Source organism: Halorientalis pallida (assembly GCF_004118325.1).
GTDB classification, from domain to species: domain Archaea; phylum Halobacteriota; class Halobacteria; order Halobacteriales; family Haloarculaceae; genus Halorientalis; species Halorientalis pallida.
In genome coordinates, this window is the sequence record NZ_RDFA01000006.1 from 1 (window position 1) to 54,963 (window position 54,963).

The following is a 54,963-nucleotide window of genomic DNA, read 5'->3' on the forward strand; positions in this document are numbered from 1 at the left end:
TCATACTCAGACCCTCACACGGCACTCGCCGTGTGGGGGTCTTTTCATTTCGAACACACTGCGAGCGACGGCTGCCGGTTGCGTTCGAACATTCGGCAACCCTCCTGCCGTTCAAAGTTCATACCTTTATTTGCCGGTAGCCCCTCGTAGGGTGCATGTCATTCACTGACGAATCGGGGTTCGCGGAGTCGGAGACACACCGGATGATGCGGGAGACGGCGCGTGAGGTTGCAAATGGGTACGGCGACGACTACTGGCGGGACGTCGCGGACGGCATGGCGCCGACGGAGTTCTGGGAGGACTGTGCCGACGCTGGGTTCCTCGGTGTCACGGTGCCCGAAGAGTACGGTGGCGAGGGGATGGGCATCCAGGAGTTGACGACCATCGTGGAGGAGTTGGTGGCTCACGGGAGTATGGGTGCGGAGATGCTGTTCGTGGTGAACGTCGTCTTCGGTGCGGTGACGCTGACGAATCACGGGACAGAGACACAGAAGGAGGAACTCCTGGAGCCGCTGGTGGACGGGGACCTGAACTTCTGTATGGCGCTGACGGAGCCGAACGCAGGGCACAACGCGCCGAACCTGGACACGTTTGCCGAAGAGCAAGACGACGGGACCTTCCTGATCGACGGGAGCAAGCAGTGGATCAGTGGGGTCGACAAGGCGGACAAGATGCTGTTGGTGGCGCGCACGACGCCCAAAGACGAGGTCCCCAAGCGGACGCAGGGGATCACGCTGTTCTTGGCGGATCCCCACGACGAGAACGTTGAGCGGAGGGAACTGGACGTGGGGATTCCGACACCGGAAAACCAGTACGAACTCTCTTTCGACGGGTACGAGCTGACGGAGGACGATATCATCGGGACGCGGGACATGGGACTGTACCAGTTGTTCGATACGGTCAATCCCGAGCGGTTGGTCGGCGCGGCGGGCGCGATCGGCGTGGGACGCAACGCGATCGAACGGGCAGTCGAGTACGCGAACGACCGTGTGGTGTTCGACGAGCCCATCGGGGCGCACCAGGCGATCCAGCACCCGCTGGCGGACGCGCACTCGAAGGTCGAGGCGGCCAAGCTCCTGGTCCAGAAGGCATCGTGGCTGATGGACGAGACGTCGGGGACCGAGGACATGAAGAGGACGGCGGAGGTCTCGAACATGGCGAAACTCCGGGCGTCGGAGGCGGGCCACGAGGCGACGGACGTGGCGCTCCAGACTCACGGCGGGAACGGATTCAGCCGGGACTACATGATCGTCGAGATGTGGAAGGGGAGCCGACTCGGCACCGTCGCGCCGGGGTCGTCACAGATGATGCGAAATCACATCGCCGAGCACACGCTGGGGCTCCCACGCTCGTACTGAGATCGCTCGGACTGTCTCGTGCCGTCGCACACGAGACCGCTACGCTTAAACGCGGTTCTCGATTACTACAGACTGCGCCAAGGTGGCAGAGTCTGGCCGAACGCGTCCGCCTGCAGAGCGGATCATCGCCGGTTCAAATCCGGCCCTTGGCTTCTGTGTCGCGAACAGTTCGTGAGCGATCAGAACGACCGTGACACTGCGTCGCGAGCGGCGGAACCGAGTGAGGATCTGGATCACGAGAGACGAACGCAGTGGGTCTCCCTCCGGTCCAAATACGATGCCTGGCTCACGTGTCACGCTGATCGTCCCTGGACCGAAAGCGGTCCGACGCGAACCGGAATTCGGATCGAATCGTCCACCGGTCGTGATATGAACGCACAGGTGAACGTGTGCGCATCCCTTTTGCCGCTCGGGCACGTGAGTGCTTTCCATGGCTGACAGTGACACCCAAACGAGCACCGAGGAGTTCGAGCCGGCGGTCGAGGGCGAGGTCGCGGAGCCGGACTTCGATCACCTCGCGGGGATCGTCACGGACGGGTTGATCGGGGCCGTCGGTGGGTTGGTCGGGACGGCCGCGATGAGCATCGGGCTGTTCGTGGCGTCGTCGCTGGACGCGTTCGACATGTCGTCGTTCGGTATCTTGGCGGACCTGTCCGGGCTAGACGTGATCTTCCCGGCGAACGCGGTCGCGGTCGGCTTCCTCGTCTTTCTGGGTGGCGGGATGGTCACCTGGCCGCTGCTGTTCGCCGCGACGGCCGCCTACCTCCCCGGGGAGCGGTTCGCGACGAAGGGGCTTCCATACGGGTTCGTCCTCTGGACGGGGTTCGTGCTGGCGTTCGCACAGGGTGTCGGCGGCGGGACGTTCACGCTCGCGCTCTACGCTGTGCTGACACTCGTGAGCCACCTCGCGTACGGCTTCAGCCTCGGCGCGGTCTTCGACTACCTCTCGGACCGCCCCGAGACGCTGGTCTGAGCGGACGCCGGGGGAACCCCTAACTCCTCGCCGCCCGAACGCAGTGGCGAATGCACAGGCGACGCCTGCTCGCCCTCCTCGCCGGCAGTGGTGCCGCCGGCTTCGCGGGCTGTAACCGACCGCGAACCGCGGGAACGCCGACCGACGGGAAAGCCGGGGGCCCGACCACGTCGACGCCGCCCGGGTCGAGCGACGGGGGCGTGTACGTCCAGTCGTTCGTCGAGCGGATGGGACGGCTGGGGACGGCGACCGCCGGGCCCTACCGGGTGGCGCTGTTGTACACGGTCCCCCACCGGTTCTGGACGGTGACGAACGATCAGCGATCGCTCGTCCCGAAAGGTAGCGGCGACGGCTACCGTCTCCACCTGATGGCGACGGTCTGGGATCCAGAGACGGGGGTCGCGATCCCGGAGACTGGGCTCTCGCTCGAACTCGAACACGACGGGCGGCTCGTCTCGGAGGAAGTCATCTACCCGATGCTCTCCCAGCGGATGGGTGTCCACTACGGGGGAAACTTCACGCTCCCGGCCGACGGGGGCTACCGCGCACGGATCGACGTGGGTGCGCCCTCGATCCGCCGGACCGGCGCGTTCCGCGGACGCTTCGAGGAGCCGGCGACCGCCGAGATCCCGTTCCGATTCACCGGCCGGGACCGCCGCGAAATCGGCACCCGCGAGACGCCACAGGCTGGTGAACCCGGGGCCGTCGCGCCGATGGACGCCGCGTTCCCGCTTGGCCGGGCCCCCGAAACCGAGGCCATGCCGGGGACGCATCTCGGGACCGCACGGAGCGGCGACGCGGCCTTCGCGGTCGTCCGCCTGGCCGATCCGCCCGCAGGCGTCGCGGGCGACGGGCCGTACCTCGCGGTCTCGGCCCGGACGCCGTACAACCGACTCCTGGTCCCCGCGATGTCGCTGACGGCGTCGGTCGGCGCGTTCGAGGGCGCTCTCGTCCGGACGCTCGACCCCGACCTGGGCTATCACTACGGGGCGACGATCCCCGCGCTCGCCGAGGCCGAGTGGCTCCGTCTTTCGGTCGCGATGCCGCCACAGATCGGCCGTCACGAGGGCTACGAGCGGGCTTTCCTGACCATGCCGCCGATGGAGCTGTCGATCTGAGATGCGCACGACCGTCGTCCTCGCCGGCCTGGTCGCCCTCGCCGTCGTGGGGGCTGGCCTCGTGGTCGCCCACGGGAACCACGCGACGGCGTCCCCGCAGGTGTCGACCGACGGGACCGTCGTCGTCGAGGAGGCCTTCCTCTCGACGGACGGGTATCTCGTCTTGCGGGCCGACGACGGCGGTGAGCCGGGGCGGATCGTCGGCGTTCGGCCGCTCGACCGGGGCCGCCACCGCGGCGTCACCGTCCGGGCCGACGACGCGTTCTGGACGGGGGTTCGCGGAAACGTGACGCTGTGGGCCGTGTTGCACGCGGACGCGGAGGCGGGGAACGACTTCGATCCGGCCGCGGACACCATGCTGACCTGGTTCGGCGGTCCGGCCGGTCAGCGACTCGCAGTCGCGCGGGGTGAGCGCCCAGCCTCGGTCGTCACGCGCGGAGCCGGAGCGCTCGAAAACGGGACGCTCCCGGTCGTCGCGGCGACGCTCCCCGAGGCCGGGTCCCTCGTCGTCCACGCGACGGCGAACGGCACGCTCGGTCGGTCACTCGGATCCCGGGCCCTTCCGGCGGGCCGACACACGGGCGTGCGCGTGTCGGTGAACACCAGCGGGCTCGACGAGCGTGCGGTCGTCGCGGTCGCCGTCCACACCGACGACGGCGACGGCCGGTTCGAACCGGGCGTCGATCCGGTGGTCCGCGTCGCGGGCGAACCGGTCGCCAGTCGATACGAGCGGGTTCCAGAGGGGCGCGACCCGATCCGCGTGAACACGCCGGTACCGACCACCGATTCGGCTGGAGACAGCGAGGCTGCCGACGGGCCGGCCACGACCGACTCGTCCGCGGAAACCTCGGCGGACGGCGCGGGGCCGGGCGCCTGGGGCGTCGCGCTCGCGGTCGCCGTGATCGCCGCGTGGCTGGCGCGTCGCCAGGGTATGTGATCCTGTGTCGTGAATCGGAACGGGCTTTTGTATCGCATACCTACCCTCAGGCGATGAACAGACGTGCTGTCCTCCGGGCGGGGGCCGGACTGGTCGGCGCGGGGGTCGTCGGGGGCTGTCTCCAGACGGAGTCGCGATCCGTCCGGTCGCCGCCGTTGGTCGAGAACCGCCCCGACGCGGTCTACTACCCGACTCACTCCGAGGGGATGGAGATGGTCGGGTCGACGACTGCCGGCGAGTACCGGATCGCCGCGATGTACAGCTACCCACACCGGTTCTGGGAGGTCACGGGGTCGGACACCAACCTGAAGAAACTCGACGGGAGCACGGCGATGCACTTCATGACCGTCGTCTGGGACCCCGAGACGGAGACGGTCCTGCCCAACGCCAGCTTGACCGTCGAACTCACGAAAGAGGGGGCGCTGGCCGACCAGACCAACATGTACGCGATGCTGTCCCAGCCGATGGGGTTGCACTACGGCAACAACGTCGAGGGCGACGGCGACGGCACCTACATCGCCAGCATCGAAGTTGGGTCGGTACCGGAAGGCCGGGTCCGCCGATCCGGTGACTTCCAGGGCCGGTTCACCGAACCGGCTACTGCCGAGATCGAGTTCGAGTACAGCGAGAGCACCCGCGACGACCTCCCCTATCAGGAGTACGACGACGCGGGCAAACGCGCCGCCCTGGAGCCGATGGACATGATGGCACCCAGCGCGACCGTCCCGCCCGAGGGCGAGTTGCCGGGCGAGGTCCACGGGACGGCCACGAGCGGCGACGCTGCGTTCGTCGTCACCGTTCAGGACACGGTGCCCGCGGGCATCGAGGGCGACGGACAGTATCTGTCGGTGTTCGCACACACGCCGTACAACCGGATGGTCCTGCCGTCGATGACGCTGTCCGGGGCGCTGGCCGGCGACTCGTTCGCCCTCGAACCGACACTCGACCCCGACCTGGGGTACCACTACGGTGCGGCCGTCTCCGAGGTGGCCGACGACGACACCCTCTCGATCACGGTCGACACGCCGCCCCAGCTGACCCGCCACGAGGGGTACGAGATGGCCTTCTTGGAGATGTCCCACATGGAGGTGCAACTCTGATGGACCTCGACGAATCGCTGCCCCGCCGGCGATTCATGAAAGCCGCCGTCGCGGTGGGCGGTGCCAGCGCCCTGAGCGCCTGCCTCGGGCGGGCACCGCGGGCCGGTGAACCGGTCCCCGAAGGTGTCTCCGATCCCTCGGAACTGCCCCAGCGTCAGCACGCCTGGAACGATCGCGTGCGCGTGGATGGGGACGGGAACGTCCACCTGCCCCGCCACCAGGCGTTTCTCTACCTGACTCTCGACGGCGACGGGCCGCCCGGCGACGAGGCCCGCGAAACCGTCGAGACGGCGCTGGGAACGCTCGATCGTGCCTACGAGCGGAGCAACGAGGGGCTGATCTACTCGCTCGCGTACTCGCCGTCGTACTTCGATCGCTTCGGCGATCCTCTGCCCGACAGCGTGGACCTGCCCGAACCCCGGCGGCTCTCGGGCTTCGAGAACCCCGAGTTCGACACGCAGGACGCCCTGCTCCACCTTGCCAGCGACCGCGGGGACGTAGTGCTCGAAGTCGAGGAAGCCATGTTCGGCGACCGGAGCGAGGCCAACGGGATCGCCGTCGATGCGACACTGGGCGACGTGCTGATCGTCGACGACCGCCGAACGGGCTTCATCGGCGCGGGGATGCCGGCCGAGCGACAGGCCCAGGGTGGCGAGCCGATCAGCGGCATCCCCGACTCCTTGCCGGTCCCCGACCGGTCGCCGCTGTTCATGGGCTTCGAGGCCGGCTTTTCGGGGAATCAGGCCACCGAGGACTACGTCACGATCCGGGAGGGTCCCTTCGCCGACGGGACGACCAAACACGTCGCCAACCTCCGCCAGCGACTGGGCGACTGGTACGACGAACAGAGCTTCGAGGAGCGGGTCATGGAGATGTTCAGCCCCGGCCACGCCGAGCAGGGCCTCGTCGAGGGCGTCGGTGACAACCTCGGTGCCGACAGCGGCATCGACGCGTTCCTCGATCCGGAGACCATCGAACAGTCCATCGAGGAACACGGCCGGGTCGGCCACGCACAGAAGGCCGCCCGCGCCAACCGTGACGCGGACGGCAACGTCCGCATCCTCCGGCGACACGTCGAGTCGACCGACGACGACCTCGCCAGCCTCCACTTCCCGTCGCTCCAGCGCCGACTCTCCACCTTCGAGGACGTCCGCGAGGCGATGAACGGCGACGACCTCACCGACAACCCGGCGATCCGCCAGCGGGTCAACAACGGTATCCTCGAGTACATCTTCGTCCAGCACCGCGGGAACTTCCTGGTGCCGCCGCGCCGCCACCGCGCGCTCCCGACGCCGCGACCCGCCTGATTCGGTCGTCACGTACCCGCTCTTTCGGGCCGCCTTCGTGCGGAGTGGTAACACTGCCTTCGTGCGGTTTAGGGTCGTCCAGCCCTTATGGAGTAGTAATGCGGAAAGACGAATTCCTGCACCTCCACCAGTTGCTCGCCGTGACACAGCGGACGCTGGCGGCGCGGGGCGTGAGCGAGACGGATGTGGACGCGGTCGCGGAGACGGTGTCGCCGATGGCGGCCCACGCATCGAAGGCGGACCACGAACGGGCCGTGATGGCGCTGGCGTCGACGCTGGCGGCAGCGACGGCCGACGAGTCAGGCGCGGAACAGGACGAGCGTGACCGGGCGCGACAGGCGCCGAAGTGACCGGAACCGGCCGGTAGCGGTCGCGCTGGCGAAAAGTAACGATTAAAGGCCGTCCTCACAAGCTTCGAAGTATGCAACGACGAGCCGCGGCGATATACTTCGTTCTCTTCCTCGCCATCGGGGCGGGGTCGTTCGGCTATATCACCGTCGTCGACGCCCAGAAACCTGCGATCGACGTGCAGGGGCAGGAGCTGACGGCCGACGACACACTCAGAATCGGCGACCGGGTCTACATCGCTTCCGTCTCGGAAGGGAGCGGTGAACTCGCGTGGACCAACCAGTCCGCGCAGGCAACCGCGTCGCTGGAGAACAACTCCACGACTGCCTACAACAACGAGTCGTGGACGGTCCGCATCGAGAACCGCACCGACGTCTCCGAGTTCGATCTCCGCCAGCAACTCGACGCCAGCGGCATCCTCGCCAACGACTCGGCGGTCGAGAACGAGACCGTCACCGTCGACGGCGAACGTCAGGTCGTCTACCGCGAGAACCAGACCCTCGAACCGCTCGACGAGTACCTCCCCGCGCCCGAGACGCGGACCTTCGCCGTCGGTAACACCTTCGAGTACGTCCCCGAAGAAGGCGGCCCGGTCAACGCCAGCGTCACGAACGTGACCACGTCCGCGGTCGAACTCACCTGGACCTCCCCGCAGGAGAACACCGTCTCGCTCTCCGAGGGCGGGAACGTCACCCTCGGCGGGACGCAGTACATCGTCCACTTCCCGAACAACGACACGGCGATCCTCTCGGAGAACGTCGATGGCTACCTCGAAGACGCCGAGCGTCAGGACTACTTCACCGAGCGGAAGAACGGCCTCTGGGGCGTCACCATCGTCAGCTTCAGCGCCGCCGTCATCCTCCTCGGCGCGGCGTACCTCCCGGTCAAGGACTAGTTCCGCCGCTGCGATTTCGTGTTTTCAAGAACGGTTCGCCGCCGATCCGCAGGATTTCGACCGTCGTCTTGCCGTCTCGCCGCGCCTCGATCAGGCCGGGCCCGCGTCCGTCCGCGAGAGCCAGCCCAGCCCCACGCCGACACCGATCGCCAACAGCCCGCCGAGGGCTTTCATGCCACCGACGGCCCCGCCGAGCGTCGTCCAGGGCGTCCCCGCGATGGTTCCCAACCCCGCGAGTACCAGGAACGCCCCCGTCAGCAGTCCCAGCAGTTCCAGTCTGTCACTGAAGCCTATCATATGCCCCCCTTCTCTGTCACCCCCGTAAAGTCCCCGGTCTCGTTTCGATTCGCCAATCGGTCCGAAACACGGGGCGGCAGGGAGTTGACCACGCGCAGACGTGCTCGCTTCGCTGCGCGCGACTGTTCTATTTCAATCCCTCCGGCGGCGTTCACCAGCGGCTCGCGGGTTGCGAGCCGCAGGGTTCACGGGCCGGGAGGGAGTCGAACCGGAGACAGAGGGTCCTGCTCGTCGCTTCGCTCCTGTGCGGGCTGCCACTGGCAGGGCTCAACTCCTTCCTGCCGGTTCACTCACCGCGTCGCTATCGCTCTGCGGTTCATTCCACGGGCCGGGAGGGAGTTGAACCGGAGACAGAGGGTCCTGCTCGTCGCTTCGCTCCTGTGCGGGCTGCCACTGGCAGGGCTCAACTCCTTCCTGCCGGTTCACTCACCGCGTCGCTATCGCTCTGCGGTTCATTCCACGGGCCGGGAGGGAGTTGAACCCCCGACCATCTGGTCACTTCCGAATCCGCCCGGATCGAACGCGCGGACTCGTTAAAAGCCAGACGCTCTGCCTAACTGAGCTACCGGCCCTCGTCTCAAGGTGAGGCGGTCGGGTGGTAAACAGTTTCGATCCACTGTAACCGGGTCAGTCGTCGAGATACGCCTCTAGGGCCTCCCCGACCAGCCGCCCGGGGTCGACGTCCTCCAGCGCGGCCTGCCGGCGGAGTTCGCAGTAGGCGTTCTGGGACAACTCCATCGACATCTCGCCGAGCGTGACACCCTCGGCGGCCAGGGCCTCTTCGACCGTGTGGCCGTCGTTGACAGTGCTGGCGACCGAGCGGATCTGACGGACCGTGAGATCGTGGTCGAGGGCGGCCCACGCGAGCAACGGGCGGGCCTCGCCGGCCACACGGGCGATGTGTTTCGCGGCGGTGGGCGCGATCTCGCCTTTGGCGACGTGGCGACGGATCGACCGGGGGAGGTCGTGGACGCGGGACCACTTCCGGATGAACGCGACGGTGGCGTCGCCGCCGGCGCGCTCCGAGGCGGCCTTGTACGAGCCCTCACCCCGCACCAGGGCGGCACAGGCGGCCGCGCCCCGGAGCATGTAGACGTTGTCGGGGTCGCCGGCGGTGTTCTGCGAGAACTGGCGGACGGTCTCGGCGGCCTCGGCGAGCCTGTCCGGGTCGTCCGGGTCGAACGCTACTGCACGCTCGGCGTGCTCGCCAGTGAGCGTCGGGTCACCTCTGATGACGGGACGGCCCACTGGCGATTCGCGATCCGTGGGTGGTCCCTCCGCGGGCCCGTCAGTCATCGATGCGTGCTAGGGCGACGAATGATAAAAGAGTCCCGTAGGTCGCGGGCCATTCGTCAGTCGTCGGCAGCCTCGCGGCGCTCGCTGGTGTGCTCCCAGACTTCGGCACAGCCACAGCCGTCGTCCAGGTCGTCGAGATGGTCAGTTGGTACGTCCTCTTCCTCCTCCGTGTCGGGGTCTGTCGCGTGTTCGGTCATCGATAATCCAGCTCCTGATCTGGTTCGTACAGCTCCGGCGCAACGTCCGCTGGGGCCTGATCGAGTCCGGCACCGGCCGCACCGTCACTGTCAGTCATCACTCCTCTCTACCTGCCCTACTATCATAAGGCCTCTCGCAACCGTAATCCTCACCCGTACTCCCGTATACCGGCAAAACGTGTCCCCTTTCTCTGACTACGCCGCGTGGTATCGGATCACAGTGTCGACTGCCAGCGGCCACACGGCCGGTCTGCCCCCTCGCCGGCCCGACCCCGGCGAGTATTGTTCGCGCCGGACCACTCAGGTAGGCCGGGCGTCAAGGAGGAGCGAATGACCACCGACGTCCACCAACTCGACGACGGTGCCTGGATCAGCGTCAACGACTCCCGGGAGATCAACGTCTCCGATCTGTGGCTGCTGGCCCGCCACGAGTTCTGTGACTGCGAGATGGCGGACTTCCTCGCGGAGGGCGTCGTCGAAGTCGGCGTCGACTATCCCGACATCGCCGCCCGCTTCGCCGGGCGCTGTATCCAGTGCGGTACGGAGGGCGTCACCGACTGGCTCACCGTCGGCCGCGTCATCGACCCCGACGACGGCCAGTTCTACGGCGTCGTCCCCGAGAGCGTCCACGTGCCACGGAAACGGACGCGACTCGCCCGTCCGGAGTAGCCGGCAACACCGTCCGCTACCGCGAAGAGGTGGGGAGGCTTGTCGGTGAGGAGAACGCTATATGAGTGTAGTACCTGACCCTTTCGTATGCCGAGCAAGGTCGAGAACTGGAAATCGGAGGTGTACGGATCGGAGATCCGCGAGCACCTCATGGAGTTCGCGGCGGAGGGCTGGGACGCGATTCCCGAAGACGAGCACGACGCCTGGTTCGAGCGGTTCAAGTGGTGGGGTCTGTACCACCAGCGGTCGGGTCAGGAGAGCTACTTCATGATGCGTATCGGGACGCCCAACGGTGTGATCGAGCCCGGCCAGCTCGAAGTCATCGGCGAGATCGCAAAGGAGTACGCGACCGGCCCCGTCGACAATCCCGAATTCGGCGACGCGTACTGTGACTGGACGACCCGCCAGTCGATCCAGCTCCACTGGATCAAACTGGAGGACGTGCCGGAAATTTTCGAAAAACTGGAATCTAACGGTCTCTCTACCCAGCAAGCCTGCGGTGACTCCTGGCGGAACATCGTCGGCTGTCCGGTCGCCGGCAAGGACACGCACGAACACATCGACGCCTGGCCCGTCGCGGAGGACCTCCACGAGGAGTTCAAAGGCGACGACGACTACGCCAACCTGCCCCGGAAGTGGAAAGTGTCAGTGACGGGGTGTGACCAGGGCTGTGGTCAGGGCGACATCAACGACCTCGCCTTCGAGCCCGCGAAGAAAGACGGCGAACTCGGCTTCAACGTCCGCGTCGGCGGTGGGCTCTCCCGCAAGGAGCCCCGTTTCGCCCGCGGCATCGACGTGTGGGTGCCCCCGGAGCAGGCCAGCGACGTGGCCGCCGGCATGAGTGCCCTGTTCCGCGAGTACGGCGACCGCGAGGACCGCTTCAACGCCCGCATCAAGTTCCTGATGGACGAGTGGGGCCCCGAGAAGATGCGCCGCGTCCTGCAGGAGGAGTTCGTCGACTTCGAGCTCCCGACGGCCGGCGAGGACATGCGCGACCAGTACACGTACAACGCCGGGCAGAACGACGGCCACGGCGACCACGTCGGCGTCCACGAACAGCCCGACGGCAACTACTACGTCGGCCTGGACGTCCTCGTCGGTCGGATGGGTGCCGACGACACGCTGGAACTGGCCGACCTCGCCGAGGAGTACGGCTCCGGCGAGGTCCGCCTGACCCAGCGACAGAACGTCATCGTCACCGACGTGCCCGAGGACGATCTCGACGCCTTCCTCGACGAGCCCCTGCTCGAGGACTACTCGCCGGACCCCCACCCGTTCATGCGCGGCTCCATCGCCTGTACGGGCTCTGAATTCTGCTCGCTGTCGATCACCGAGACGAAGAACCGCCAGGTCCGGTACGCCCGCTGGCTCAAAGACAACGTCGAGCTGCCCGACGGCGTCGAGGACTTCCACATCCACCTGTCGGGCTGTACGGCCTCCTGTGCCCAGCCCCAGATCGCCGACGTGTCCCTGCGCGGCATGAAGACGCGCAAGGACGGCGAGCCGGTCGAGGCATTCGACATCGGCCTGGGCGGCGGCCTCGGCGAGGACCCGCACTTCGCCGACTGGGTGGAGATGCGTGTCGCTGCCGACGAGGTGCCCGGCTACATCCAGAACCTGCTGGCGGCCTACGAGGCCGAGCGAGAGGAGCGCGTTGTTCCGGAGGAACAACGAGGGCGAGACGGCGAAGCCGTCGAGCGAGAGACCTTCCGGGAGTTCATCGCGGCCCGCGACGAGGACGCCCTGCAGGACCTCGCAGACGCCGAGGAGACCAGCTACGAGGACCCGTACATGCACAACACGAAGATGACGTGGTACCCCTACGCCGACGAGGACGACATGAACGCCTCGCCGGCACCGACGGACGGCACCGGCCAGCCGCTTCCCTCCGACGACTGACGACGGGTTTTCCGCCGGTCGAGCGAACGTTGTCTTCCCGAACCACGTCCGTTCGCGGACGTATGCAGTTCAGACGACGTACGTCTCGAACAGGAGAAAAAAGAGGGGCAAGAGTACCGACGAGGCGAGCCGTGATGCTATCGACAGCGACATCGGGTACAGGCTCACGCTGTCGTAAGTGTCGTACGCGGTCCGGAGTTCCGCGAGTTTCATCTGGAGTGGTTCGATCGCTTCGGGGTCGTCGGCTGCCATGAGCCGCTCGCTGAGGTCGTGGATGCGTTCGCGCGTGTCGTTCAGTTGCTCCTGTTTGATCTCGTTCGCGCGACGGTTGATGTAGACGGTCGGGAACGCGAACGAGCCGACGATCAGTCCGATGTAGATCGCGACGAGAACGTAGATGATCCCGCTCCCGCCGCCGACACGAACGACGTCGAAGGCGAGGGGCAATCCCAGCGCGCCGATCGAGAGCATGGTCGTCGTCCGGATCGCGAAGTAACCGATGGCGCTGAGTCCGCCGAGGCCGTCGGGGTGTAACGGATCGATGCTGAAATCCAACTGACCGATCTCGCGAATACAGAGCGTCGTCGTGGCGGCCATGCGGATGCCGACGGCGGTGATCGCGCCACCCCAGGCGGTAAAGACCAGATAGACGAGGTAGGCGGGATCGGTGTACCCGGGGACTCCGAGCGCCCGGAAATACCCGTCGTTGGCGAGGACCGCGAACAGAATCAGCGCGGTCCAGACGACGGTCGTCGCTCTCGTGTCGGTGAAAAACGCCCTGTACCGGGCGGCGATGGCCCGGATTTCCCGGTTGTCGTCGTGGGGTGTGACCTCCGTGGCTCGCTCGACGAACGTCGAGAGGACGACGGTGTCGTACCGACAGATCAGTACCGTTGCGACCGCGATCATCGCCGACGCGAGCAGTTGACTCCCGAGGAACACCCGCCGAACGTCGAAACCGATGAGCGTCAGAAACACTCCTGTAAGCGCGAACGGAACCAGTCCGACGGTGAGCAGTATCGTCGGCAGTGAGCCGACGGGACTGCGCTCGACGAAGACCCGCGAGAGTCGGGTTACCCAGACTTCGTCCATCTTCTCGTCAGCTTCCATACTCCCGTAACGCACCGGGTCTCGGACAGTTAAACGTTGGAGCGGTATCCCAGACTGAGTACTGGCTCCGGTGCCCGTGGGGAGACCGGATCCCCGAGTGAACCGGTACGGACGGTTGCCTCGCGACGGCCCGAGCAAAAAGGTGGAAGTGCCGGCCCGCCCAACGACGGGGTATGGTAGACCGATTGCTGAAAGTCAACGCCTACACTACCTTCGACCTGCTCGACGGTCGCGTCGAGGGCCACGGCTTCGACGAGGAGGCCCTGGCTGTCCTGAACGTCACCGCTCCACGCCAGGACCCCGACCACGTGAAACTCCAGCTGGAGATGGACAACACGCAACTGGACGCGGTGGAACCCCACGCCGACCACGTCACGCTCTCGGCGGCCGAAGCGCGGGAACTCGCGGCCGAACTCGAAGAGTACGCCGGGAAAGTCGAGGCCGCACAGTCGGAGTGAGTGGGCCGGGGCCGGCCGGAGTCGGCCGAACCGCACTACTATGTAGGGTGAGGCCGAACCACATGCCGTCGATGGACCCCGACGGGAATCCCGCTTCGCGCGAACTCGGCTTCTGTCCGTGCTGTGGCTACCAATCCCTTCCCGAGGACCAGCCGGGGTCCTACGAGGTATGTCCCGTCTGTGACTGGATGGACGACCCGGTCCAGTTCCACAATCCGGCCTACGTGGGGGACACCAACCACGTCTCGCTGTCGGACGCCCGGGAGAACTTCGAGGAACACGGGGCCTGTACGCCCGGGGCCGCACCGGACACCCGTGACCCACGCGACGACGAGCGCCGGGACCCCAACTGGCCCTACGAGGAATGACATCCTCCCCGCTGTGAACGGCAGGGTTTCGTCCGTGGGAGTCTCAGTCGGTCTAAGACTCGCCGGACGCAACATTCCCGTCACGGTGGACGGTACTCGGGTCTGTGCGCTGTTCTTTGGGACTTTCGTGAGAGCGTGGTGACTCCGACCATCCGTGGTCGTCCCACTCGAACCGTGCTCGAAAACGCTGGGCGTTTTCGGCATCCCGGAAATCTGTGATTTCCGAGGACACGGGCCGTGCCATCGGCCTGACTGCCTGTTCTGTGTGCCGTTGACGAGACGCTAAGCGTCTCGTTCGCCAATCAGAGCTCTCCGAGTTCTGATGACGCTTCAGGAACGTTTCTGAGGCTGTAAGGTCGGCGTGCCCCTCGAACCCACATGGACAGGTGAGCGTGTCCTGATGCCGTGTCGTTCGGTCTGTCGAACCACATTGCGGGCACTCTTGGCTGGTCCACGCCTCTGACCGCACTTCGACCGCGATCCCGTATTCTTCGGCGGTACACGCCAGTCGCTCGGTGAATTGCTTGAATGCCCAAAAGTTGTGCGTCTTGGCGTTCACCCTGACCGACCAGTGCGTTTCGAGTACGTCGGTCAAGCCACCGATATACACGGTGTCTACACCCTCGGCGTACAGTCGGTCCAGCAGGTTACGACACAGTGCGTCTTGTGCGTGGTCCCGGCGACGAGTCCGTTTCCGGTACAGTCGCCGGATACGCTCGCTACTGTATCGGCCTTCCCGTAGTCGTCCGGAAGACTCCGTCTTCCGTGATTCCGAGAGACTTCGTCTCTCGGGCAACTTGGACTGTAACTCGGCAATGTGGCGGGTCGTGTCACGGAACCGCTGGAATAACTCGCGGCCTTCGTACAGGTATTGCTCGCCGGTCGTGGTGGTACAGGCGACGCGATCGCTTGCACCAATATCCAGAGCGGTCATCAGACTACGTCTGATGGGCAACCAGAAATCTCCGATTTCTGGTGACGGCCTTCTGGTCGGCCAGTGGAGTGTCCCGTGCATCAGTAATAGTCACGGGTTGCGAAGCTCGGAAGGTGCTGTCAGTCTCGTCGTACCACAGGTCCAACCGGCCTTGGTCCTCGTAGTCGGGCCAATTCGGGTCGCCAGCGATCTCCAGCCGGAGACGCCCGGTGTGGTCGTATCGGTCTTTCAACTCACTCCCGACAAGTATCTCAAGTCGGGACCGCTCGCCCCATTCGACAGTGTACGACGTGTTGCGAATGACGCCTTTGAGTACACGCCCATCGTCCTCGTTCCCACGGAAACCCGGCGGTTCTGGGTGCTCCGTGACCGACGTATTCGACTCGTTGTGGTACTTGTTCTTCGTGTCGAAGAACCCGCGCCATGCTTCGCTGTTTTGCGTATCACCTGTTGGGCGGTGGACGCGCCGAGAACGCCTTTGTATTTGCCTTCAACTTTGCCGGTACCGGCGTCCCATACGTCGCCCTCGAAGCCGTCTTCGTCGTTGTACCGCATGAGACGCTGGTAATTGACCTCGTTCCAGAGAGCGGCGGAAGCGTCCAACAGGTCCCGTAGCAGTTGCTCACCATCGTCGGAGAGCGGTCGCACGGCGAACGTGTTGGTGCGCTTCATGCCACAATTGTTTTCACGTCTGTCTGTCAAACAAGTCTCGTGCGACAATGCGACCAGCAATAGATATTTCACATGGACTGCACGGACGGGTGAAAGACTACGCCGAAGCAAACGACCTGTCGCTCGATGAAGCGTATATCGAGGTGCTGGAAATGGGACTCGAAACGTTGGAGACTCAAGACCAGCAGTAACGCGACGGTTTCCCACGGGAGCTTACGCGATTCACGCCCGCCCTGTTCAGTCCTCGGTTCCGACAGAATGTCGGAACGCTCCTCCCTCACGGGAAGGGCGGGGACTCTCTCGCTGTTACAGGTAGTTTTCTGTCGCTGGCGCACATAGTGTGGGTATGTCCGAGTGGACGACGGTGCAGATGCCCGACCTGTCGGGCGAGACAGTGATCGTCACCGGCGCGAACAGCGGCCTCGGGTTCGAGGGCGCACGGGCCTTCGCCGACGCGGGGGTGAGGGTCGTCATGGCCTGTCGCAGCGTCGACCGTGGCGAGTCCGCGGCCGCGGAGATCCGCCGCGACGTGCCCGACGCCGACCTCTCCGTGATGGAACTGGACCTGGCCGACCTCGACAGCGTCGCGACCTTCGCAGAGGCGTTCACCGACGCCCACGACGACCTGCGTGCGCTCTGTAACAACGCGGGCGTGATGGCGATTCCCCGGAGCGAGACCGAAGACGGGTTCGAGATGCAACTCGGTGTGAACCACCTCGGCCACTTCGCGCTGACCGGGCACCTGCTGGACACCCTGCGCGGGACCGACGGCGAGAGCCGCGTCGTCACCCAGTCCAGCGGCCTCCACGAGAACGGCGAGATCGACTTCGCGGACCTCCAGAGCGAGCGCGACTACGGCAAGTGGGACGCCTACGGTCAGAGCAAACTGGCCAACCTCCTCTTTGCCTTCGAGTTGGATCGTCGGCTCGACGCGGCCGGTGTCGACGGCGTCACGAGCGTCGGCTGTCACCCGGGCTACGCCGACACGAACCTCCAGCGTCGCGGCCCCGAACAGGCCGGCTCGACGCTCCGGCTGGCGATGATGAAAGTCGCCAACGCCGTCTTCGCACAGGACGCCGCGACCGGCGCGCTCCCGATGCTGTACGCTGCCACCGAACCCGGCGTACGGGGCGGCGAGTACGTCGGGCCGAGCGGGTTCATGAACATGCGCGGCCCGCCCGCGGCGGACACGCCATCTCGGCGCTCCCGCGACCCCGACCGTGCCCGCCGGCTCTGGGAGGTCTCCGAGGAGCTGACGGGCGTGACCTACGACCTGCCCGAAGCGACTGCGGCCGCCGGGGACTGACTTTTCGGGCTCGTCGTCGTAGTCGGTGGCATGGCCGACAGCCGTGACTCCCTCGCGGCGGCGCTCGAACGGATCGCGACCGAACTCCGGACCGGAGAGGCGACGCTCTAGGGCTACCGAATCCAGCGCGAACCGTCCGCCGGCGAACGTGGCGGGGTGGACTACTCCGGCGGCTGGCTCGCCTTCGAGATCGAACACCCCGAGAGCTGGCTCGATTCCGAGTGACTCATTGGCCGGGACTCGGGGTGTCCGTCGGCGTTCCGGTCGGTGTGTCGCCGAAGTTCCCGGTGCCGGTCGCGAGGTCGTTCAGGACAGAGCCGATCCGGTTCAGTCGCTGGGTCTCGCCCTCGATGCCGTGACGCCGGGCGAGGTACTGCGGGTCGTTGTAGGTCACCTTCGTCTGTCCGCCGTCGTCCCAGACAAGCAGCTTCTGCGGGAGGTCGATGGCGACCGAGCGGGCGTCCTGCATCAGCGGCGTCCCAACGTCGGGGTTGCCGACCAGCAGGAGGCGCGTCGGCGGGAGGCTCCGGTCGACCGACGCGGCGTTCTCGGCGTGATCGACGGTCGCCAGGAGCGTCAGCGGACTCCCCGCCACGTCGCTCTCGATCCGCTGGACCGTGGCGTCGACGCTCTCGTCGACGGTGACGGTCACGAGCCCGGGATCCATCCGGCCCTCGCCGCTCGGTTCCTCTTCGGTTTGCTGTTCCCCGTCGGTCGTGGTGGTGTCTGCCTGTGTCATCTCTGTCGCTGTCGGTGTGCCCGTCGGTGACGGCTGGCTCTCGGGGCCGCCACAGCCGGCGAGGCCGCCGACCGCACCGACACCGAGGAGACGGAGCAGTGTTCGTCGATCCATCCACTCACGGGTACCGCATCGAAACAGTTTGTTACGCGACAGCTACCCGCCGGGCGGGTCCGGAGAGCGACTCGACTTCCGGCGGCGGTCGGCTCGCCGCTGCTCAACCCTCCAGCGTCCGGCGGAGTTCCGCCTCGTCGACCCGGAACTTGAACTTGGGTGTCCCGTCGACGAGGACGTAGGGGACGCGTTCGCCGTACTCCTCGCGGAGGTCGGGGTCGTCGTCCACGTCGATCTCCTCGATCTCGACCGCAACCGCCACCTCCTCGGCCACCGCCTCGATGGTCGCGAGCGCCTCGTCACAGAGGTGGCAGTTCTCCCGGGAGTAGACGGTGACTTCGGGCATGCGCGAGTCTGGGGTCGCCGCCGGGATCAATCTTTCAGCTTCCCGTTGAGGACTTTCGCGGCCACGAGGATCGGGTCCCAGACGGGACTGAACGGTGGGGCGTAGGCCAGGTCCGCGCGTTCGAGTTCGCCGACGGTCATGTCCGCTTCCAGCGCGGTCGCGACCGTGTCGATCCGGACGGCGGCGCGGTCGGTCCCGACGATGGAGCCCCCGAGCAGGCGCTCGCTCTCCCGGTCGGCGACGAGCGTCACCGCCGTCTCGGCTGCGCCGGGGTAGTAGCCCGACCGCGACCGGGTGGTGATCGTCTCGCCGACGGGCTCGAAGCCGGCGTCGCGGGCTCCGTCTTCGAGCAGGCCGACTCGGCCACACTCCTGCTCGAAGGCCTTGACGACGGCCGTCCCCGCGATGGAGCCGACCGTCGTGGGATCGCCCGCCACGGTCGCGCCGACGGCCCGGCCCGCGCGGTTGGCCGTCAGTCCGAGCGGGACCCACGCGGACTCGCCCGTGACGGTGTGCTCGTCCTCGGCGCAGTCCCCGGCGGCGTAGACGCCCGCCACGCTGGTCTCGCCGTACTCGTCGACGGCAACTGCTCCATCCTCGCCCAGTTCGACCCCCGTCCCGTCGAGCAGGTCCGTGTTCGGCCGAACCCCGACTCCGACGACTGCGAGGTCGATATCGAGCGCGGTGCCGCCCGCACACTCCAGGTGCTCCACGCGGTCGGCACCTGCGAGCCGTGCGACTTCCTCGTCGAGGTGGAGCGTGACGCCCTGCTCGCGGAGTTCCTCGGCGACCGCCTCGCCGACGGCCTCGCCGAACGGGGAGAGCAGGTAGCCCGACCGCTGGAAGACGTGCACGTCGAGGCCGTGGGCCGACAGCGCCTCGGCCATCTCGACGCCGACGTAGCCACCGCCGACGATGGCCGCCGTCTCGGGCGGGGTCATCGCGCCGAACCGCTCGACGCGCTCGCGGTCGACGAAGTCCTCGCCGCCCACGTCCGCGAGCGCGTCCTCGCTCGGATCGAGCAGGAACGCCCGGATCGCGGCCGCGTCGTCCAGTCCGTGCAACGGGAAAGCCCCGTCCAGTCCGCTCCCCTCGATGGGGTCCGTCACCGCCCGCGCGCCGGTCGCGACCAGCAGGTCGCCGTAGGACTGCTCGAACTCGCCGTCCGGACCCTCGACGGTAACCGTGCCCGCGTCGGGATCGACGGCGACGACCTCGTGACCGCGCCGAAGGTCGATGCCGCGCTCCTCGATCTCCGCCGGCGTCAGCGAGAGCAGGTTCTCCAGTCTGTCGACCTCGCCTTTGACGAAGTAGGGCTCGCCACAGTGGGCGTACGAGACCCACTGGCCCTTCTCGAAGACGACGACTTCGCGGTCGGGAGACTCCCGTTTGCACTTGCTGGCGGCGCTCAGTCCGGCGGCGTCCCCGCCGATCACGACGAATGGCTCGGGCATGGTCTCCCATTCGGGGGCCAGCACATAGGCTTCGGGTGAGCTACTCGTAACTCCGGGGCGGGACGTACAGCGCCAGGGTCTTCTGGGGTCGGTCGCCGGTGTTCTCGATCTCGTGAGTCTCGCCGGCCTCGATGCAGACGAGATCGCCGGCCCGGAGCGCGACCGGCTCGCCCTCGACGACGGCGCGCCCCTCGCCCTCGATCACGTAGAGCCACTGGTCGCTTCGCCCGTGGTGGTTGTCCGGCCCGCCCGTCGACTGGCCCGGCGAGAGCGTCATGACGGCGGCCTGTGCCGTTTCGGTCTCTCCTAACACGTCGAACCAGCGATCAGACTCGACACGCGTCCGCTTCATACACCCCGCTTCGACGGAGAGGGGATTGGGCCTTGTGGACCCTTTTTCAGCCACTGAAAGAGCCTATATATACCTCTCTTCACACACCGAGAACACGCTTGCGTACTTATGACCGTGTAGGGACGTGATCGATGTATGACCGACTCCGAAACCACCAACGAGACCGTGCCGACGACGGCGTACCTGCCCGACCACTTGCTGGCTGGCGGCCAGGCGGGGATTCCTACCGTCCGGACCGTCGAAGATCGGACCGACGACGAAGAGACTGACGACGAGGCGAGCGACACCGACAGCGATCCGACCGCGGAGTTCTGCCGGTCCTGGCGGCGTCACCGCTCCGGGTCGGGCCCGTTCCCGTTCTGAGGGCGGTCGTGGCCGTTCCGTCAACCGGTATCAGACACTGAGAACCGAATGAGGGTATTTATCCGTCGATCCTGTCAGAGCGTGTATGGCAACTCAGGAACGCGGGTCTACGAGCGGCATCGATTTCTCACAGGAGATTCTGGAGGGGAAAGAACTCGACGAGGCGGCGCTCCGGGACGTGCTCTCGAACAATATCCGACAGATCATGAATTCGACGGGGGCGGCGATGCGGATTCTGGACACGGGCTTCAACGTGGTGTTCGAGAACGACCAGATGGTCGAAATGGGCGGCGTCGAGGCCGAATCGAGCGAACTCGTGAACTGTTACGACCAGTTCTGTCACCCGGAGGTCTGCGGGACGGACAACTGTACGCTGAAACAGGTCGTCGACGAGGGTAAAGACGAGATCCGGGTCGAAGTCGAGAAAGAGAGCTACGACGGGCGCGTGATCCCGACCGAACTCGTCGTCAAGCCGATCCGGGACGAGGACGGCGACGTCGTCGCCATCAGCGAGACCTTTCGGGACATCTCGGACCGGAAGGACGCGACCGAACGGATCAAACGGGCCGTCGACGAGCTGAAAGCCACGTCACACGACGTGGCGGACAACTCCGGGGAGATCAGCACCCGTGCGGCAGACCAGCTCGACGCAATCAGCGAGATCGCAAGCGAAGTGTCGAGCCTCTCGGCGACCGTCGAAGAGGTGGCCGCCACGGCCGACGAGGGCAGTTCCGTCAGCGAGCGCGCCAAGCAGCGAGCCGAGACGGGGCAGGCGGAGGCGACCGACACGATCGAGATCATGGAGCGGGTCGAAGACGAGGCCGACGCCGTCACTCGGGACGTCCAGGCGCTCCGCGACAGCATCCGCGAGATCGACGAACTGGTCGACGTAATCAACGACATCGCGGACAAGACGAACCTCCTCGCACTGAATGCCTCCATCGAGGCCGCACGTGCGGGCGAGGCCGGCGAAGGGTTCGCCGTCGTCGCCGACGAAGTCAAATCGCTGGCCGAAGAGTCACAGAACCGCGCGACGGAGATCGAGGACATCGTCCAGGAGATCCGGACGAACACCGAGGAGACGGTGACCAGCCTGGAAGCGACGAACGACGTGATCCAGACCGGCGCCGAGAAGGCACGCAGTTCCGGCGAGACATTCGAGGATATCGTCGCGACCGTCGAGGACGCCTCCGACGGGATGGAGGAAGTCGCCGACGCGACGGACGACCAGGCCGCCAGCACGGAAGAGATCGCGAGCATGGTCGACCAGACCGCAGACGACTTCCAGGCCGTCGCCGACGACGCCGAAGTGATCGCCAGCGTGAACGAGGCACAAACCGCGGAAGTCGAACGGATCAGCGAGCAGGTCGACCAGCTGAACGCCCTGGACGTCCAGACGGACCTCTGAGGGCTCCTGTAGCCGGCAGGCGGTCGTGACGCTGACAACCTGCGACCGCCCGCTCAACAGGCCGGAGTCGCCGGGCACCGATTCACTCTCTCAGTCGTCGGCCTCTGTGGGCTCAGAGTCGCCCAACCGCTGTGAGAGCAGGTAGCCGAGGCCACCTGCGCCGCCGATGGCAGCCGAAATCCCGAAGCCGGGGCCGCTTTCGCTCGTCGCTGTCCCCTCTTCGGTCTCGCCGCCGGCCGTTCCGTCGCCGCCGTTCATTCCGTCGCCAGTGGCCGTTCCCTCTGTCGTGTCCATTCCACTGTCAGTGGCCGTTCCCTCTGTCGTGTCCATTCCACTGTCAGTGGCCGTTCCCTCGGTACTCTCCGTACCCTCGGTCCCGTCCATCTCGCCGCCGTCCGTGCCGCCGACGGTGCCGGCCGCCGGGAGTTCCTGGCTCGCCGGGACCGACAGCTGCACCTCCGAACCACCGGCGATCTCGATCCCTGCGTCGTCGTCCGAGGGCCGGTACAGCGATCCGCCGAAGAGCTCGTTGACTTCCGCCGAGGTGAGGGCGTCTTCGCGGGCGCTCATCGCCACCCGGAGCCGGTCGCCGGCCGCGAGGTGCGTGTGGACGCCGAACAGTTCGAGATCGATCTCGCCGGCCTCCGTGACCGCGAGCGGCGTCACCCGCTGTTTGATCGTCGTGGCCTCGCCGTCGCGGACGCGCTGGAGCGCGACGAACAGGTGGCTCCGGCCGTCGCCCGTCGGCGTGACGTCGAGCTGGAGCGACGGGAGCCCGAGGATCTCCGTCTCGTCCTCGATCTCGATGTCGACGCTGGCGACGTTGCCGTCCGCACCGCCGAGCTGGACCGGCTCGGCGAAGGTCCCGCTCGTCGACCGCTCGGGATGTGGTGGGAACTCCTCGGCGGCCACGAACTCGTCGGCGGATTCGTCGTAGTAGTGCAGCGTCGAGACGTCGAGGTCGCCGTCCTTGAGGTGTGCCTCCTGCCACTGCAGTGCCACCTGCCCGACGAACTGCCGGGACGTCTCCGACCCCGGTGGGTAGTCCTCGGGCTGGCCGAGGATGTGCGTGCCGTCCTGGCCGAGCAACAGGGTCGTCTGACTCCCGTCGGTCTGGAGCTTGCGGAAGTTGCGCACCCCCTCGTTGATCGGGAACAGCTGGTCGGTCAACTCGGGGATCACGAGCGCGGGCGTGTCCTCGATCGCGTCGTAGCTGACCGGGGAGCGCTGTCGGTAGTACGACCGGTCCTCCTCGGTCATCCGGCCGCGTTCGAGGATGCCGCTGGTCGTCTCGGAGTTCTCCGCCGCGACGTTGCCGGTCTGTGCGCCGAATTCGAGCGCCTCGATCCACCCGCGCTTGATCACGCCGTTGGGCGCGAGCGACTGTGCGAGGTTGTTCCAGGTCGCCCGTGGCACGATCGAGTCGAGCCGGTCGTCGACCGACGCCGTCCGCAGCTGGATCCCGCCACCGTAGGAGGTGCCGTCCATCCCGATCCGTGGGTCGTCCTCGCCGTCGGTCAGCACCGCGTCCTGCTGGGCCAGGTAATCGATCAACGCACTCGCGTCCTGCCGTTCGAGTTCGCTCGTCGAGTTGACTTCGCCACCGGAGCCGTCGGTGTCCCCTCCCTGCCCGAACCCGCGGGACGTGTACGCCAGTACGACGAAGTCGTTGCTCGCGTACACCTCCGCGAGTGGCTGGAGATCCGTCTTGCTCCCGCCCCAGCCGTGGGTCATCAGGATGGCGGGGTGGGGCCCGTCGGCGGTCGGTTCGTAGAACGTCGTGTCGAGTTCGGTTCCGTCGAAGGATTCGATACGCCGCTCCTCGCTCTGGAAGGCGTCCTCGTCGGTCTGTAGCGCCGCGACCGGATGCGCGAACGGATCGATCGCGCCACTCCCGACGACTCCCAACCCGGCAGCAGCACCGAGATACTTCAGCACGTCCCGCCGTGTCGCTGCCAGCAGTTCGCTCTCGTCTACCATACCATCAGTGCACACTCACAAAACACATTTCAAACTTTGGGGGGATTGTAAAGGCTCGTACATAAAGCACAACCGTGCAGGTAAGCGTTCTCCCGGACAACGACCAACAGTGTAACCGATCTCTGCCGTTCGTGCGAACAGTGTATGCTCCAGGGGAGTGGATTCGGTCGTCGGCCTCGCTCCCGAGGTCGCTCACTCTGTCGTCGAGGCGGGGACACTCCGTCGCACGGATCCAGTCTCCAGTCTCCAGTCCCCCGTCGGTCTCTCAGTCTGAACCAATGCAGTCAAACGCGGTGGCTCGCTAGTTGCGGGCGATGAACGTACGGTTTCTCGGTGGCGCTGGCGAGGTCGGCCGCAGCGCGATCCTGATCGACGACTCCCTCCTGCTGGATTTCGGGATGAAGACGGCCGACCCACCCCAGTTTCCCGTCGAGACGCCCGATCCCGACGCCGTCGTCGTCTCCCACGGCCACCTCGACCACGTCGGTGCGATCCCAACCCTGCTCTCCGGTGATCGCCGTCCACCGATCCACTGGACGCCCCCGACGCGGGAGTTGACGCTGACGCTGGCCCGGGACACCCTGAAACTGCACGGCGGCACCTACGACTGCCCGTTCACCGAAGAAGAGGTGCGGCGGGTCACACAGGTCTCGGAGACACACGGCTACCGCGATCCATTCGAGGCGGCCGGCTACGAGATCACGCTCTACGACGCGGGCCACATCCCCGGGAGCGCTCACGTCCTGATCGACGATGGCGAGACCCGGCTGTTCTACACGGGCGACTTCCACACCGCTTCACACCGAAGCGGCGAGGCCGCTCCGGGCCGCACGAGCCGGGGTGACCGGTCGTTCCGCGGACAACGACTCGTCCCGGGAACGACTGCTCGCCCGGACGCGGACGCAGTGATCTGTGAGAGTACCTACTCGGACGTTGCACACGAGGCCCGGAGCGCCGTCGAGGAGCGGTTCGCCGAGAGCGTCAAGACCACCATCTGGGAGGGCGGCACCGTCGTCGTTCCCGCCTTCGCCATCGGTCGGACCCAGGAGATGCTCATGATCTGTGAAGCGTACGACATCCCCTGCTACGTCGACGGGATGGGGACCGACGTGACCGAGATGGTGCGCCGCCACGCCGGGTTCGTCCGCGACGCCGACGCCCTCAAGCGGGCGACCAGCCACGCTCGCTTCGTCACCGGCCGCGACGGGCAGCGAAAGCGCATCGCCGACGAAAATACGGCAATCGTCACGACCAGCGGGATGCTCTCCGGTGGCCCGGCGATGACCTACATCCCCGAAATCCGGGACCGACCGGTCAACAAGATCGCCATGACGGGGTACCAGGTCGAGGGGACGCCCGGTCGCGAACTGCTGGAGACCGGCAGCGCCGAGATCGACGGCCGTGTCATGCCCGTCGCCGCCCAGGTCGAACAGTACGACTTCTCGGCCCACGCCGACCGCCACGGTCTGTTGGCCCTGCTCGATTCCTACCGGGACACGTCGGTGCTGATCGACCACGGCGACCGCTGTGGGGCCTTCGCCGACGAACTGGCCGCCGACGGATTCGACGCGAGCGCGCCCGAAATCGGCGAGCAGCTGTCGATCTGACTCACTCCGGCCCGTCGCCGTCGATGTCACCGTAGGCGGTCGCGTAGCCGGCCTCCTCGCGCTGGCCCCCGTCTCCCCCCTCGCGCGCACGGAGGTTCTGCCGGGTGAACTGCGGTTCGGCGCTGATCCCAGACCGCTTCCGGAGCGACAGGTACAGCAGCGCGAGCGCGACCGGTGCGCCGAGCGCGGCGACGGTGGCGGCGGTCCGGTCGCCGGCGACGAACAGGACGAGCGCGGCGAACACCGAGCCGACGAACCCGAGGCCGAGGACGGCCTGCTTCGCGAGCCGGTCGAACAGCCCGTTCTCGTCGCCCAGCGCCGTCCGGACGGTGAGGTCGTCCCGGTTCGCGCGGTCGAGCGTGCGCTCCAGTTTCGGGCCGGTCACCAGAAGGGCCTCGGTGGTGGCCCGCAACTCGTCGCCGGCGCGGTCGAGCAGTTCCCGGACGCCCCGGCTCGCGTACCCCTCCGAGCGAACGTACTCGGTGACGAGTTCGATCAGGTCGAACTCGGGGTCGAGCGTCCGGCAGACCCCCTCCAGTACTGTCGTGATCCGGACGATCAACGCCAGGTCCTGTGGGAGGCGGAGCGGGAACTCGTACAGTTCCGCCTGGAAGTCCGCGACGAGTTGCTGGACGCGGTACTGGTCCACGTCCCGGCCCCGGAAGCTCTCGATGACGATCTCGAACATCTCCCGCAACAGCCGTCGATCCGCGGTCGGGTCGAGCGCGCCCATGGCGACGAACGAGTCGATGATCCCGTCCACGTCGTCCCGGGCGATGGAGACGTAGAAGTCGAAAATCTGGGACTGGAGGCGCTCGTCGACCGTGCCGGTGATGCCGAAGTCGTAGAAGACGATGGTGCCGTCGGCCTGGACCGCGAGGTTACCCGGGTGCGGGTCGGCGTGAAACACACCGTCTTCCAGCACCATCTCGATGTAGGCCTGAAAGAGTCGTTCGACCAGGGCCTGCCGGTCGACGCCCATGGCGTCGAGTCGATCCACGTCGGTGATCTTCGTCCCCTCGACGTACTCCATGGTCAGGACGCGTGACCCGGAGTGGGAGTCGATTGGCTCGGGCACCCGGATGCGCGCCTCGTCCGCGAAGTTCTGCCGCACGGTTCGAAGCATCCGGGCCTCGTGGACGTAGTCCATCTCCTCGCGGATGGTCGCCGAGAACTCGTCGGCGAGATTTTCGAGGGTGAACGCCTGTCCCGGTTCGGCTCCCCGGATCAGGAGCGGCGTCAGCGTCTCGATCACCCGGAGGTCGGCCGCGACGCGCCGCCGGATGTTCGGCCGCAGGACCTTCACCGCGACCCGCTGGCCGTCCAGTCGGGCGGTGTAGACCTGCCCGAGGCTCGCGCCGCTGATCGGTTCGGTGTCGAAGGTGTCGAAGGCCTCGTCGACGGGACCGAGTTCGGCCTCGAGTATGGGCTCGATCTCGTCCCACGCGGCCGCCGGCACGCGGTCCTGTAGCCGCTGGAGGACGACGATGTACGGGCCGGGGAGCACGTCGGGCCGGGTCGAGAGGATCTGACCGACCTTGATGAACGTCGGGCCGAGCGCCACCAGCGTGTCCAGCAGTTCCTCGGCGCGGTCGACCTGCGTCTCGGGGTCGACCTGTCGTTCGCGCCCGAACAGGAGGAAGCGCCGTCGGTCCCGGGCGTACGCGAGGACGAGCGGGAGGAACTGCCGGACGACGACGAGGAGTCGCCAGGCGACGCGGAGGCGGAGCCAGCTGTCGGCGGTCGTCCCACCGGCCGTCCGGTCGTCGCCGCTGGCGCTCGGTCCACCGTCGTCGGTCGCGGTGCCGTCCGAACCGGGGGCTGATCGGGATCGCGCCGACGCGTCCGGTGTCGCCTCCGCGTCCGAATCGGCCATGTTGTCGTCGGTAAGGGGGCCCCACTAAAGCCCGTGGTGGTCGGCCGCTCGCACGTTCGGGGACTCCTCGTTACGCTCGGATCTCCCTACTCCCCCACGGCGTCCGGACGAACGCGGAACCGGTTGTAGCCGCCGTGTGAGAGTTCGAGCGAGTCGAGCCACCAGTTCCACCGCTCGACCAGCCCGTAGTCGTCCGGGGCGTCCTCGAGGTTGTCGACCACGGCGTCGACGGTCAACTCGAAGCCCAGTTCGGCCTCGATCTTCCCGGCGTCGGCGAGGTCGCGGGCCTGTCGCGCCACGACGCGCCGTGCCTGCTCGGTCCCCCCGAAGACCGCTCCCAGTTCACGTTCCAGCGAATCTCGGTCCACAGGCGAAATCCGGACCGGACACACTTGACCTTCTCGAAGCCGTCTCGGATCAGATCGGTGCCTGCGTCGCCGTACTCGCCACGAGGAACCACGTGATCAACACGGCGTTGACGAACGCCCCCGTCCAGACCCGCCCGGTCCGGTGGTAGAAGTACGTCGAGAGCAGTGCCGCCGCGGTCAACACCGGCAGGAACGACAGCGAGACGATGGCGTACAGTGCCAGCGGCGGAATCGCGAGCGCGTGATCCAGCAGGAGCGGCACGTACTGGACAGCCACGAGCAACACGAACCCGCCGACGACGATGGCGGTGTTGGTCGCCATCGCCCGCCGGAGCGACGTGGTGGTCGCCGGCGTTCGCAGGCGGCCGTGCAGGAGGACGCCCAGTGCCACGAAGAAGGCCCCGAACACCGGCAGGTAGACGAGGAACGCCCCGACGTGCCACGGTTGGAGCAGTTTCAGCGCGACGAACCAGACCCGGTAGTCGACGTTGAACAGCGTGTCCACGGCGAAAAGCGACAGGTACACCGCGCCGACGACCGCGACGGCCACGCCCAGCGCACGGGTGACCGCGCCGCCGTTCTCGCCGGTCGCCAGCCCGTACCGCGCCAGCGCGTCGCCGTCGCCGTCCCGGCGAACGTGCCAGATACCGACGAAGGCAACGGCGACGAGCGTGTTCACCAGCGCCCAGATCGCCACGCCGTTGGTGATCGTCTGGGGGAAAACGGCGTTTGCAGACAGCACCTGGTCGCCCAGGATCATGGCGGGGTAGTAGGTCAGCGCCGGGAGCATCGCGGCGACGGCGGCGTTGGCGTACCACCAGCCGGTCCGCTCGGTGAGTGCGCCGGGGACGGTGTCGACCGCCGCCGCGAACGGGTCACGGTCGAGCAGGCGGCTCCCCGCCGGGAACACGAAGAGGACGGCCCCGAACAGGGCCAGCAGGGTCCCGACTTCCTTCCAGTACCACACCTGGTTCGTCGGGCCCAGATCTGTCTCGGTCGGGACCGTCTGCTGGAGCCACTCGACGGAGTCCGCGACCACCGCCCGCGAGAGGTGTGCCCCGGGGTGAGTGGTCGCCGGCGTGGTCAGCTTTCGGGCCGACCCCGATTCGACGTCGCCGTAGACGCGACCCTCTTCGACGGGGCCGTCGGAGCCGAAGATGGCCTTCGTCTTGGCCGCGTTCCGGACCCCCGCGTTGTCGGCCGCGGGCGCGCCCCACATCAGCCAGTGGAACTCGTCGTACTCGGCGAAGACGACGCCGACGTTCCGCGGGAAGGTCGCGCTCCCGTTGGGCGCGGTCGCGTTCGGGATGGGGAAGCCGGGGATCGGTCCCGGCCCGGACCCCTGGTAGAGGGCCGCGTCGTACTTCCGTGGGTGGACGGCCGCGGCGGCGGTGATGGCCCACCCGCCCATCGAGTGGCCGCTGATCGCGATGGAGTCGTTCGCGACCATCGAACGCGACTGCAGGTACGCCAACCCGTCGGGGCCGCCGAAGGCGTTGGCGAACGCCGGCGGCTCGGAGCCGCCGTGGCCCGTCTGGTCCAGCGCCAACACGACGTAGCCGCGTCTGGCGTACTCGGTCGCGAACGGTGCCTGGACCTGCTTCGTGTTGATGTACCCGTGGACGGCCAGCACGCCCGGCGCGGGGTTCTCCGCCGAGACGCCCTCGGGGACGTAGAGGTGCCCCGACATCGTCGTGCCGTTGGTCCCCTCGAACTGTACGTCCTGTACTGCGACCGAACCACCCGCCGTGTGCCCCCAGTAGCCCAGTGCGCCGCCGCCGAACACCAGGACCAGTGACAGCACGAGCAGTCCGACTCGCTCGTCTATCTTTACCTCTACCATGGGTGGTAGCGGGAAACAAAGTAACAAAACTATTTCCATTGTTCATCAAGAACTGGCAATCCACATCGGATGTAATAGCACGGTCGTGACCTGTCGGCTCCGCTGGGGGTGGCCGGGGCAGGTGCGTTCCGACGGGCTTTTTATTCGGCACGGTCTGGATTCGGGCACCAATGGCAGATTTCACCGTCGTCGTCGCGGACCCCGAGAGCGGCGACACCCACCAGATCGACGTGGATGGACAGGACGCGAACCGCTTCATGGGCCGTGAACTCGGCGAGGAAGTCGACGGTGGCGCCGTCGGCCTCGAGGGGTACACGCTCGAACTCACCGGCGGCTCGGACAACGCGGGCCGACCGATGCGGCCCGACGTGCGGGGCCCGGCACTGACGTCGCTGCTCTCGGACGGCGGGACCGGCTTCGAGCCGACCCGTGACGGCGAGCGCAAGCGCGTGACCGTCCGCGGTCGCGAAGTGAGCGAGGAGGTCCGGCAGATCAACGCCAAGATCACCGAGCGCGGTTCCACAGACGTCGTCGACCTGCTGGGCGACGGCGACGACGAGTAGCGTGTCCGACCGCCTCCCGAGCGATCACGACGCCGTCGAGACCCACCGGGCCAGCCTCGAACGCGTCGGCCGGACCGACCGCCCGAAAGTCGTCGTCCCCGACGACGCGGCGGTTCCGACCGACGAGGTGGTCCGCGTCGTCGTCGACGGCCGAACCTGCCACGCTCGTGTCGAGACGAGCCTGCAGGGCGACCCCGAGATCACCGGCGCCTACGACACGCCGACGCTCGCGCGAGACCCGGGTGACGGCGAGAACCGCCTCGAAACGTGGGTCGCGGATGCCGACGTGACCGTCGGCGGTTCGGTCCTGCTGGACGTGGTCACCGAGGGATTCAAGTACGGACTGCGTGCGCCCGGCGAACGGACCGTCTACGAGGCGACCGAAGCGCCCAGCGACAGCCTCTCGTCGATCGCAGACGACCTGACCGAGTGACCGCGAGTGCCCGACGGCTCCGGATCCGATACGCGCACAAACGTTTTGACTGTCTACGCACTGGCAAGTGTACGGGAACCCGTGCGCGAAACGCTCAAGACTCGGCCACGCGTACTGACGCCACTCTCTCCCTAGCATGTCGGAATCAGTGATTGCGGACTTCGTGGGCAAGTTCAACGCCAGCGCCTCCGAGCGCAGCGAACCGGCGACGGGGCGGGTCCTCCTCAGTCAGAAACGGCTGGTGCTGGCCGCCGACGCCGGTAAGACCACGATTCCGCTGTCCTCGATCTTCGACGTGGCCGTGGGACACGTCCCACAGGACCTCGGGGAGTTTTTCGACTCCACGGTGACGATCGCCTTCCGGAAGGGCGACCACCGCCACGTCGCCGCCGTGGAGGCCGACGACGACAAGATCGAGAAGTTCTCCACGGTGCTGTTCAAGGCCCTGCTCAACGGGACGACCATGACGGTCAAACACCCCGCGCGGCTCGGCGGTCGTGTCACCGACGCCGCCTTCCACCCCGCGAAACTCTACCTCAAACCGCGGATGGTCCGTTTCAAAGGTCCCGACTCGACGTTCTCCGTCGACCTCTCGACGGTGACGAGTTTCGAGCGCAGCCAGCGCGAGGTCGACGGGAAACCGCGGGAAGTGCTGTCGGTCCGGCACATGCAGGGCGGCCAGGCGATAACCTCCCTCGCGGCCGTCGACTCCGGCCGGAAGATGTCCATTCTCGGCCGGTACCTCCGGCTGGAGTACAGCGACATCGTCGCCGACCTCAAGGACATCTCCCTGTCCGAAGACGAGACGGAACTGCTGGTCGCGGTCTACTCGACCGGCCCCGAGGTCTCGCTGGCCAAGGTCGTCGACGTCGAACCCACACAGGTCGAGATGCTGCTGGGCGACCTCCGTGACAAGGAACTGATCGCCGACGGACAGGCCGAGACGGAACTCACGGCCAAGGGTCGCATCGTCGTTAGCGACAAACTCGAAGACGTCAACACCTGAGCACGGGTCACTACCGGTCGTCCATCACGTCGCTGGCGATGTGCCGGCCGCGGGCTTTCATCCGGACCTCCTTGCGCACCCGGACCTCCTCCAGAATCTCGAGTTCGATCAGCCGGTCGTACACCTCCTCGACCTTCTCGACGTCCATCCCGACGAAGTTGGGGATCTCGAACGGCGAGACACCGGAGTACAGCGCCATCAACACCTCGTGTTCCCGCTCGCTGAGGTCGGCGTTGACTTCAGCGCGCTGTTCGCCCTCCCGGAGCAGACTCCGGAGGAAGACGGTGTGGCGGCGCGTCCCGGAGATGTGGGTCTGGACGCTCGTCCCGTCGTCCTCGGTGTGTTCGACCTCTAGCACCAGACGTTCGTCGTCCATGACCGTCCGATTCCCCTCGTCGACGCCGCCGATGTCGTCGAGGGGAATCTCGACGAACTGGCCGTCTGAGATGGCGAGTTCGACGCGTTCGTCCCCGATCTTGAGCCGGCCTTTCTTCCACTGGGTGTCCTGCACGACGCCGCCCTCGACGGCGGGGTGTTTCGCGAGGATGACTTGCTGGTTGAGCAGGGCGCCGTAGAGCGTGTTCTTGAACGCCTCCGTGTCGTTGGGGGCGACCAGCGTCACGTCTTTGCCCACCTGGAGGGAGATGTAGCCCGACACCCGGGCGATAGTCTGGTTGACGTCGATCCGGCCCTTGAGGCCGTCGACCTTCGAGAGCGGGATGGTCCGTTTGCCGTCGTTGCTGACGAGGACGATCCGCTTGTTCGAGAGGATGATGCGGCCGCTTTGCCACTCGATGTCGTTGAGTTTCCGGCCGTCCTTGACGACTCGTGCGAACTTCCCCTGGTCGTCGGCTAGCTTCTGTTCACCCTCGCTCATGCGTCCTGATCGATCTATCGGATTTTTCGCTCTCGGCGAGTATTAACCTTCCTGCCGTACGAACTGCCGATACGTGGCTCACTGGACCCCCCGTCCCCCGAGCTTCGAGATGGCCGAGAACGCCTTCTTTCTGAGCTGTTCGCTCTCGGTCTGGTCGATGAGGTCGTCCAGACGCTTGCGCGTGCGCTCGCCGCCGACCTTTCCGAGGGTGAACACCGCCTGTGCGCGGACGTTCTCGTCGTAGCCCGTGTCGTCGACCACGTCGAGCAGACGGCTCTCGACCTGTTGCCCGCCGATCTCGGCGAGGCTCGTCGAGGCGAACTGGGCGGTCATCTGGTCCTCGTCCTCGAGTGTCTCGACCAGCGCCTCCACGATCCGGCCGTAGCCACTGCTGTTCTGGTCGGCGACCCGGCCCAGGAGCCAGGCGGTGTTGCGCCGCTGGCGGTTCTGGGTGCTCTCCTCTAGGATGTCGATCATCGGCACGAGGACGCTCTGGTCGTCGGTCCGGTTGAGTTGTTCGACGACGGTCTCGCGGATCTCGTGGCTCTGGTCGGTCGGCACGTTCGAGAGGAGTTCGATGATCGAGTACACCGCCGTCCGGCGGACAGAGGCGTCGTCGTCGCTCAGGGCCCCGACCAGTCCCTCGACCGGGCGGGAGTTGCCGAAGTTGCCCATCGCGCCGACGGCGATCCGGCGGATCGGCGCGCGCTCGTCGTCGAACATGTCGAGTAGCGCGGTCAGCGCCTGCCGGTTGCCGATGGCCCCCAGCGCCTCGGCGGCCTCCCGACGCACCTCGGCTTTCGGGTCCGACAGACGCTCGATCAGGGCGTCGGTCGCCCTGGCGTCCTCCAGTCGGCCGCAGGCGCGAGCGACCCGCGCCCGGACGCGGTGGTCCGAATCGTCGAGCGATTCCAGGAGTTTGGGCAAGATGTCCGTCTTCCCGAGTTCGCCCAGCGCGTTGGCGGCGGCCATCCGGAGTTCCGGCACGTCGGCGGTGAGCGCCTTGGCGAAGGCCTTTGCCTTGGCCCAGTCGGCCTGCTGGTCCTCGCCGAGATCGAGGCCGGCCATCTCCGCGATCAACTCCTCCATCGCGTCGGTGCCCAGTTGGTTCAGCGCGTCGATGGCGGCGGCGGTCACGCGGTCGTCGTCGGCCGACTGGGCCAGGCCCACCAGCGGCGTCACCACGTCGTGACCGTCCAGCGTCTCCTCGTCGAAGTCGCCGAGGATGCCGGCGGCGCGGGCCTGCACCTCCGGGTTGTCGCTGGTCCGGATGACCGATTTCAGTTCCTCGACCTGGCCCTCGCGTTCGAGCTGGTAGAGTGACATTACGCTTTGGAGTAGATACGGTGGCGCTTGTCGAACGGTTCGAAAGTGTCCCGACACTCGTGGGGGAGCGTCTCGGTCATCCCGATGACGAGGAAGCCGTCGCCCCGGAGCGACCCCTCGATGGTCTCGAAGATGGGTACCTTGTACTCCGAATCGATGTAGATCAACAGGTTCCGACAGAGCACGAGGTCGAAATCGCGCTTGGGGTCGCCCCGGATGAGGTCGTGGTTCTCGAACTCGACGAGGTCTTTCACCCGGTCTTTCACCTGGAACCGGTCGCCGTCCTGCTCGACGTACCCCGTCGAGTCGTCCAGCGGGGCCAGTTCCTCGCCGATGTCGGTCGTCTGTGAGGTCTCGTAGACCCCCCGGCGGGCCACGTTCAGCGAGTCGTCGCTGATGTCGGTGCCCAGAATCGAGAGGCGGCGCGCGTTGATCTCCGGGTCGTCCAGCGCGAGCATCGCGAGCGAGTACGGTTCGCGGCCGTCGGCACACGGGGCGCTCCAGGCCCGGACCGATCGGCGCTCGTCGGTCAACCGGCGGAGGACGTCACGGATCCCCGTCCACGCTTCGGGGTTGCGGAAGAAGCCGGTGACGTTGATCGACAGCGAGTCGAGCAGACGCTCCTGCTCGCCGTCCTCCGTGGTCAACTGGTCGCGGTACTCGGCGTAGCTGTCGGCGTCGGTCCGGCGCATCCGGGCGGTGATCCGCCGGTCGAGGTAGGCGTCGTTGTAGAAGCCGGTCTCGAACCCGACCTCGCGCTGGATGTACCCGAGCAGGTCGTCGAAAGCCTCGCGGGACTCCTGTCTGCTGTCGGTCATCTCAGAGAGTCACCACGTCGAGGATGTGGACGATGTTGCCATCGCCCAGCACTGCCGTGCCCGAGAGGCCAGGCGTCCCGCTGAGGATGCCCTCCAGGGGTTTGACGACGACTTCCTCCTGCTGCGTGACGGCGTCACACTTCAACGCGACCTGTCGCTCGGACTCCCGGATCCGGACGAGCATCCCGTCGCCGTTGGTCTTGGCGTCGGGCACGTCGAACGCCTCGGCGATGTCGACGATGGGGTAGATGTCGTCGTTGTGTTCGATGACCTGCTCGCCGTTGACGAGCTTGGTCCCGTTCATCTGACTGATCTCGTCGATGTTCTTGATCGGGACGCCGTACTGCTCGTCGCCGACCTGCACGAACAGGACCTTGACGATGGCCATCGTCACGGGCAGGCGCAGGGAGACGGTGGTCCCCTCGCCGGGCTCCGAATCGACCGACACGGAGCCGTCCAGTTGCGTGACCGTGTCGTGGACCACGTCCATCCCGACGCCGCGGCCGCTAGTGTCGGTCACTTCCTCCTTGGTCGAGAGGCCGGGGTGGAAGGCCAGGTCGTAGATCTCGCCCTCCTCCATCCGCTCGAGTTCCTCTTCGGTCCGGACGTCCTGTTCCAGCGCCTGCTCGCGGATGTCCGCCACGTCGAGGCCTGCACCGTCGTCCTCGACCTCGATGATGACGTGGTCGCGCTCGCGGGTCGCCCGGAGTTCGACGGTCCCCTCGCGGGGTTTCCCCTTCCGTTCGCGTTCTTCGGGGGGTTCGATCCCGTGGTCGACCGAGTTCCGGAGGATGTGCATCAGCGGGTCGGAGATCTCGGTGAGGATCGTCCGGTCGAGTTCGATGTCCTCGCCCTCGATCCGGAAGTCGACCTCCTTGTCGAGTTCCCGCGCCAGGTCCCGGACGAGTCGCGGGAATTTGCCCACGACCTTCTTCAGCGGGATCAGGCGCATGTCCATCACCGTGTTCTGGAGGTTGGCGCTGATCTTGTCCAGTTCGTTGAGGTTCTCCCCGGCGGCGTCCATGTCGCCGTCGGCGACGGCCCGTCGGAGCTTGATTCGGCTGGTTACGAGCTGTTCGACCTGGCCGTGGAGTTCGTCGAGCCGGTCGACGTCCACGCGGACGGACTTGATCTCGTCGACCGAAGAGTCCGTCGACGCCGCCGTCTCACCGCTGTCGGTGCCGCCGTCGTCGTCGTCGGCGAACTCGTCGACGTGCTCGACGGCGAAGGCGTCGATCTTGGAGACGCTGTTGAGACTCCCTCGGAGGACGTCGGTGTCGGGGGCGTCGACGAGCAGGTCGAACCCACCCTCGTACTCGCCGTCCTCGATCTTCGCCCGCGGGGGCTCGGCGGCCAGCAACCCGAAGGTGTCGGCGACGGCCTCGACGGCGAGCATGCCGTCGACGCCGAGCATGTTGCTATCACCGATCTCGACGCGGACGTGGTAGGCTTCGTCGGCGTCGACGGTCGCGTCCGCGAACACCGAGGTGTCGACCGTCACGTCCGTGTCGTCGTCCGCGTCGTCGTCGGCCGGTTCGCTCGCGTCCTCGCCCGCGCTCTCGGCGGTGTGGTCGTCGACTTCCGCGGCGTCGTCGCCGGCCGTGTCACTCCCGTCGCCACCGGCCGCCTCGGGTCCGTCTTCGAGGACGCCCCGGATCTCCGCGACCATCTCGTCGGTGTCGGTCGTGGACTCGCCGTGCTCTTCGATCTCGCCGACGATGACCTCGATCTGGTCGACGCCCGCGAAGATCATGTCCATCACTTCGGGGGTGACCTCCATGTTGTCCTCCCGCATCTCGTCGAGGAGGTCCTCGATGGCGTGGGCGAGGTCGCTGGCGTCCTCGAAGCCCATCGCGCCGAAGTTCCCCTTCAGTGTGTGGGCCGTCCGGAAGATCGACTCCATCGCCTCCTCGTCTTCCGGATCGGACTCCAGGGCCAGCAGGGAGTTGTTCAGTTCGGTGATCGCTTCCTCGCTTTCGCGGATGAACGCGTCGAGATACTGGTCGTCCATGATTCAAGCCTCCGTAATCGCGTCGAGTACGGCGTCGGTGATCGACTCCAGTGCGAGCTCGTCGTCGACGACGCCGGTCTCGACGGCTCGTTTCGGCATGCCGTACACCGCCGAACTCGCTTCGTTCTGGGCGATGACGTGGCCGCCGGCTCGCGCGACGGCGCGGACGCCGTCGGCACCGTCGGTTCCCATGCCGGTCAGGATGACCGCCGCCATCGGGTCCGTGATACAGTCGGCGGCGGTACGCATCGTCACGTCGACGGCCGGACGAACACTGTTCTCCGGCGGAGCCTCCGTGAGCGCCACGCGGAGTCGCCCGCGTGCGTAATTTGTCACTTCCATGTGCTTGCCGCCCGCGGCGACCAGCGCCTCGCCGCCGCCGATGCGCGCGCCGTCGGTCGCCTCGCGTACGTCGTAGTCGCTGCGGCTGTCGAGGCGCTCGGCGAACCGACTCGTGAAGCCGTCGGGCATGTGCTGGACGATCAGCACACGCAGGTCCGCCGCCAGCGGCAACTCGGCCATGATCCGTTCGACGACCGTCGGGCCGCCGGTCGAGGAGCCGAGCAACAGCGTCGGGTTGTCCACGTACGCGGCCGGCTCCGCGACGGTACCGGTGTCGGTCCCCGTGGCCGAGCCCGCCGACGCGGTTTCGGCGGCCTCGACGGCCTCGGTGTAGGCCTCCTGGGGCGTGGTCGCGTCGGTGCCCGGACCGACGCGCACGTCGACCTCGGCGACCGACTGCACCATCTCGACCAACTGGTCCTCGAGGCGGGACATCTCCATCGAGACCTCGCCGCCGGGTTTGGTGAAGAAGTCGACCGCGCCCTTCTCCAGAGCCTCGAAGGTCACGTCGTCGTTCTCGTCGGTGTGGGCCGACAGCATGAGGACGGGCGTGGGGGTCGCGGTCATTATCTCCTCGACGGCCTCGATGCCGTTCATCTCGGGCATCTCCACGTCCATGGTCACCACGTCGGGCTCGTGTTCGCGGACGGCCCGGACGGCTTCGCGGCCGTTCCGTGCCTCCGCGACGACCTCGACGCCGCTCTCTTCGAGCATGTCGGAGATGACGCTCCGCATGAAGTGGGAGTCGTCGGTGACGACGGCCCGGGTCGCCCGCGCCATTCAGCTCCCTCCGTAGGAACCGGACGGCCGGTCGCGACGGGCTCGCGCGTCGCCGACGATCGCCGGTGCGTGCCACAGACGGTCCGTCCGCGTCGGGCGTTTCGGCATCCGTTAGTTCTGTCCCGGTGGTATCCGCGAGCAACCAATAAAGACACCGCCCCCGTAATCAAATGTGATAGCCCAGGGGGCAGTCTTAAGTCCGGATCCGCGTTCAGTTGGGAGTAGACCGACTCCGACGGTCGAATCTACTATGTCACAGGCGACACCGACGGACACCGCCGAGGCGACGGGGCAGGTACTGGAGTTCAAACTCGGGCCGGAGACGTACTGCGTCGACATCGATTACGTGACCGAGATCGTCGACGTGGGCGAGTTGACGGGGCTCCCGAACGCGCCCGACTACGTGAAAGGCGTGATGGACCTGCGCGGGCGCACGACGGCCATCGTCGACCCGAAGACGATCTTCGACATCGACGGGGCCGACGCCGACGCCCAGCGCATCATCGTGTTCGACCCCGAGATCATCGCCGACCGGAAGGCCGCCGGCTGGCTCGTCGACGAGGTCCACCAGGTCGTCAAACTCGACCCGGACACCATCGAGGAGGCGCCCGACAGCGGCCGCGAGGCGGTCCGGGGCGTGATCAACCACGAGGACGAAGACGAAGCGGGGTTCGTCATCTGGGTCGATCCACAGGCGGTCCACAAGTAGACCGGTCCGGCCGACGGACAGATACAGCCCCCAGCCCGCGTCTGTCCGCCATTCACGAGCAGTTAGAGAACAAGCTTTTTCTGCGCGGACGGCGGACCCTTTTTCAATTCGCGGCGTGTACCCCCCTCCAACAGAACATGATCGAGCTAACGAAGACGGGGATCGACGGACTCGACCAGATCCTCAACGGTGGGATCGTCAAGAACTCGACGACGCTGGTCAGCGGGAATCCGGGGGCCGGGAAGTCCATTCTGGGACTGCAGTACATCTACAACGGCGTCGAGCTGTTCGACGAGAAGGGGATCTACCTCTCCTTCGAGGAAAACGAGGAAGACATCCGTGAGGCCGCCGAGTCCATCGGCTTCGAGAACTGGGCCGACCACGTCGAGAACGGCGACATCAAGGTGTTCGACAAGCAGGTCCTGCTCCGGGAGAACGACTTCACCTCCTCACTGGACCTGTTGCTCGACGACATTCAGGACGAGGACTACCAGCGGATGGTGCTGGACTCGCTGACGATGTTCCAGCTCTTCTTCGAGAACGAACAGGAGAAACGGACCTACCTGCTGAAGTTCACAGACATCCTCCGGAAGAACGAACTGACGACGTTGATGACCAACGAACAGGGTGCGGTGTTCCCCGACACGGACATCGGCCTCGAGAACTACCTCACCGACGGGAACATCTACTTGATCCAGACCCCGACCGAGTCCGGTGTCAACCGCTACGTCTGGGTGGCGAAGATGCGCAAACAGAACATCGAGACCGACATCTTCCCGATGGAGATCGAACACGGCGGGATCACGGTCCACCAGAACGCCAGCGCGTTCTCGATGATGAGTGAGGACGAATCCCCCATCTGAGCCGCTCTAACTCTCGTTATTTGCATCGATAACGGGTGTAACCGGGTCCTGTTCGGTTACGAGGATCTGAAATTCGCGATTGCGGCCGGGGTATCGGGCCCGTTTCGATCCGTCGTTCGACCCGTCAATTTTATAATTGGGTAAATTCATTATCTGATAATCAATGCCACCTGCTGAGATTCTACGAACGCTTGGAAACAAGTACAGCGCCGAGATTCTGGAGGCGACCGACGAGCCCCAGTCGGCACAGGGGTTGAGCGAAGAACTCGACATTCCCATCGCCACCTGTTACCGCCGGATCGACGAGTTGACCGAGCACGACCTGCTCGAACTCCACGACAACATCCTCTCGGACGACCGCCGGCGGATCAAGGTCTACCGGCGAAACGTCGACGAGATCACGGTGGATTTCTCGGGGGAACTGTCAGTGGCCGTCGAGGAACGGTCGGAAGTCACCAACAAACTCGACGAGGCGTGGCGGACGCTCTCTGAGAGCTAATTTCACGTCTGGATTCGCTTGTGGAATCGGGGGGCGCTGCCGTCGTGCGGTTTTCGCCCGCCTGTAACGGGGAGTTATCAGCATAGATATTTTCAAGCGTGGATTTAAGGTGTGGGTCTGCCATCTCTTGTCGTAGGGACAGATCGTGATGACAGTAGAAATCCTCTATGCCGCTTCCACCCTGGTCTTCGTCGTGGCCGGGTTGACGATGGTTGGCATGGCCATACGCGCGTACGTACAAACGTCTCGACAAGCGATGTTGCATCTCTCGCTGGGCTTCTCGCTGGCCGTCGCCGGTGCCGCCGCGACGATGATCAGTGCGTTCATCAACGACTTCGAGGGGACGCGCTGGCTGTTGATGGTCAACAGCGGACTGACGACGTTCGGGTACCTGTTCGTCATGTACAGCCTCGTCACCTACGAGTGATCGCAGCTCCCGACACCCTCCACGCGACGAACCGCCCGACAGCGCGGACATTATCATCGATAAAATCGGGCGCGAAACTCGATTATCATCTGCAAATTCTCCAGACTGGCGTTACAAATCTCTGTAATCGCCAGGTAATCGGTTGTTTTCAGACTCGATAATTGGCAGGTCAGGTTTATTACCAAGACTTGATTCTGTCAGTGTAGAGTCCGGGTCGGCCGTACGGTCGCTCGGGCACAGGTAACATAGCCATGTTCGAGATATTCAGCAAAGACGAAGACCGAGGTCAGGTCGGTATCGGGACCCTCATCGTGTTCATCGCGATGGTTCTGGTCGCCGCGATCGCGGCGGGCGTCCTGATCAACACGGCCGGCTTCCTGCAGAGCCAGTCAGAAGAGACGGGGCAACAATCGAGTCAGCAGGTCACCAACCGCCTGGACATCGTCGCGAAGACCGGTGTCGTCACCAATGACGCACCCGACGACGTGACGATCGGCCAGGTCGACCTGACGGTGACGAAGGCACCCGGCGCACAGGACATCGACTTGGAGGACGTGACGATCCAGTGGATCTCCGACGCCAACACCTACGACATCGTCTCCCAGGACGCGGATACCAACGGTCAGGGTACGAACGACGGGGTGTTCACGATCACGGCAGTCAAGGACGAAGACGGATCCGCGACGATCGTGAACAGTCCGGACGACCGGATGCGGCTGACGCTGGACCTCTCCACGATCGGGACGAACAACGCCTTCCTCGCCGAGGGCGACTCCGTGACGCTCCGTATCGCCACCGAGGACGGCTCGGCCTCGACGGTGCGGCTCACTGTGCCCCAGTCGCTGAGCGGGCAGACGGCCGCTACGCTGTAACCCGGTCGCGCACTTTTCGTTTTCTTCACACCGCCCAGTGACCACTGAATCCACCGACGGAATTATTGCCGTCCGTCTCGGCAGGTCCTAGCATGCCTCCGGGCCCAGACGAGGAGCCGACCGGCGGCGACCCCGAAGAGGGGCCCGTCCTCTCACCAGAGGAACTCGATATCGCCGAAGACGAACGGGTCAAAGAACTCGACGACGGCCGCTACGTCGTCTCCTCGGGTGATCCCATCGCCGACACCGGGGCCGAACCCACCGGGCAGATCGAGGGCGAGACGACCACCGACCGGCCCGCGCCGCCCGAGGAGGACACCGAGCCCGAGCCGACGCCCGCGCCGTCGGCACCCGCCCCGCCCGAACCGGAACCGGAACCCGAACCCGAACCGGAGCTCACGGCACGGACGGTCCACGAGTGGCTCACAGAGGACCTCGAAGCCTCGAACTCCCGGTACGGGTTCGACATCACCGCGGCGTTCGACGGTGCCGTCTCCCAGCAACGGATGGTCTCGAACGACGTGGTCACCATCTTCGAGAGCCTCGTCATGTGGTACGCCCAGCAGATCGACCGAAACACGCCGGTCGAGGAGGTGCTTGGCATCCTCCTGATGGAAGCGAACGTCCCGATCCGGTACCCGCCCGACGCCATCGTCAGGACGCTCGAATCGACGGACCTCTCGCCGGAGGACTCCATCGCCGACCTGCTCGAGGAGATCCGCGAGGACGAGGGGTTCAAACTGTGACACCACCGCCGCCGGCCACTCATGGCTGACGGGTCGTTCCCGCTGGTCTCGCGGCTCCAGCTAGGCACCGTCGCCGTCGTTCTCGTCGTCCTCGTCCTCTCGGGACCCCTGGTCGGCGTCGTCGACCTCACGCCGGAATCCCGCGGTGCGGCCGAGCTCGGGGACGGCACGGCGAACGTCACCGTTACCGGCGACCCCGGCGCCGACCTCGCGATCACGTCCGGGCGGTTCGGCACGAACGTCTCCTATCTCCGCATCCCGCCGGCGGCCGTCGACGTGCACCACGTCGAGGAGCGACCGCGACTGCTGTACCTCGTCTCCGTCCCCGGGCTCGGCTTCGAGCGCTCCGTGACGGAGCCGCTGGACGAACGCGTCGACGGACGTGTCAATATCCCGATGTCGGATCGCGCGTTCGCCCACGTACGCGTCCGAAACGACAGCTACCGTGCGACCGTCGTCGTCCGGGTCCAGAGCTTCGAGGAGACCCGCACCGTCTACCGGCGAAACACGACCGTCCCGGTCCGCGAGTGACGCCCTGGTAATAGATCTGATACCGTCTTTGCCCCCACTCTCTGTACCTCACCCCGCGTGCGGAACGTCCACGTCACACCGTGTATCCCGTATTCAAACGCGATAATCTGACGGAAGGGTTTATCCCGATATTCGAAGTACGAAACGGTAACCATGTCAGAGGTACTGATCGCGGACGACTCGGAGTTCATGCGGAACCTGCTACGGGAGATTCTGGAGGAGGACCACCAGATCGTCGGCGAGGTCGAGAACGGCGTCGAAGCGGTCGAAGTGTACAAAGAACAGCGGCCGGATCTGGTCATGATGGACATCGTGATGCCCATCCGTGACGGGATCGAGGCGACCGACGAGATCAAGAACGGTGATCCGGAGGCGACGGTCATCATGTGTACGAGCGTCGGCCAGGAGGAGAAGATGAAAGAGGCGGTCAAGGCCGGTGCGGACGGCTACATCACCAAGCCCTTCCAGAAGCCCAGCGTGATCGAGGCGATCGAGGACGCAGTCGGGGCGTAGGATGGAAGTCGATATCCAGTCGCTCGAGACGTTCAACCAGCTCGCCTACGAGGGGTCCCAGCAAGCGACGGCCATGCTGGCCCAGATGACGGGCATCCAGGCCGACGTGGAGGTGACCAAGATCACCCTCATGGACCGGGACGACATCGGTGAAGAACTCGCCGGGCAGTCGTTCGTCGGCATCGGGTTCGACCTCGAGGGTGCGCTGGTCGGCGACACGACCCTGGTCTTCGAGGAAGCCTGCACCGGCCCCATCGTGGAGGCACTGCCCGGGGGCGCGGCCGGCGACGAGCTGGTCGAGTCTAGCGTCGAGGAGATCGGCAACATCATGATGAGCGGTTTCATCGACGGGTGGGCCGACTTCCTCGGGGCGACGATCGAACACTCGCCGCCACAGTACATCGAGGCGACCGGTGCTGACGTGCTCCCGGACGCCGACGATCCCAACGAGCAGGTGTTCGTGTTCAAGAGCCACATCGAGTGGCCCGGCGAGGACCTGCACTTCTACATCTACATGCTGCCGGCCTACGACCGGCTCACCGAGCTGATGGCCGACAGCGGGACCGGCGACGACGCCGTTCCGGTCGACAAACTCTCGATGTTCAACGAGATGACCAAGGAGGGGACCGCGACGGCGGCGGCCAACGTCACGCAGATGACCGGGATCGAGACCGACGCGGAGGTGACCCAGATCAGCTTCGCGCCCGTCGAGGACGTCCCCAAACAGGTCGACAACAAGGCCTACGTCGGGACGGCTGTCGAGTTCTCCGGGACCCCGAGTGGCTACCTGATGATCCTGTTCGACGAGGAGTCGGCGATGAACGTCGCGGAGGCGCTGATGCCGATGGAGCCCGACGGCGAGGGCTTCACCGACATGCACGAGAGTGCCATCGAGGAGATGGGTAACATCATGACCAGCGGGTTCATCGACGGCTGGGCGAACGTCCTGGAGACATCCGTCGACCACACGCCGCCCCGGGTCGTCCACGACATGGGGCGGGCGATCATCGACCCGCTGGCGGCCCAGGTCGGCCAGCACCAGGAACACGCGTTCATCATCGAGTCGCACATGCAGACGGACGATCTCGAATTCGGTTGTGAGATCCACGCGCTTCCCGACGACGCGGAACTCCGGCAGGCGCTCGACGATCTGGACGTCGCACGGAAAGACGAGACCGAACCCGACGTGGAACGGATCTTCGAATGAAAGTATACGACAGTAGCACGGGTACGGCGAGCAGTCCCGAACAGGAGCGGGTCAAGGTCGGCATCGCGGAGTACGAGGTGACGACCAGCGACGAAACGCTGACGACCAGCGGACTGGGCTCCTGCCTCGGCGTCGCACTGTACGACGACGCGGCTGGCGTCGCCGGCCTCGTCCACGTGATGCTCCCGTCGGCCGACGGCGTCGAGGACCCCAACGCCGCCAAGTACGCCGACACCGGTATCGAGACGCTCCTGCTGGAGATGGAGCGTGCGGGCGCGGACCGCGACCGAATCCGCGCGAAAGTCGCCGGCGGCAGCGACATGCTCGACTTCTCCGAGAACGGCTCGGGCATCGGCGTCCGGAACATGCAGCAGGTCGAGGCGACCCTCGACGACCTCGGCGTCCCCCTCGTCAGCGACGACGTCGGCGGCGATCACGGCCGCTCGCTCCGCCTCGACGGAGCTTCCGGCGACCTCATGGTCAAAAGCGCCAACAAGGGAAGCAAGACGATCTGAACCGTCCGACTCCACTTAAACGAACGAGGTTTCTATCGGTGATAATAGATCACGCGACAGCGGGAACGACCGCTATCGACTAGTGGTGGCTCTGAGACCCTATTTCACTCAATTCGTCCGAAATCTCCAGTTGAAGCGTCTGACGAGTATCACTCATGATACTATAAGCGACAGGTTGAAGGCCGTTAGGAGTGAATATTGACAGTGATGAGTAGTCTCGCCGCGGGCCCGGTCGGACTCGTGTTCGCCGCCGGCGTGGAGGGGCTGGTCCCGGAGGGACTGGCCCCGCTGGTGGCGCTCCTGGCCAGCGGCGTCGTCGGGATGAGTATCAAGAACGTCTTCGATTCGATACTCTCCGACGAGGACGAGGAGGGCGACCTCGGTGGCGACATGGGCGACGACGTGGGTGGGGACATGAGCGGCGACGGCGGCCTGATGGCCGAGGAGGGCGGTGACGACCTCGACGATCTGGGCGGCCTCGGCGGCGACGACGACCTCGGTGGCTTCGACGACGACGGCGACGGGTTCGGCGACATGGACGGTGGCGGCGGTGGCGGCCCAGCCACCGACGAGCTGGAGAACCGGTTGGACGAGCTGGAAAACGAAGTCGGCAGTCTCCAGTCCACGGTCAACACCGTCCGCAACGAGAACGAGCAGATCGGCGAGCAGGTCCAGGACCTCGACGAGAACATCAGGAAGTTGCTCGACATCTACGAGATGGTCACGCGCGGCGTCAACCCCTTCGCCGACGACATCCAGGCGGGCGCCGGTGGCGGCCTCGAGGACGGCAGTTTCGGCCTGTTCAGCGACGACGACGACGGCGGCGACGACGAGGAGATCGACGACGAGATCGCCAACGCCGACGCGGAGGGCTTTTTCGACGAAGACCTCGTCGAGGACGAGGGCGACGACGGTGTCGAGGACGTCGGTGACGACTTCGGCGGCGTCGGCGACGTCGTGGACGACGGTGACGGCGGCGACGGAGGTGACGATATGGGTGAGTTCGACGACGACTTCGGAGACATGGACGACTTCGACGACGGTGGCGACGACTTCGGAGACATGGACGACTTCGACGACGGTGGCGACGACTTCGACGACGGCGACGACGGCGGCGGTGACGGTGACGGCGGGAAGTCGTTCCAGGAACTCAAACAGGAGTACGAGTCCGGCGACGCCGACTGGGCCGAGGGCGATGAGCCCGAGGACGACGGCGACGACACGGACGACGAGCCCGTGGTCGAACCCGCCGACGACCTCGAAGACGACGGCGACGACTTCGACGAGTTCGACGACGGTGACGACGGCTTCGACGACCTCGAAGACGGCTTCGACGACGGGGACATGGACGGCGACGTCGTGGAGTCCACGGACGTCGACGACGTCCTCCCGTCCGCTGGCGACGACGACGGCGACGACGAGGACGCCGGCGCCGACGCGGGCGGTGCGATGGCCGTCGAGGCCGACCCGGAGATGGAGCCGGAACCGGAGACGGAGTCGGAACTCGACGCCGAACCGCAGCCCGAACCCGAACCCGAACCGGAGATCAGTTCGGAACCGGAGTCCGAACCCGAGCCGGAACCCGCCGCGGTGGCCGGGGCTACCGGGACGGACCAGGCGAGTGCGGCCGAGACGGACGGGAGCACGACGGACGACGGGCCGGGGAAGCCGTACCTGCGGGCGCTTCCGGACGGGTACGCGGCCGATCTGATCGTCATGGAGTGGCTGGAGTATCTCGTCGCGGAGTCGGACGTGCGCGCGACGGCCGAAGCCATCCAGTACTACGAGCGGATCGACTGGCTCAGCGAGCCGGTCGCCGGGGAGTTGCGGTCGTTCCTGTCGGGCTACGACGGCGGCGGGTCGGGTGGATCGCTGACGATCGATCACCACACCCAGAGTCTCCGCTACATCAGCCAACTGGGCGAGGACGCCGCCGACGGGGCGGCCACGCGACTGTTGGCCCGTGGAGGTGGTGGTGATGGGCTTCAGCGTTAGCGGCTCGGCGGCGATCATCTTCGCCGGGATGTTCGTCGGCTTCGGCATCCTCTACGGCGCCGTCTCGGACAGCCACGAGCGCGTCACCGACGCACAGGACGCCCGGACCGACGACGCCCTGGAGACGGAAAACACGGCGATCAACGTCACGTCGGCCGGGTACACCGGCACTACCGACCGGCTCACGGTGCTGGTCGAGAACACCGGGGCGACCGCAGTCGGGCTCAACACGACGGACTTCCTGATCGAGAACGAGTACGTGACCGACTGGCGGGCAGCGGCGACCGTCGACGGACAGGACGACACGCACCTCTGGTTGCCGGGTGAACGGCTCAACATCACGATCCGGACGAGCGAGGTGCCGGCACGGGTCACCGTCGTCACCGGCAACGGCGTCGCCCGGACGGAGGAGGTGAACTGAGATGGGCGTCAGCGTGACCTCGTCGTTCGCCGTGATCGTCGTCGGTGCGTTCCTGGCCTTCGGCGTGTTCTACAGCGCCTCGGCCAACTCCTTCGAACGGGTTCGGGAGGCGAGCGACGGGCAAAACGAGCGCTTCGACCGCGTGCAGGAGACTGCGATCACCGTCACCGCGGCCGACGTGATCGACACGACGCCCTGTACCGTCCGGGTCAACCTCACCAACGACGGGGAGACCGGACTGGCGCTCGACGACACGGACGTGCTGGTCGACGGCGTCTACCGGACGGGCTGGCAGACGGACACGCGCGTCGACGGCGACGAGAACACCACGAACTGGTTCCCGGCCGAACGCCTGTCGCTCAACGTCTCCGTCGACGGGACGCCCGAACGCGTCAAGATCGTCACCGACACGGGCGTCGCGGGCACCCGGGCGATCACGGGGGGGTCAACATGTTGACGGAGGTGCGTGACTGATGGCGAGCGTCTCGGTGTCGCACATGATCCTGTTCATCGCCTCCATCGTGATCGCCGCGAGCGTCGCCGGCGTGTTCACCGACAGCATCAGCCAGGTGAGCCAGGCCATCGACGACCGCGGACTATCGGTCAGTGAGAACGTCCGCACCGACATCGAAGTGATCAGCGACAGCGGCTCGGCCGCCGTCTACGACGAGACGACGGAGAACATCACCATCTACGTCAAGAACACGGGCTCACGGGAGTTACGATCCGAGTCCGAAGCCATCGACGTGCTGGTCGACGGGCAGTACGAGACCGACGTGACGGTGACGCTGCTCGACGGGGCCGACGGCTGGGGCCCTGGCGACGTCGTCCGGATGGAGATCAGTCCGAACGACGGCGGCGGGCTCTCGGCCGGTGACCACCGCGTGAAGGTCATCGTCAACGAGGACGAGGAGGTGTTCAGATTCCGCATATGAGTATCGCAACACAAGATCTCTACTCGCTCGGCCTGACGGATCACGACCGGCTCAACAAAGAACTCGGCGGCGGCATCCCGCCCGGCAGTATCGTCCTCGTCGAGGGCGACTACGGGGCCGGGAAGAGTGCCATGAGCCAGCGGTTCACCTACGGGCTCTGTGAGGAGGGTCACTCGGTGACGATGCTGTCGACCGAACTCACCGTCGGCAGCTTCCTCGATCAGATGCACTCGCTGAGCTACGACATGGTGGATCACCTCCTCCAGGAGAACTGCCTGTTCCTCCACGCCGACATCGGCGACACGAACACGCTGACCGGCGGTGAGGAAGAAGAGGGCGACCGCAAGGAACTGCTCAAGCGCCTCATGGAAGCCGAAGTGATGTGGGGGACCGACGTGATCATCATCGACACGTTCGATTCGATCCTCCGCAACGATCCGAAGTTCGAGGCGCTGGTCCGGCAGAACGAGGAACGCCAGGCCGCCCTGGAGATCATCGGCTTCTTCCGGGACGTGATCTCCCGGGGGAAGGTGATCGTCCTCACCGTCGACCCCTCGACGCTGGACGAGGAGGCCATCGGCCCGTTCCGCTCCATCGCGGACGTGTTCCTCGAACTCGAGATGGTCGAGGTCGGCAACGACGTGCGCCGGCAGATCTCGGTGAAACGGTTCGCCGGGATGGGTGAACAGGTCGGTGACTCCATCGGGTACTCCGTTCGCTCGGGGACCGGCATCGTGATCGAGAGCCGTAGTGTCGCATAACCATGACTGAACACGGAACCGCCCAACCGTCGGACGAACTCAGGCAGTACGCCGCCAGGCGGCGGCACCTCCAGGACCACCTGAAGAAGTTCAAGCAGATCACGGGCGAGTTCCCGATGTTCATCGACGAGGCCGACGGCGAGTACGAGACCGACCGGCCGAACGTCCTCTACCCGGTCGGCGGCCCCATCTTCGTCCACATCTACGGCGACGTGGGCCAGGACACGAAGTACTACGCCATCGAACCGGAACTCGACGAGACCGAATCGGTCGTCTACCAGAACGTCCGTGACAAACTCCTCCAGAAGTCGGTGACGAAGCCGGCCCCGACCGACGAGGCCGAGTACGACGACCGCATCGAGGAACTGCTCCAGGAGACGACCCGGATCAAAGACGAGGAAGACGCCGGCGTGATGAGCCGGCTCTCCTCGGTCGTCGACATGGGGAAAGTCGAGGTGTCCCGGGAGACATACGAGGACATCCGCTACATCCTCAACCGGGACATCGTCGGCCTCGGACCGCTGGAGCCGATCATGCGCGACCCGGCCAACGAGGACATTCACGTCATCGGTCCCCACGAGACCTACGTCGACCACGCGGTCTACAGCATGCTCGAAACGACGGTCGACTTCGGGGAACCCGAGGAGTTCGACCAGTGGCTGCGCAACATGGGCGAACGGATCGGCGACCCCGTCTCCGACTCCGACCCCATCGTCGACTCCACGCTCCCGGACGGGTCGCGTCTGAACCTCATCTACTCCGACGACGTGAGTCTCAAGGGGCCGAGCCTCACCATCCGCCAGGGCGACGAGACGCCGCTGTCGATGTTCCAGATCACGAAGTGGGGCACCCTCAGTCCGCGACTGGCCGCGTACCTCTGGCTCTGTCTCGAGAACGAGCAGACGGTGTTCGTCGTCGGGGAGACGGCGTCAGGGAAGACGACGACGCTGAACGCCGCGTTCGCGTTCATTCCCCGGGACGCCAAGATCTACACCGCAGAGGACACCGCCGAGGTCATCCCGCCACACGACACCTGGCAGCAGCTCCTCACGCGTGAAGGCGAGGAGGAAGGGACAGGGGTCGACATGTTCGATCTGGTCGCGGCCGCCCTGCGTTCCCGTCCCGACTACATCATCCTCGGTGAGGTTCGTGGGGCGGAGGGTCGGATGGCGTTCCAGGCGGCCCAGACCGGTCACCCCGTCATGCTGACCTTCCACGCGAGCGACATCGTCTCCATGATCCAGCGGTTCACCAGTGACCCGATCAACGTCCCGGAGACGTTCATGGACGTGGCCGACGTGGCACTGTTCCAGAACCGGGTCAAGCAGGGCGACGACGTGCTCCGTCGGGTGACCTCCGTCCAGGAGATCGAGGGCTACTCCAAGGAGATGGACGGGGTCGTCACCCGGCAGGCGTTCTACTGGGACCCCGTCGAGGACGAGATCGTCTTCCAGGGGATGAACAACTCCTACGTCCTCGAAGAGCAGATCGCGACCCTGCTGGGGTACGAGGACACCCGGAAGATCTACGACGACCTGGACTTCCGGGCGAAGATCATCGAGCGCGCCATCCAGGAGGGCGTGCTGGGGTACCACGAGGTCAACGAACTGATCGCCGACTTCCAGCGTGACGGGATCGAGGGCCTCCCCTTCGACATCCACCGCGAGACCTGACGATGGCATCGAAGGAATCCACAAGCACCGTCGAAGAAATCAGACTCTCGGTCGCCAGTGTCGCCGACGACCTGCTGGAATCGTACCAGCAGATGCACGTCCCGATGCGACGGTACATGCTGGTCATCCTGCTGCCGGCGACCGGCTTCATGCTCCTGACCGTCCTCGGCGCGCTCCTGATCAACGCCCCGACGTTCGTCCGGGTCCCGGTCCCCCTGCTGGGGCTCCTGCTGTTCGGTGCCGCTCTCTTCTATCCGAAGATCCTCCTCTCACAGGAGAAGAAGGCGCTGAACAACCGGCTCCACCTGGTGATCACGCACATGACCGTGCTGTCGACCACCCGTATCGACCGCATGGAAGTGTTCCGGGCGCTGGCCGAGGAAGAGGAGTACGGTGCCCTGGCCCGGGAGATGCGCCGGGTCGTCCAGCTGGTCGACACCTGGAACCAGAGCCTCGACGACGCGCTCCGCCGCCGCGCCAGGCAGGTCCCGAGCGACGCCCTCGCGGACTTTTTCGACCGCCTCGCCTACACCCTCGGGGCCGGCCAGCCCCTCGAGGACTTCCTCCTCTCCGAACAGGAGCAGGTGATGCAGAACTACGAGACCGTCTACACCGGCTCCCTCGAGAACCTGGAGGTCATGAAGGACCTCTACATGTCGATGATCCTCTCGATGACGTTCGCGCTGGTCTTCGCCGTCGTCCTCCCGATCCTGACCGGGACGGACCCGACGATGACCGTCAGCGCCGTCATTCTGCTGTTCATCTTCGTCCAGACGGGCTTTTATCTCGTGATCCGCACGATGGCACCCCACGACCCGCTGTGGTACCAGCCCGAGGAGATCACGACCGACCTCGACACGAAACTGATCGCCGTCTACGCCACCGGTATCTCCCTGACGCTCGTCCTCGCGTTCGTCTCGCTGGGTGGCCTGTTCGGTCTCAGCCCGATCACGCTGGAGATGCTCCTCCCGCTCTCGTCGGTCCCGCTGCCCCTCTACGTGGCCGTCCCGATGACGCCGCTTTTGATCCCCGGTATCTACGTCCGCCGCGTCGAGAAGTCGATCGCGGCCCGCGACGACGAGTTCCCATCCTTCATCCGCGCGCTCGGCGCCGCCGAAGGGGCGAAACAGTCGACCACCTCGATGGTCCTCTCGACGCTCCGGAAGAAGGACTTCGGCAACCTCACCGGGAACATCGACGACCTCTACAAGCGGCTGAACATGCGGATCGAGCCCTCTTCGGCCTGGCGGTACTTCACTGCCGACTGCCGGTCCTACCTGATCCAGAAGTTCTCCGAGATGTACCTCATCGGCCGGGAGATGGGTGGCTCGCCCAAACAGCTCGGTGAACTCATCTCCGAGAACATGAACGTCGTCCTCCAGTTGCGCCAGCGCCGTTCCCAGGCCGCGACGACGCTGATCGGCCTGCTGTACGGGATCTCCGCGGCCGCGACCTTCGCGTTCTTCATCGGCCTGCAGGTCGTCAACATCCTCGCCAGCATGAGCCTGGACCTGACGACTTCCTCGGAGTTCAACGTCAACTCCCTGATCAACACCAGCGTCTACAACATCCCGCTGATCGAGTTCCTACTGATCGTCGTCATCGTGTTCAACGCCCTGCTGTCCTCGCTGATGATCCGCGAGACCGACGGTGGCCACAAGCTCAACGCCTACATGCACTTCGTGATTCTCACCTGGCTCGGTGCCGTCATCGCCATCTTCACGAAGTCGATGGTGAGCTCGTTCCTGACCATCTAAATTTTTACTTCGTCGGGTCGCCGAAGGCGACCACTCCTCGCAAAAATTTAGTATAAAAACCACCCGGACGCGAGCCGGTGGCTCGCGTCCAGTGAACCGCGCTCGCTCCGCTCGCGCGGATGCTGGTGACTCCCGCGCCGCGACAACTACCGCGCACCACACCCTCCCCAGCCGATTCGCTCGGGCGTCCGCCCTCGCTCATCCCTCGCGCTTCCGTCTCGCGTCCTCGCCGTCGCTCGACCGTTCGACGGCGCGCGCCACCGCGAGGCGAACGCTCTCGGGAGCCGACCGCCACCGCCCTTCGCGTTTCTTTAGTGTCCACGCGCGAGAGGGCGGGCATGGACGAGAAACGCGAGCAGTTCCTCGCTGGCGAACGCCCCGACGACGTACTGCTGTACTTCGACGAGCGCGCCGTCTCGGGGATGGACCGCCTCGCGAAGGTCGGCGAGAGTGTCGATGGCGGTGTGGTGCTGATCCTCCCCGGCGAGGAAGGCCGGGCGGCCTTCCAGCGGGCGGTCGGCGTCGATCCGATGACGTTGGCCCAGTCGGCGATGGGTAACGAGGGGGAGATCGACCGCGGCTGTACCGGCGGGGCTTGCCCGGAAGCGGACAGCCAGGACGGCGACCACCACGCCCGCTTCGTCTTCGCCTTCGCCGAGGAACAGAACGAGGAGGTCGGCGGGCTCTACGCCGAGGGGGACGTAATCCACGCCTACGCCCGGTGTGACTGCGACACGACCTACTCCGAGAAGTGGGTCGCCGAGGACTGAGCTACTCGCCGGGTTCCTCGTGGGTCGTTCCGACGTAGACCGCACACACCAGAAACATCGCGATCACGAGCCCCGTCTGCGCGGCACCGCTGTCCGGAGCCAGTTCCTGCAGGAGGAGTATCGTCCCACTACCGACAGCGACGACCGCGATCAGTGCGACAAACAGCTTCGGGTTCTTCGACGCGACGCGCGTCATCGAGGGGAAAGCCATGCCTACCCCTGTCGGCCTGGTGGTAAAGTCGGTTTCGGGACCGAAATCGCACGACTGCAACCGGACGAAATCCGCAAGCGACCTGCAATCGAACGGCCTACCCCTCGGTCTCGACGACGTCCTCGCCGCCCTCGGCTTCTACCTCCCGCTTCACGTCGTGGAAGGCCTCGACGATGACCTGGCGGGCGACCGCACCACGAGTCGTCCAGTGGTTGGCGTAGTCCAGCATGTCGTCGTAGATGTCGGGTTTACAGCCCGCGGCCTTGGGGTGGCCACCGCCGTTGACCTTCGCGGCGACCTCGTGGGCGCGCTCGAACGCGTCGGTGCCACGGATGCTGGCGCTCCCGGCAGGCTTGACGATGACGGCGGCGTCGGTGCCCTGCTGACGGAGGGCTTCGGCGACCTCGTTCTGGGAACAGCGGCCGTAGGTGACGCCGACGGTCCAGTCGCCGATCTCGTGGACTTCCGCGCGGTCGACGGCCCGCTCGATCAGGGCCTCCTTCTCGACGCGCTGTTCGGCGAGGAAGTCCTCGACTTCCTCGGGGAGGTCAGCGCCGTGTTCGCGGACCGTCTCGATGTACCCCTCGGGGTCGGCCCAGTAGGCGTAGTCGGCCAGGTCGTCGCTCCGGGGGTCCTCACGGAGCCAGAGGTCGTGATCGCGGGTGACGACGGCGAGTTCGGCGAGGTACTCGGGCACGTCGGCGCCGAGTGAGCGAGCGACCACGTCGGCCGAACACTCCTCGTCGGACTCGCCGACGACCCGACGGGTCACGAGTTCGTCCACGCGTGCGCCCACGTCCGCGTCCCACTGGTGGTGGTCGAACCAGTGGACCTCGCTGGCGCGGTCGGCGACCAGTTCGAGGTGTTCCAGGTCCGTCTCCGCGTCGGGACAGAGATCACAGACGAACACCGGGATTTCGGGGTCGGCGTACTCGGCGACGTACTCCAGCGCGGTCGCGATGTCGCGCGGGCCGGCGGGGATCAGCGCAGCCTCGGCGACCAGTTCCCGGAGCAGGGCCACACAGGCCAACCCGTCGGCGTCGGGGTCGGCGATCACCACGGCAGGGGCGTCGGCGAGCGCTTCGCGTGCCTCGCGTTCCTGTTCGGCCTCGGCGACCGAGTCCGGGTGGAAAAAGCCCTCGCCGGGGAGCAGTGACTTCCGGGTGAGAGAGAGCCGCTCGTCGTCGATGAGCCAGTCGTCCATACCGCCCACAACGCGGCGGGCGTCAAGAAGGGCACGGTCGCCCGTCAGGCGGGCGTGTCGGTCCGTGGCTCCTCGTCGGCGTCGAGCTGGCGGACGGTCAACACCGGGGTTGGACACCGGCGGACGACACCCTCGGCGACGCTGCCCAGCAGGAACGAGTGCTCGCCGTGGCGGCCGCGCGTCCCCATCGCGATCACGTCCGCGTCGAAGTCCGAGACGTACTGGCAGATCTCGTTGACCGGCTTCCCCTCGCGGACGGCGGTGTTGATCTCGCGGTCGGCGTGCTCGACGACGGTTTCGAGCGCCGCCTCGCCCGCGTCTTCGAGTGCATCGCGGAGTTGCGCGCGCACCTGCTCGGGGGACCCCTCCACGTCACTGCCGTCGATCACGTACAGCGCGTGGACCGTCGCGTCGAACCGCGCGGCCAGGTCGAGCGCCACGGTGACGGCCCGCTCGACGCTCTCGGAACCGTCCGTCGCGATCACAACGGTGTCGAACATTACCGG

At 66.1% G+C, this 54,963-nt stretch carries 57 protein-coding genes, 2 tRNA genes and 1 pseudogene; 38 read left to right on the forward strand and 22 right to left on the reverse strand.

Annotated features, from left to right (window positions below; genetic code table 11):
• Positions 1–155 precede the first annotated feature (155 nt).
• The 9 genes from EAF64_RS15600 (at position 156) to EAF64_RS15640 (ending at position 8,036) form a co-directional block, all read left to right on the forward strand.
• Positions 156–1,358, forward strand: coding sequence for an acyl-CoA dehydrogenase family protein (locus EAF64_RS15600; protein ID WP_129069924.1), 1,203 nt, complete (start codon positions 156–158; stop codon positions 1,356–1,358).
• 76 nt (positions 1,359–1,434) lie between these two features.
• Positions 1,435–1,510 (forward strand) — tRNA-Cys (locus EAF64_RS15605).
• 278 nt (positions 1,511–1,788) lie between these two features.
• Positions 1,789–2,331 (forward strand): DUF6789 family protein, encoded by a 543-nt coding sequence (locus tag EAF64_RS15610; RefSeq protein ID WP_129069925.1) that lies wholly within the window; start codon positions 1,789–1,791, stop codon positions 2,329–2,331.
• A 50-nt stretch (positions 2,332–2,381) separates the two neighbouring features.
• A complete protein-coding gene (locus EAF64_RS15615) occupies positions 2,382–3,449 on the forward strand; it encodes a DUF7350 domain-containing protein (protein ID WP_129069926.1) in 1,068 nt (355 codons plus the stop codon).
• Between the two features lies 1 nt (position 3,450).
• On the forward strand, positions 3,451–4,386 hold the full coding sequence (locus EAF64_RS15620) for a DUF7282 domain-containing protein (RefSeq protein ID WP_129069927.1): 936 nt from the start codon (positions 3,451–3,453) through the stop codon (positions 4,384–4,386).
• A 53-nt stretch (positions 4,387–4,439) separates the two neighbouring features.
• Positions 4,440–5,486, forward strand: a complete 1,047-nt coding sequence (locus tag EAF64_RS15625; protein ID WP_129069928.1) for a DUF7350 domain-containing protein — start codon at positions 4,440–4,442, stop codon at positions 5,484–5,486.
• Positions 5,486–6,793, forward strand: a complete 1,308-nt coding sequence (locus tag EAF64_RS15630; RefSeq protein WP_129069929.1) for a DUF7405 family protein — start codon at positions 5,486–5,488, stop codon at positions 6,791–6,793. The genes EAF64_RS15625 and EAF64_RS15630 overlap by 1 nt, the downstream gene beginning before the upstream one ends.
• 98 nt (positions 6,794–6,891) lie before the next feature.
• Positions 6,892–7,143, forward strand: coding sequence for a UPF0058 family protein (locus tag EAF64_RS15635; protein WP_129069930.1), 252 nt, complete (start codon positions 6,892–6,894; stop codon positions 7,141–7,143).
• 71 nt (positions 7,144–7,214) lie between these two features.
• Positions 7,215–8,036 carry a hypothetical protein gene (locus tag EAF64_RS15640; protein ID WP_129069931.1) on the forward strand — a complete coding sequence of 274 codons (822 nt, stop codon included), beginning with the start codon at positions 7,215–7,217 and terminating at the stop codon, positions 8,034–8,036.
• 90 nt (positions 8,037–8,126) lie between these two features.
• Here EAF64_RS15640 and EAF64_RS15645 read toward each other — a convergent pair whose 3' ends face one another.
• The 4 genes from EAF64_RS15645 to EAF64_RS21100 all read right to left on the reverse strand — a co-directional run bounded on the left by EAF64_RS15645 (position 8,127) and on the right by EAF64_RS21100 (position 9,826).
• The gene (locus tag EAF64_RS15645) at positions 8,127–8,333 is read right to left on the reverse strand and encodes a hypothetical protein (protein ID WP_129069932.1); all 207 of its coding nucleotides are present in this window, start codon (positions 8,331–8,333) and stop codon (positions 8,127–8,129) included.
• Positions 8,334–8,793: 460 nt separating this feature from the next.
• Positions 8,794–8,905, reverse strand: a tRNA-Lys gene (locus tag EAF64_RS15650).
• Positions 8,906–8,960: 55 nt separating this feature from the next.
• A complete protein-coding gene (locus EAF64_RS15655) occupies positions 8,961–9,629 on the reverse strand; it encodes a DUF7119 family protein (RefSeq protein WP_129069933.1) in 669 nt (222 codons plus the stop codon).
• A gap of 56 nt (positions 9,630–9,685) precedes the next feature.
• Positions 9,686–9,826, reverse strand: coding sequence for a hypothetical protein (locus EAF64_RS21100; RefSeq protein WP_193767721.1), 141 nt, complete (start codon positions 9,824–9,826; stop codon positions 9,686–9,688).
• 330 nt (positions 9,827–10,156) lie between these two features.
• On the opposite strand from EAF64_RS21100, the gene EAF64_RS15660 reads away from it, so the two are divergent.
• Together EAF64_RS15660 and EAF64_RS15665 are read left to right on the forward strand one after the other, a co-directional pair.
• Complete coding sequence (locus tag EAF64_RS15660) at positions 10,157–10,495, forward strand: hypothetical protein (protein WP_129069934.1); 339 nt, start codon at positions 10,157–10,159, stop codon at positions 10,493–10,495.
• Positions 10,496–10,582: 87 nt separating this feature from the next.
• Positions 10,583–12,394, forward strand: a complete 1,812-nt coding sequence (locus tag EAF64_RS15665; protein WP_129069935.1) for a nitrite/sulfite reductase — start codon at positions 10,583–10,585, stop codon at positions 12,392–12,394.
• Positions 12,395–12,463: 69 nt separating this feature from the next.
• Here EAF64_RS15665 and EAF64_RS15670 read toward each other — a convergent pair whose 3' ends face one another.
• Entirely contained in the window at positions 12,464–13,504 is a 1,041-nt protein-coding gene (locus EAF64_RS15670) for a hypothetical protein (RefSeq protein WP_129069936.1), read from the reverse strand.
• Positions 13,505–13,677: 173 nt separating this feature from the next.
• On the opposite strand from EAF64_RS15670, the gene EAF64_RS15675 reads away from it, so the two are divergent.
• Both EAF64_RS15675 and EAF64_RS15680 read left to right on the forward strand, forming a co-directional pair.
• Positions 13,678–13,962, forward strand: coding sequence for a DUF6360 family protein (locus EAF64_RS15675; RefSeq protein WP_129069937.1), 285 nt, complete (start codon positions 13,678–13,680; stop codon positions 13,960–13,962).
• 62 nt (positions 13,963–14,024) lie between these two features.
• Complete coding sequence (locus tag EAF64_RS15680) at positions 14,025–14,330, forward strand: CPCC family cysteine-rich protein (RefSeq protein ID WP_227739016.1); 306 nt, start codon at positions 14,025–14,027, stop codon at positions 14,328–14,330.
• Positions 14,331–14,382: 52 nt separating this feature from the next.
• Here the strand turns inward: EAF64_RS15680 and EAF64_RS15685 are convergent.
• Positions 14,383–15,936 (reverse strand): annotated as a pseudogene (locus EAF64_RS15685) (RNA-guided endonuclease InsQ/TnpB family protein).
• A 346-nt stretch (positions 15,937–16,282) separates the two neighbouring features.
• Between EAF64_RS15685 and EAF64_RS15690 the strand changes: the two are divergent.
• Entirely contained in the window at positions 16,283–17,242 is a 960-nt protein-coding gene (locus EAF64_RS15690; protein ID WP_129069938.1) for an oxidoreductase, read from the forward strand.
• A 226-nt stretch (positions 17,243–17,468) separates the two neighbouring features.
• Here EAF64_RS15690 and EAF64_RS15695 read toward each other — a convergent pair whose 3' ends face one another.
• The 4 genes from EAF64_RS15695 to EAF64_RS15710 form a co-directional block, all read right to left on the reverse strand.
• Complete coding sequence (locus EAF64_RS15695; protein ID WP_227739017.1) at positions 17,469–18,095, reverse strand: DUF302 domain-containing protein; 627 nt, start codon at positions 18,093–18,095, stop codon at positions 17,469–17,471.
• A gap of 103 nt (positions 18,096–18,198) precedes the next feature.
• Positions 18,199–18,441: a glutaredoxin family protein gene (locus tag EAF64_RS15700; RefSeq protein WP_129069939.1), complete on the reverse strand. Its 243-nt coding sequence runs from the start codon at positions 18,439–18,441 to the stop codon at positions 18,199–18,201.
• Between the two features lie 26 nt (positions 18,442–18,467).
• Positions 18,468–19,895: an FAD-dependent oxidoreductase gene (locus EAF64_RS15705; RefSeq protein WP_129069940.1), complete on the reverse strand. Its 1,428-nt coding sequence runs from the start codon at positions 19,893–19,895 to the stop codon at positions 18,468–18,470.
• A 40-nt stretch (positions 19,896–19,935) separates the two neighbouring features.
• Positions 19,936–20,247: a cupin domain-containing protein gene (locus tag EAF64_RS15710; RefSeq protein WP_129069941.1), complete on the reverse strand. Its 312-nt coding sequence runs from the start codon at positions 20,245–20,247 to the stop codon at positions 19,936–19,938.
• Positions 20,248–20,382: 135 nt separating this feature from the next.
• Here EAF64_RS15710 and EAF64_RS15715 point away from each other — a divergent pair, with 135 nt between their 5' ends.
• Positions 20,383–20,610, forward strand: coding sequence for a hypothetical protein (locus EAF64_RS15715; RefSeq protein WP_129069942.1), 228 nt, complete (start codon positions 20,383–20,385; stop codon positions 20,608–20,610).
• An 85-nt stretch (positions 20,611–20,695) separates the two neighbouring features.
• The gene (locus EAF64_RS15720) at positions 20,696–22,018 is read left to right on the forward strand and encodes a methyl-accepting chemotaxis protein (protein WP_129069943.1); all 1,323 of its coding nucleotides are present in this window, start codon (positions 20,696–20,698) and stop codon (positions 22,016–22,018) included.
• 90 nt (positions 22,019–22,108) lie between these two features.
• On the opposite strand, the gene EAF64_RS15725 is transcribed toward EAF64_RS15720, so the two are convergent.
• Positions 22,109–23,998 (reverse strand): S15 peptidase family protein, encoded by a 1,890-nt coding sequence (locus tag EAF64_RS15725; protein ID WP_129069944.1) that lies wholly within the window; start codon positions 23,996–23,998, stop codon positions 22,109–22,111.
• 314 nt (positions 23,999–24,312) lie between these two features.
• Between EAF64_RS15725 and EAF64_RS15730 the strand changes: the two genes are divergently transcribed.
• Positions 24,313–25,605 (forward strand): MBL fold metallo-hydrolase, encoded by a 1,293-nt coding sequence (locus EAF64_RS15730; protein ID WP_129069945.1) that lies wholly within the window; start codon positions 24,313–24,315, stop codon positions 25,603–25,605.
• Between the two features lies 1 nt (position 25,606).
• On the opposite strand, the gene EAF64_RS15735 is transcribed toward EAF64_RS15730, so the two are convergent.
• The 3 genes from EAF64_RS15735 to EAF64_RS15745 all read right to left on the reverse strand — a co-directional run bounded on the left by EAF64_RS15735 (position 25,607) and on the right by EAF64_RS15745 (position 29,692).
• Positions 25,607–27,481 carry an ABC1 kinase family protein gene (locus EAF64_RS15735; RefSeq protein WP_129069946.1) on the reverse strand — a complete coding sequence of 625 codons (1,875 nt, stop codon included), beginning with the start codon at positions 27,479–27,481 and terminating at the stop codon, positions 25,607–25,609.
• A gap of 86 nt (positions 27,482–27,567) precedes the next feature.
• Complete coding sequence (locus EAF64_RS15740; RefSeq protein WP_129069947.1) at positions 27,568–27,849, reverse strand: hypothetical protein; 282 nt, start codon at positions 27,847–27,849, stop codon at positions 27,568–27,570.
• Positions 27,850–27,898: 49 nt separating this feature from the next.
• Positions 27,899–29,692, reverse strand: coding sequence for an alpha/beta hydrolase family protein (locus EAF64_RS15745; RefSeq protein ID WP_129069948.1), 1,794 nt, complete (start codon positions 29,690–29,692; stop codon positions 27,899–27,901).
• A gap of 170 nt (positions 29,693–29,862) precedes the next feature.
• Here EAF64_RS15745 and EAF64_RS15750 point away from each other — a divergent pair, with 170 nt between their 5' ends.
• The 3 genes from EAF64_RS15750 (at position 29,863) to EAF64_RS15760 (ending at position 31,694) form a co-directional block, all read left to right on the forward strand.
• Positions 29,863–30,255 carry a 30S ribosomal protein S6e gene (locus EAF64_RS15750; RefSeq protein ID WP_129069949.1) on the forward strand — a complete coding sequence of 131 codons (393 nt, stop codon included), beginning with the start codon at positions 29,863–29,865 and terminating at the stop codon, positions 30,253–30,255.
• Position 30,256: 1 nt separating this feature from the next.
• The gene (locus EAF64_RS15755; protein ID WP_129069950.1) at positions 30,257–30,688 is read left to right on the forward strand and encodes a DUF7112 family protein; all 432 of its coding nucleotides are present in this window, start codon (positions 30,257–30,259) and stop codon (positions 30,686–30,688) included.
• A gap of 148 nt (positions 30,689–30,836) precedes the next feature.
• The gene (locus EAF64_RS15760) at positions 30,837–31,694 is read left to right on the forward strand and encodes a CheF family chemotaxis protein (protein WP_227739018.1); all 858 of its coding nucleotides are present in this window, start codon (positions 30,837–30,839) and stop codon (positions 31,692–31,694) included.
• 10 nt (positions 31,695–31,704) lie between these two features.
• On the opposite strand, the gene EAF64_RS15765 is transcribed toward EAF64_RS15760, so the two are convergent.
• From EAF64_RS15765 to cheB, 5 genes are all read right to left on the reverse strand, one after another.
• On the reverse strand, positions 31,705–32,571 hold the full coding sequence (locus EAF64_RS15765) for a CheF family chemotaxis protein (protein ID WP_129069952.1): 867 nt from the start codon (positions 32,569–32,571) through the stop codon (positions 31,705–31,707).
• 78 nt (positions 32,572–32,649) lie between these two features.
• Entirely contained in the window at positions 32,650–33,897 is a 1,248-nt protein-coding gene (locus EAF64_RS15770; protein ID WP_129069953.1) for a HEAT repeat domain-containing protein, read from the reverse strand.
• Entirely contained in the window at positions 33,897–34,715 is an 819-nt protein-coding gene (locus EAF64_RS15775; protein WP_129069954.1) for a CheR family methyltransferase, read from the reverse strand. Before EAF64_RS15775 ends, EAF64_RS15770 begins: the two co-directional genes overlap by 1 nt.
• Before the next feature lies 1 nt (position 34,716).
• A complete protein-coding gene (gene cheA, locus EAF64_RS15780) occupies positions 34,717–36,726 on the reverse strand; it encodes a chemotaxis protein CheA (RefSeq protein WP_129069955.1) in 2,010 nt (669 codons plus the stop codon).
• A 3-nt stretch (positions 36,727–36,729) separates the two neighbouring features.
• The gene (gene cheB / locus EAF64_RS15785; protein ID WP_129069956.1) at positions 36,730–37,848 is read right to left on the reverse strand and encodes a chemotaxis-specific protein-glutamate methyltransferase CheB; all 1,119 of its coding nucleotides are present in this window, start codon (positions 37,846–37,848) and stop codon (positions 36,730–36,732) included.
• Positions 37,849–38,098: 250 nt separating this feature from the next.
• Here cheB and EAF64_RS15790 point away from each other — a divergent pair, with 250 nt between their 5' ends.
• The 18 genes from EAF64_RS15790 to EAF64_RS15880 all read left to right on the forward strand — a co-directional run bounded on the left by EAF64_RS15790 (position 38,099) and on the right by EAF64_RS15880 (position 53,042).
• A complete protein-coding gene (locus EAF64_RS15790; protein ID WP_129069957.1) occupies positions 38,099–38,557 on the forward strand; it encodes a chemotaxis protein CheW in 459 nt (152 codons plus the stop codon).
• 137 nt (positions 38,558–38,694) lie between these two features.
• Positions 38,695–39,420 carry an RAD55 family ATPase gene (locus EAF64_RS15795; protein ID WP_129069958.1) on the forward strand — a complete coding sequence of 242 codons (726 nt, stop codon included), beginning with the start codon at positions 38,695–38,697 and terminating at the stop codon, positions 39,418–39,420.
• 163 nt (positions 39,421–39,583) lie between these two features.
• Positions 39,584–39,919 (forward strand): ArsR/SmtB family transcription factor, encoded by a 336-nt coding sequence (locus tag EAF64_RS15800; RefSeq protein ID WP_077206592.1) that lies wholly within the window; start codon positions 39,584–39,586, stop codon positions 39,917–39,919.
• 148 nt (positions 39,920–40,067) lie between these two features.
• Positions 40,068–40,346 carry a DUF7521 family protein gene (locus tag EAF64_RS15805; protein ID WP_129069959.1) on the forward strand — a complete coding sequence of 93 codons (279 nt, stop codon included), beginning with the start codon at positions 40,068–40,070 and terminating at the stop codon, positions 40,344–40,346.
• Between the two features lie 251 nt (positions 40,347–40,597).
• On the forward strand, positions 40,598–41,218 hold the full coding sequence (locus EAF64_RS15810) for an archaellin/type IV pilin N-terminal domain-containing protein (RefSeq protein ID WP_129069960.1): 621 nt from the start codon (positions 40,598–40,600) through the stop codon (positions 41,216–41,218).
• Positions 41,219–41,310: 92 nt separating this feature from the next.
• Complete coding sequence (locus EAF64_RS21105) at positions 41,311–41,964, forward strand: DUF7500 family protein (protein ID WP_193767722.1); 654 nt, start codon at positions 41,311–41,313, stop codon at positions 41,962–41,964.
• 21 nt (positions 41,965–41,985) lie between these two features.
• On the forward strand, positions 41,986–42,495 hold the full coding sequence (locus EAF64_RS15825) for a hypothetical protein (protein ID WP_129069962.1): 510 nt from the start codon (positions 41,986–41,988) through the stop codon (positions 42,493–42,495).
• Between the two features lie 153 nt (positions 42,496–42,648).
• Positions 42,649–43,008 carry a chemotaxis protein CheY gene (gene cheY, locus EAF64_RS15830; protein WP_129069963.1) on the forward strand — a complete coding sequence of 120 codons (360 nt, stop codon included), beginning with the start codon at positions 42,649–42,651 and terminating at the stop codon, positions 43,006–43,008.
• Between the two features lies 1 nt (position 43,009).
• Positions 43,010–44,215, forward strand: a complete 1,206-nt coding sequence (locus EAF64_RS15835) for a chemotaxis protein CheC (RefSeq protein WP_129069964.1) — start codon at positions 43,010–43,012, stop codon at positions 44,213–44,215.
• A complete protein-coding gene (locus EAF64_RS15840) occupies positions 44,212–44,730 on the forward strand; it encodes a chemotaxis protein CheD (RefSeq protein ID WP_129069965.1) in 519 nt (172 codons plus the stop codon). The genes EAF64_RS15835 and EAF64_RS15840 overlap by 4 nt, the downstream gene beginning before the upstream one ends.
• A 207-nt stretch (positions 44,731–44,937) precedes the next feature.
• Positions 44,938–46,725, forward strand: coding sequence for a FlaD/FlaE family flagellar protein (locus EAF64_RS15845; RefSeq protein WP_129069966.1), 1,788 nt, complete (start codon positions 44,938–44,940; stop codon positions 46,723–46,725).
• The gene (locus EAF64_RS15850) at positions 46,709–47,146 is read left to right on the forward strand and encodes a hypothetical protein (protein ID WP_129069967.1); all 438 of its coding nucleotides are present in this window, start codon (positions 46,709–46,711) and stop codon (positions 47,144–47,146) included. Before EAF64_RS15845 ends, EAF64_RS15850 begins: the two co-directional genes overlap by 17 nt.
• A 1-nt stretch (position 47,147) precedes the next feature.
• The gene (locus tag EAF64_RS15855; protein WP_129069968.1) at positions 47,148–47,603 is read left to right on the forward strand and encodes a hypothetical protein; all 456 of its coding nucleotides are present in this window, start codon (positions 47,148–47,150) and stop codon (positions 47,601–47,603) included.
• A gap of 16 nt (positions 47,604–47,619) precedes the next feature.
• The gene (locus tag EAF64_RS15860) at positions 47,620–48,081 is read left to right on the forward strand and encodes a flagellar protein G (RefSeq protein WP_129069969.1); all 462 of its coding nucleotides are present in this window, start codon (positions 47,620–47,622) and stop codon (positions 48,079–48,081) included.
• A complete protein-coding gene (locus EAF64_RS15865) occupies positions 48,078–48,842 on the forward strand; it encodes an ATPase domain-containing protein (protein WP_092690932.1) in 765 nt (254 codons plus the stop codon). Before EAF64_RS15860 ends, EAF64_RS15865 begins: the two co-directional genes overlap by 4 nt.
• A gap of 2 nt (positions 48,843–48,844) precedes the next feature.
• A complete protein-coding gene (locus EAF64_RS15870) occupies positions 48,845–50,515 on the forward strand; it encodes a type II/IV secretion system ATPase subunit (protein ID WP_129069970.1) in 1,671 nt (556 codons plus the stop codon).
• Between the two features lie 2 nt (positions 50,516–50,517).
• Positions 50,518–52,272, forward strand: a complete 1,755-nt coding sequence (flaJ, locus tag EAF64_RS15875) for an archaellar assembly protein FlaJ (RefSeq protein ID WP_129069971.1) — start codon at positions 50,518–50,520, stop codon at positions 52,270–52,272.
• Between the two features lie 338 nt (positions 52,273–52,610).
• On the forward strand, positions 52,611–53,042 hold the full coding sequence (locus EAF64_RS15880) for a DUF5807 family protein (protein ID WP_129069972.1): 432 nt from the start codon (positions 52,611–52,613) through the stop codon (positions 53,040–53,042).
• 1 nt (position 53,043) lies between these two features.
• Here the strand turns inward: EAF64_RS15880 and EAF64_RS15885 are convergent, their stop codons facing one another.
• The 3 genes from EAF64_RS15885 to EAF64_RS15895 all read right to left on the reverse strand — a co-directional run bounded on the left by EAF64_RS15885 (position 53,044) and on the right by EAF64_RS15895 (position 54,957).
• The gene (locus EAF64_RS15885; RefSeq protein WP_129069973.1) at positions 53,044–53,253 is read right to left on the reverse strand and encodes a hypothetical protein; all 210 of its coding nucleotides are present in this window, start codon (positions 53,251–53,253) and stop codon (positions 53,044–53,046) included.
• Between the two features lie 97 nt (positions 53,254–53,350).
• Positions 53,351–54,457 carry a DHH family phosphoesterase gene (locus EAF64_RS15890; protein ID WP_129069974.1) on the reverse strand — a complete coding sequence of 369 codons (1,107 nt, stop codon included), beginning with the start codon at positions 54,455–54,457 and terminating at the stop codon, positions 53,351–53,353.
• A gap of 44 nt (positions 54,458–54,501) precedes the next feature.
• Positions 54,502–54,957, reverse strand: coding sequence for a universal stress protein (locus EAF64_RS15895; RefSeq protein ID WP_129069975.1), 456 nt, complete (start codon positions 54,955–54,957; stop codon positions 54,502–54,504).
• Positions 54,958–54,963: the final 6 nt, after the last annotated feature.

What these genes read in the sequence shown, in the direction of transcription:
- EAF64_RS15805 (WP_129069959.1), top strand. Translation starts at nt 40,068, where the DNA reads ATGACAGTAGAAATCCTCTATGCCGCTTCCACCCTGGTCTTCGTCGTG.
- EAF64_RS15880 (WP_129069972.1), top strand. Translation starts at nt 52,611, where the DNA reads ATGGACGAGAAACGCGAGCAGTTCCTCGCTGGCGAACGCCCCGACGAC.
- EAF64_RS15835 (WP_129069964.1), top strand. Translation starts at nt 43,010, where the DNA reads ATGGAAGTCGATATCCAGTCGCTCGAGACGTTCAACCAGCTCGCCTAC.
- EAF64_RS15870 (WP_129069970.1), top strand. Translation starts at nt 48,845, where the DNA reads ATGACTGAACACGGAACCGCCCAACCGTCGGACGAACTCAGGCAGTAC.
- EAF64_RS15775 (WP_129069954.1), bottom strand. Translation starts at nt 34,715, where the DNA reads ATGACCGACAGCAGACAGGAGTCCCGCGAGGCTTTCGACGACCTGCTC.
- EAF64_RS15850 (WP_129069967.1), top strand. Translation starts at nt 46,709, where the DNA reads ATGGGCTTCAGCGTTAGCGGCTCGGCGGCGATCATCTTCGCCGGGATG.
- cheY (WP_129069963.1), top strand. Translation starts at nt 42,649, where the DNA reads ATGTCAGAGGTACTGATCGCGGACGACTCGGAGTTCATGCGGAACCTG.
- EAF64_RS15860 (WP_129069969.1), top strand. Translation starts at nt 47,620, where the DNA reads ATGGCGAGCGTCTCGGTGTCGCACATGATCCTGTTCATCGCCTCCATC.
- EAF64_RS21105 (WP_193767722.1), top strand. Translation starts at nt 41,311, where the DNA reads ATGCCTCCGGGCCCAGACGAGGAGCCGACCGGCGGCGACCCCGAAGAG.
- EAF64_RS15700 (WP_129069939.1), bottom strand. Translation starts at nt 18,441, where the DNA reads ATGCCCGAAGTCACCGTCTACTCCCGGGAGAACTGCCACCTCTGTGAC.
- EAF64_RS15855 (WP_129069968.1), top strand. Translation starts at nt 47,148, where the DNA reads ATGGGCGTCAGCGTGACCTCGTCGTTCGCCGTGATCGTCGTCGGTGCG.
- EAF64_RS15750 (WP_129069949.1), top strand. Translation starts at nt 29,863, where the DNA reads ATGGCAGATTTCACCGTCGTCGTCGCGGACCCCGAGAGCGGCGACACC.
- EAF64_RS15670 (WP_129069936.1), bottom strand. Translation starts at nt 13,504, where the DNA reads ATGGAAGCTGACGAGAAGATGGACGAAGTCTGGGTAACCCGACTCTCG.
- EAF64_RS15865 (WP_092690932.1), top strand. Translation starts at nt 48,078, where the DNA reads ATGAGTATCGCAACACAAGATCTCTACTCGCTCGGCCTGACGGATCAC.
- flaJ (WP_129069971.1), top strand. Translation starts at nt 50,518, where the DNA reads ATGGCATCGAAGGAATCCACAAGCACCGTCGAAGAAATCAGACTCTCG.
- EAF64_RS15635 (WP_129069930.1), top strand. Translation starts at nt 6,892, where the DNA reads ATGCGGAAAGACGAATTCCTGCACCTCCACCAGTTGCTCGCCGTGACA.
- EAF64_RS15885 (WP_129069973.1), bottom strand. Translation starts at nt 53,253, where the DNA reads ATGGCTTTCCCCTCGATGACGCGCGTCGCGTCGAAGAACCCGAAGCTG.
- EAF64_RS15790 (WP_129069957.1), top strand. Translation starts at nt 38,099, where the DNA reads ATGTCACAGGCGACACCGACGGACACCGCCGAGGCGACGGGGCAGGTA.
- EAF64_RS15845 (WP_129069966.1), top strand. Translation starts at nt 44,938, where the DNA reads ATGAGTAGTCTCGCCGCGGGCCCGGTCGGACTCGTGTTCGCCGCCGGC.
- EAF64_RS15620 (WP_129069927.1), top strand. Translation starts at nt 3,451, where the DNA reads ATGCGCACGACCGTCGTCCTCGCCGGCCTGGTCGCCCTCGCCGTCGTG.
- EAF64_RS15825 (WP_129069962.1), top strand. Translation starts at nt 41,986, where the DNA reads ATGGCTGACGGGTCGTTCCCGCTGGTCTCGCGGCTCCAGCTAGGCACC.
- EAF64_RS15720 (WP_129069943.1), top strand. Translation starts at nt 20,696, where the DNA reads ATGGCAACTCAGGAACGCGGGTCTACGAGCGGCATCGATTTCTCACAG.
- EAF64_RS15675 (WP_129069937.1), top strand. Translation starts at nt 13,678, where the DNA reads ATGGTAGACCGATTGCTGAAAGTCAACGCCTACACTACCTTCGACCTG.
- EAF64_RS15730 (WP_129069945.1), top strand. Translation starts at nt 24,313, where the DNA reads ATGAACGTACGGTTTCTCGGTGGCGCTGGCGAGGTCGGCCGCAGCGCG.
- EAF64_RS15660 (WP_129069934.1), top strand. Translation starts at nt 10,157, where the DNA reads ATGACCACCGACGTCCACCAACTCGACGACGGTGCCTGGATCAGCGTC.
- EAF64_RS15640 (WP_129069931.1), top strand. Translation starts at nt 7,215, where the DNA reads ATGCAACGACGAGCCGCGGCGATATACTTCGTTCTCTTCCTCGCCATC.
- EAF64_RS15770 (WP_129069953.1), bottom strand. Translation starts at nt 33,897, where the DNA reads ATGTCACTCTACCAGCTCGAACGCGAGGGCCAGGTCGAGGAACTGAAA.
- EAF64_RS15655 (WP_129069933.1), bottom strand. Translation starts at nt 9,629, where the DNA reads ATGACTGACGGGCCCGCGGAGGGACCACCCACGGATCGCGAATCGCCA.
- EAF64_RS15795 (WP_129069958.1), top strand. Translation starts at nt 38,695, where the DNA reads ATGATCGAGCTAACGAAGACGGGGATCGACGGACTCGACCAGATCCTC.
- EAF64_RS15895 (WP_129069975.1), bottom strand. Translation starts at nt 54,957, where the DNA reads ATGTTCGACACCGTTGTGATCGCGACGGACGGTTCCGAGAGCGTCGAG.
- EAF64_RS15735 (WP_129069946.1), bottom strand. Translation starts at nt 27,481, where the DNA reads ATGGCCGATTCGGACGCGGAGGCGACACCGGACGCGTCGGCGCGATCC.
- EAF64_RS15710 (WP_129069941.1), bottom strand. Translation starts at nt 20,247, where the DNA reads ATGAAGCGGACGCGTGTCGAGTCTGATCGCTGGTTCGACGTGTTAGGA.
- EAF64_RS15695 (WP_227739017.1), bottom strand. Translation starts at nt 18,095, where the DNA reads ATGGATCGACGAACACTGCTCCGTCTCCTCGGTGTCGGTGCGGTCGGC.
- cheB (WP_129069956.1), bottom strand. Translation starts at nt 37,848, where the DNA reads ATGGCGCGGGCGACCCGGGCCGTCGTCACCGACGACTCCCACTTCATG.
- EAF64_RS15890 (WP_129069974.1), bottom strand. Translation starts at nt 54,457, where the DNA reads ATGGACGACTGGCTCATCGACGACGAGCGGCTCTCTCTCACCCGGAAG.
- EAF64_RS15615 (WP_129069926.1), top strand. Translation starts at nt 2,382, where the DNA reads ATGCACAGGCGACGCCTGCTCGCCCTCCTCGCCGGCAGTGGTGCCGCC.
- EAF64_RS15745 (WP_129069948.1), bottom strand. Translation starts at nt 29,692, where the DNA reads ATGGTAGAGGTAAAGATAGACGAGCGAGTCGGACTGCTCGTGCTGTCA.
- EAF64_RS15725 (WP_129069944.1), bottom strand. Translation starts at nt 23,998, where the DNA reads ATGGTAGACGAGAGCGAACTGCTGGCAGCGACACGGCGGGACGTGCTG.
- EAF64_RS15665 (WP_129069935.1), top strand. Translation starts at nt 10,583, where the DNA reads ATGCCGAGCAAGGTCGAGAACTGGAAATCGGAGGTGTACGGATCGGAG.
- EAF64_RS15625 (WP_129069928.1), top strand. Translation starts at nt 4,440, where the DNA reads ATGAACAGACGTGCTGTCCTCCGGGCGGGGGCCGGACTGGTCGGCGCG.
- EAF64_RS15715 (WP_129069942.1), top strand. Translation starts at nt 20,383, where the DNA reads ATGACCGACTCCGAAACCACCAACGAGACCGTGCCGACGACGGCGTAC.
- EAF64_RS15690 (WP_129069938.1), top strand. Translation starts at nt 16,283, where the DNA reads ATGTCCGAGTGGACGACGGTGCAGATGCCCGACCTGTCGGGCGAGACA.
- EAF64_RS15800 (WP_077206592.1), top strand. Translation starts at nt 39,584, where the DNA reads ATGCCACCTGCTGAGATTCTACGAACGCTTGGAAACAAGTACAGCGCC.
- EAF64_RS15600 (WP_129069924.1), top strand. Translation starts at nt 156, where the DNA reads ATGTCATTCACTGACGAATCGGGGTTCGCGGAGTCGGAGACACACCGG.
- EAF64_RS15705 (WP_129069940.1), bottom strand. Translation starts at nt 19,895, where the DNA reads ATGCCCGAGCCATTCGTCGTGATCGGCGGGGACGCCGCCGGACTGAGC.
- EAF64_RS15840 (WP_129069965.1), top strand. Translation starts at nt 44,212, where the DNA reads ATGAAAGTATACGACAGTAGCACGGGTACGGCGAGCAGTCCCGAACAG.
- cheA (WP_129069955.1), bottom strand. Translation starts at nt 36,726, where the DNA reads ATGGACGACCAGTATCTCGACGCGTTCATCCGCGAAAGCGAGGAAGCG.
- EAF64_RS15610 (WP_129069925.1), top strand. Translation starts at nt 1,789, where the DNA reads ATGGCTGACAGTGACACCCAAACGAGCACCGAGGAGTTCGAGCCGGCG.
- EAF64_RS15810 (WP_129069960.1), top strand. Translation starts at nt 40,598, where the DNA reads ATGTTCGAGATATTCAGCAAAGACGAAGACCGAGGTCAGGTCGGTATC.
- EAF64_RS21100 (WP_193767721.1), bottom strand. Translation starts at nt 9,826, where the DNA reads ATGACCGAACACGCGACAGACCCCGACACGGAGGAGGAAGAGGACGTA.
- EAF64_RS15630 (WP_129069929.1), top strand. Translation starts at nt 5,486, where the DNA reads ATGGACCTCGACGAATCGCTGCCCCGCCGGCGATTCATGAAAGCCGCC.
- EAF64_RS15645 (WP_129069932.1), bottom strand. Translation starts at nt 8,333, where the DNA reads ATGATAGGCTTCAGTGACAGACTGGAACTGCTGGGACTGCTGACGGGG.
- EAF64_RS15765 (WP_129069952.1), bottom strand. Translation starts at nt 32,571, where the DNA reads ATGAGCGAGGGTGAACAGAAGCTAGCCGACGACCAGGGGAAGTTCGCA.
- EAF64_RS15680 (WP_227739016.1), top strand. Translation starts at nt 14,025, where the DNA reads ATGCCGTCGATGGACCCCGACGGGAATCCCGCTTCGCGCGAACTCGGC.